The 56668-nt window shown below is 64.3% G+C and carries 51 protein-coding genes, 1 tRNA gene and 7 pseudogenes (1 of these 59 cut by a window edge); 30 read left to right on the top strand and 29 right to left on the bottom strand.

The features are described 5' to 3' along the window. The 3 genes from E1N52_RS34630 to E1N52_RS34640 form a co-directional block, all read right to left on the bottom strand. Positions 1-231, bottom strand: a 231-nt coding sequence (locus E1N52_RS34630) for a transposase (protein WP_133183020.1), incomplete at its 3' end; no start/stop codon positions are given. Between the two features lie 465 nt (positions 232-696). After that, positions 697-1626, bottom strand: coding sequence for a DUF2950 domain-containing protein (locus tag E1N52_RS34635; protein WP_133188331.1), 930 nt, complete (start codon positions 1624-1626; stop codon positions 697-699). A 10-nt stretch (positions 1627-1636) separates the two neighbouring features. After that, positions 1637-2980: a DUF3300 domain-containing protein gene (locus E1N52_RS34640; protein WP_133188434.1), complete on the bottom strand. Its 1344-nt coding sequence runs from the start codon at positions 2978-2980 to the stop codon at positions 1637-1639. A gap of 2137 nt (positions 2981-5117) precedes the next feature. On the opposite strand from E1N52_RS34640, the gene E1N52_RS34645 reads away from it, so the two are divergent. The 3 genes and pseudogenes from E1N52_RS34645 (at position 5118) to E1N52_RS34655 (ending at position 9926) form a co-directional block, all read left to right on the top strand. Beyond that, positions 5118-7718: a plasma-membrane proton-efflux P-type ATPase gene (locus tag E1N52_RS34645; protein WP_133188333.1), complete on the top strand. Its 2601-nt coding sequence runs from the start codon at positions 5118-5120 to the stop codon at positions 7716-7718. A 138-nt stretch (positions 7719-7856) separates the two neighbouring features. Continuing rightward, a pseudogene (locus E1N52_RS34650) lies at positions 7857-8947 on the top strand (alpha/beta fold hydrolase). 106 nt (positions 8948-9053) lie between these two features. After that, on the top strand, positions 9054-9926 hold the full coding sequence (locus E1N52_RS34655) for an ADP-polyphosphate phosphotransferase (RefSeq protein WP_133188335.1): 873 nt from the start codon (positions 9054-9056) through the stop codon (positions 9924-9926). Between the two features lie 295 nt (positions 9927-10221). On the opposite strand, the pseudogene E1N52_RS34660 reads toward E1N52_RS34655, so the two are convergent. Together E1N52_RS34660 and E1N52_RS34665 are read right to left on the bottom strand one after the other, a co-directional pair. Then, positions 10222-10371, bottom strand: a pseudogene (locus E1N52_RS34660) (type II secretion system protein GspG); the annotation flags it as partial. Beyond that, positions 10301-10954, bottom strand: coding sequence for a divalent metal cation transporter (locus tag E1N52_RS34665; RefSeq protein ID WP_342777934.1), 654 nt, complete (start codon positions 10952-10954; stop codon positions 10301-10303). The pseudogene E1N52_RS34660 and the gene E1N52_RS34665, both read right to left, overlap by 71 nt. A gap of 32 nt (positions 10955-10986) precedes the next feature. On the opposite strand from E1N52_RS34665, the gene E1N52_RS34670 reads away from it, so the two are divergent. The 9 genes from E1N52_RS34670 to E1N52_RS34705 all read left to right on the top strand — a co-directional run bounded on the left by E1N52_RS34670 (position 10987) and on the right by E1N52_RS34705 (position 20704). Next, positions 10987-11541, top strand: coding sequence for a type 1 glutamine amidotransferase domain-containing protein (locus E1N52_RS34670; protein WP_133188339.1), 555 nt, complete (start codon positions 10987-10989; stop codon positions 11539-11541). 51 nt (positions 11542-11592) lie between these two features. Beyond that, entirely contained in the window at positions 11593-12525 is a 933-nt protein-coding gene (locus tag E1N52_RS34675; protein ID WP_133188341.1) for a hypothetical protein, read from the top strand. Next, positions 12522-13193, top strand: a complete 672-nt coding sequence (locus E1N52_RS34680) for a gluconate 2-dehydrogenase subunit 3 family protein (RefSeq protein ID WP_133188343.1) — start codon at positions 12522-12524, stop codon at positions 13191-13193. Before E1N52_RS34675 ends, E1N52_RS34680 begins: the two co-directional genes overlap by 4 nt. Then, positions 13084-14847: a GMC family oxidoreductase gene (locus E1N52_RS34685; protein WP_425468185.1), complete on the top strand. Its 1764-nt coding sequence runs from the start codon at positions 13084-13086 to the stop codon at positions 14845-14847. Before E1N52_RS34680 ends, E1N52_RS34685 begins: the two co-directional genes overlap by 110 nt. A 66-nt stretch (positions 14848-14913) precedes the next feature. Next, a complete protein-coding gene (locus tag E1N52_RS44290) occupies positions 14914-15066 on the top strand; it encodes a DUF6496 domain-containing protein (RefSeq protein WP_165842125.1) in 153 nt (50 codons plus the stop codon). 206 nt (positions 15067-15272) lie between these two features. After that, positions 15273-16310 (top strand): cytochrome c oxidase subunit II, encoded by a 1038-nt coding sequence (gene coxB / locus E1N52_RS34690; protein WP_425468186.1) that lies wholly within the window; start codon positions 15273-15275, stop codon positions 16308-16310. Positions 16311-16326: 16 nt separating this feature from the next. Next, positions 16327-18945: a cytochrome c oxidase subunit I gene (ctaD, locus tag E1N52_RS34695; RefSeq protein ID WP_425468187.1), complete on the top strand. Its 2619-nt coding sequence runs from the start codon at positions 16327-16329 to the stop codon at positions 18943-18945. Beyond that, positions 18942-19385: a hypothetical protein gene (locus tag E1N52_RS34700; protein WP_133188351.1), complete on the top strand. Its 444-nt coding sequence runs from the start codon at positions 18942-18944 to the stop codon at positions 19383-19385. The genes ctaD and E1N52_RS34700 overlap by 4 nt, the downstream gene beginning before the upstream one ends. Positions 19386-19408: 23 nt before the next feature. After that, on the top strand, positions 19409-20704 hold the full coding sequence (locus E1N52_RS34705) for a c-type cytochrome (protein WP_246089336.1): 1296 nt from the start codon (positions 19409-19411) through the stop codon (positions 20702-20704). A gap of 79 nt (positions 20705-20783) precedes the next feature. Here E1N52_RS34705 and E1N52_RS34710 read toward each other — a convergent pair whose 3' ends face one another. Beyond that, complete coding sequence (locus E1N52_RS34710) at positions 20784-21074, bottom strand: hypothetical protein (protein WP_133188355.1); 291 nt, start codon at positions 21072-21074, stop codon at positions 20784-20786. Between the two features lie 179 nt (positions 21075-21253). Here E1N52_RS34710 and E1N52_RS34715 point away from each other — a divergent pair, with 179 nt between their 5' ends. After that, positions 21254-21964, top strand: a complete 711-nt coding sequence (locus E1N52_RS34715; RefSeq protein WP_246089337.1) for an MgtC/SapB family protein — start codon at positions 21254-21256, stop codon at positions 21962-21964. Positions 21965-21994: 30 nt separating this feature from the next. Here the strand turns inward: E1N52_RS34715 and E1N52_RS34720 are convergent, their stop codons facing one another. The 4 genes from E1N52_RS34720 to katE all read right to left on the bottom strand — a co-directional run bounded on the left by E1N52_RS34720 (position 21995) and on the right by katE (position 28684). Beyond that, entirely contained in the window at positions 21995-23785 is a 1791-nt protein-coding gene (locus E1N52_RS34720; protein WP_133188359.1) for a glycoside hydrolase family 15 protein, read from the bottom strand. Between the two features lie 42 nt (positions 23786-23827). Further along, the gene (locus E1N52_RS34725; RefSeq protein WP_133188361.1) at positions 23828-25624 is read right to left on the bottom strand and encodes a thiamine pyrophosphate-requiring protein; all 1797 of its coding nucleotides are present in this window, start codon (positions 25622-25624) and stop codon (positions 23828-23830) included. Between the two features lie 79 nt (positions 25625-25703). Beyond that, positions 25704-26543 (bottom strand): CHAD domain-containing protein, encoded by an 840-nt coding sequence (locus E1N52_RS34730; RefSeq protein ID WP_133188363.1) that lies wholly within the window; start codon positions 26541-26543, stop codon positions 25704-25706. Positions 26544-26587: 44 nt separating this feature from the next. Continuing rightward, on the bottom strand, positions 26588-28684 hold the full coding sequence (gene katE, locus E1N52_RS34735; protein ID WP_133188365.1) for a catalase HPII: 2097 nt from the start codon (positions 28682-28684) through the stop codon (positions 26588-26590). A 149-nt stretch (positions 28685-28833) separates the two neighbouring features. Between katE and E1N52_RS34740 the strand changes: the two genes are divergently transcribed. From E1N52_RS34740 to E1N52_RS34755, 4 genes are read left to right on the top strand one after another with little or no spacing between them, the layout of a single operon-like run. Further along, a complete protein-coding gene (locus E1N52_RS34740; protein ID WP_165979509.1) occupies positions 28834-30414 on the top strand; it encodes an FAD-dependent oxidoreductase in 1581 nt (526 codons plus the stop codon). Next, the gene (locus E1N52_RS34745; protein ID WP_133188368.1) at positions 30414-31490 is read left to right on the top strand and encodes an acyl-CoA dehydrogenase family protein; all 1077 of its coding nucleotides are present in this window, start codon (positions 30414-30416) and stop codon (positions 31488-31490) included. The genes E1N52_RS34740 and E1N52_RS34745 overlap by 1 nt, the downstream gene beginning before the upstream one ends. 15 nt (positions 31491-31505) lie before the next feature. Continuing rightward, positions 31506-32123: an SAM-dependent methyltransferase gene (locus E1N52_RS34750; RefSeq protein WP_133188370.1), complete on the top strand. Its 618-nt coding sequence runs from the start codon at positions 31506-31508 to the stop codon at positions 32121-32123. 9 nt (positions 32124-32132) lie between these two features. Then, a complete protein-coding gene (locus tag E1N52_RS34755; protein WP_133188372.1) occupies positions 32133-33071 on the top strand; it encodes a cation diffusion facilitator family transporter in 939 nt (312 codons plus the stop codon). 10 nt (positions 33072-33081) lie between these two features. Here the strand turns inward: E1N52_RS34755 and E1N52_RS34760 are convergent, their stop codons facing one another. Both E1N52_RS34760 and E1N52_RS34765 read right to left on the bottom strand, forming a co-directional pair. After that, on the bottom strand, positions 33082-33804 hold the full coding sequence (locus tag E1N52_RS34760; protein WP_133188374.1) for a PIG-L deacetylase family protein: 723 nt from the start codon (positions 33802-33804) through the stop codon (positions 33082-33084). 31 nt (positions 33805-33835) lie between these two features. Continuing rightward, entirely contained in the window at positions 33836-34543 is a 708-nt protein-coding gene (locus E1N52_RS34765; RefSeq protein WP_133188376.1) for a glycosyltransferase family 2 protein, read from the bottom strand. Between the two features lie 201 nt (positions 34544-34744). Here E1N52_RS34765 and E1N52_RS34770 point away from each other — a divergent pair, with 201 nt between their 5' ends. Beyond that, on the top strand, positions 34745-34981 hold the full coding sequence (locus E1N52_RS34770; RefSeq protein WP_133188378.1) for a hypothetical protein: 237 nt from the start codon (positions 34745-34747) through the stop codon (positions 34979-34981). Further along, positions 34978-36072 carry an enolase C-terminal domain-like protein gene (locus E1N52_RS34775; RefSeq protein WP_133188380.1) on the top strand — a complete coding sequence of 365 codons (1095 nt, stop codon included), beginning with the start codon at positions 34978-34980 and terminating at the stop codon, positions 36070-36072. Before E1N52_RS34770 ends, E1N52_RS34775 begins: the two co-directional genes overlap by 4 nt. Before the next feature lie 59 nt (positions 36073-36131). Here E1N52_RS34775 and E1N52_RS34780 read toward each other — a convergent pair whose 3' ends face one another. Beyond that, positions 36132-37154 carry an SDR family oxidoreductase gene (locus E1N52_RS34780; protein ID WP_133188436.1) on the bottom strand — a complete coding sequence of 341 codons (1023 nt, stop codon included), beginning with the start codon at positions 37152-37154 and terminating at the stop codon, positions 36132-36134. Positions 37155-37981: 827 nt separating this feature from the next. Here E1N52_RS34780 and E1N52_RS45590 point away from each other — a divergent pair. The 4 genes from E1N52_RS45590 to E1N52_RS34800 all read left to right on the top strand — a co-directional run bounded on the left by E1N52_RS45590 (position 37982) and on the right by E1N52_RS34800 (position 39623). Beyond that, positions 37982-38284, top strand: a complete 303-nt coding sequence (locus E1N52_RS45590) for a divalent metal cation transporter (RefSeq protein ID WP_425468188.1) — start codon at positions 37982-37984, stop codon at positions 38282-38284. Positions 38285-38651: 367 nt separating this feature from the next. Next, complete coding sequence (locus tag E1N52_RS34790) at positions 38652-38909, top strand: CsbD family protein (protein WP_133188384.1); 258 nt, start codon at positions 38652-38654, stop codon at positions 38907-38909. Between the two features lie 31 nt (positions 38910-38940). Continuing rightward, positions 38941-39315 (top strand): phage holin family protein, encoded by a 375-nt coding sequence (locus E1N52_RS34795; protein ID WP_133188386.1) that lies wholly within the window; start codon positions 38941-38943, stop codon positions 39313-39315. Beyond that, a complete protein-coding gene (locus E1N52_RS34800; protein WP_133188388.1) occupies positions 39312-39623 on the top strand; it encodes a hypothetical protein in 312 nt (103 codons plus the stop codon). Before E1N52_RS34795 ends, E1N52_RS34800 begins: the two co-directional genes overlap by 4 nt. Positions 39624-39963: 340 nt before the next feature. Here E1N52_RS34800 and E1N52_RS34805 read toward each other — a convergent pair. Both E1N52_RS34805 and E1N52_RS34810 read right to left on the bottom strand, forming a co-directional pair. Then, positions 39964-40874: pseudogene (locus E1N52_RS34805) on the bottom strand (manganese catalase family protein). 85 nt (positions 40875-40959) lie between these two features. Then, complete coding sequence (locus tag E1N52_RS34810) at positions 40960-41460, bottom strand: YciE/YciF ferroxidase family protein (protein ID WP_133188390.1); 501 nt, start codon at positions 41458-41460, stop codon at positions 40960-40962. Between the two features lie 346 nt (positions 41461-41806). Here E1N52_RS34810 and E1N52_RS34815 point away from each other — a divergent pair, with 346 nt between their 5' ends. Continuing rightward, entirely contained in the window at positions 41807-42598 is a 792-nt protein-coding gene (locus E1N52_RS34815; RefSeq protein ID WP_133188392.1) for an SDR family oxidoreductase, read from the top strand. Here the strand turns inward: E1N52_RS34815 and E1N52_RS45595 are convergent. The 8 genes and pseudogenes from E1N52_RS45595 to E1N52_RS34855 form a co-directional block, all read right to left on the bottom strand. After that, positions 42595-42906: pseudogene (locus E1N52_RS45595) on the bottom strand (hypothetical protein); the annotation flags it as partial. The gene E1N52_RS34815 and the pseudogene E1N52_RS45595 overlap by 4 nt on opposite strands. Before the next feature lie 24 nt (positions 42907-42930). Continuing rightward, positions 42931-43068, bottom strand: coding sequence for a hypothetical protein (locus E1N52_RS44295; protein WP_165979510.1), 138 nt, complete (start codon positions 43066-43068; stop codon positions 42931-42933). Positions 43069-43602: 534 nt separating this feature from the next. After that, positions 43603-44076 (bottom strand): PRC-barrel domain-containing protein, encoded by a 474-nt coding sequence (locus tag E1N52_RS34825; protein WP_133188396.1) that lies wholly within the window; start codon positions 44074-44076, stop codon positions 43603-43605. Between the two features lie 138 nt (positions 44077-44214). Then, positions 44215-44661, bottom strand: a complete 447-nt coding sequence (locus E1N52_RS44300) for a response regulator (protein ID WP_165979511.1) — start codon at positions 44659-44661, stop codon at positions 44215-44217. A 328-nt stretch (positions 44662-44989) separates the two neighbouring features. Then, positions 44990-45507, bottom strand: a pseudogene (locus E1N52_RS45600) (Dps family protein). Positions 45508-45943: 436 nt separating this feature from the next. After that, positions 45944-46855, bottom strand: coding sequence for a YihY/virulence factor BrkB family protein (locus E1N52_RS34840; RefSeq protein ID WP_133188400.1), 912 nt, complete (start codon positions 46853-46855; stop codon positions 45944-45946). Positions 46856-47575: 720 nt separating this feature from the next. Next, positions 47576-48142 carry a DUF2934 domain-containing protein gene (locus E1N52_RS45475; RefSeq protein WP_342777933.1) on the bottom strand — a complete coding sequence of 189 codons (567 nt, stop codon included), beginning with the start codon at positions 48140-48142 and terminating at the stop codon, positions 47576-47578. A gap of 12 nt (positions 48143-48154) precedes the next feature. Further along, positions 48155-48812, bottom strand: a pseudogene (locus E1N52_RS34855) (YihY/virulence factor BrkB family protein). Between the two features lie 187 nt (positions 48813-48999). Between E1N52_RS34855 and E1N52_RS34860 the strand changes: the two are divergent. The 3 genes from E1N52_RS34860 to E1N52_RS34870 all read left to right on the top strand — a co-directional run bounded on the left by E1N52_RS34860 (position 49000) and on the right by E1N52_RS34870 (position 50451). Then, complete coding sequence (locus tag E1N52_RS34860) at positions 49000-49200, top strand: CsbD family protein (RefSeq protein WP_133188404.1); 201 nt, start codon at positions 49000-49002, stop codon at positions 49198-49200. A 570-nt stretch (positions 49201-49770) separates the two neighbouring features. Beyond that, positions 49771-50334, top strand: coding sequence for an Hsp20/alpha crystallin family protein (locus tag E1N52_RS34865; RefSeq protein ID WP_133188406.1), 564 nt, complete (start codon positions 49771-49773; stop codon positions 50332-50334). A gap of 44 nt (positions 50335-50378) precedes the next feature. Then, a tRNA-Lys gene (locus E1N52_RS34870) sits at positions 50379-50451 on the top strand. Between the two features lie 896 nt (positions 50452-51347). On the opposite strand, the gene E1N52_RS34875 is transcribed toward E1N52_RS34870, so the two are convergent. The 6 genes and pseudogenes from E1N52_RS34875 to E1N52_RS34900 form a co-directional block, all read right to left on the bottom strand. Continuing rightward, positions 51348-51815, bottom strand: a complete 468-nt coding sequence (locus E1N52_RS34875) for a hypothetical protein (protein ID WP_246089339.1) — start codon at positions 51813-51815, stop codon at positions 51348-51350. 138 nt (positions 51816-51953) lie between these two features. Beyond that, positions 51954-52196: pseudogene (locus tag E1N52_RS34880) on the bottom strand (hypothetical protein). Positions 52197-52392: 196 nt separating this feature from the next. Beyond that, on the bottom strand, positions 52393-52698 hold the full coding sequence (locus E1N52_RS34885; RefSeq protein WP_246089340.1) for a hypothetical protein: 306 nt from the start codon (positions 52696-52698) through the stop codon (positions 52393-52395). A 104-nt stretch (positions 52699-52802) separates the two neighbouring features. Beyond that, positions 52803-53081: a hypothetical protein gene (locus E1N52_RS34890; protein WP_133188410.1), complete on the bottom strand. Its 279-nt coding sequence runs from the start codon at positions 53079-53081 to the stop codon at positions 52803-52805. A gap of 80 nt (positions 53082-53161) precedes the next feature. Further along, complete coding sequence (locus E1N52_RS34895) at positions 53162-53575, bottom strand: Hsp20/alpha crystallin family protein (protein ID WP_133188412.1); 414 nt, start codon at positions 53573-53575, stop codon at positions 53162-53164. Positions 53576-53607: 32 nt separating this feature from the next. Next, on the bottom strand, positions 53608-54048 hold the full coding sequence (locus E1N52_RS34900; protein WP_133188414.1) for an Hsp20/alpha crystallin family protein: 441 nt from the start codon (positions 54046-54048) through the stop codon (positions 53608-53610). 198 nt (positions 54049-54246) lie between these two features. Here E1N52_RS34900 and E1N52_RS34905 point away from each other — a divergent pair, with 198 nt between their 5' ends. The 3 genes from E1N52_RS34905 to groL form a co-directional block, all read left to right on the top strand. Then, entirely contained in the window at positions 54247-54882 is a 636-nt protein-coding gene (locus E1N52_RS34905) for a diguanylate cyclase (protein WP_133188416.1), read from the top strand. Positions 54883-55052: 170 nt separating this feature from the next. Further along, a complete protein-coding gene (locus tag E1N52_RS34910) occupies positions 55053-55370 on the top strand; it encodes a co-chaperone GroES (RefSeq protein WP_133188440.1) in 318 nt (105 codons plus the stop codon). Between the two features lie 75 nt (positions 55371-55445). After that, positions 55446-56668, top strand: the 5' portion of a protein-coding gene (groL, locus tag E1N52_RS34915) for a chaperonin GroEL (RefSeq protein WP_133188418.1). Its footprint extends 400 nt past the window's final position; only the first 1223 of its 1623 coding nucleotides appear in the window; the start codon lies at positions 55446-55448; its stop codon lies off the right edge, out of view.

A 56668-nucleotide genomic window follows, 5' to 3' on the forward strand; every position in this document is an offset into this window, starting at 1 on the left:
CACGCGATTGAGATAGCCGTAGATGTAGATCTTGAGTAGCACTGCCGGGTGGTAAGACGGCCGGCCTGTGGTCGCAGGCGTGGCCCCTTCAAATCCCAAAGAAGCCAGATCGAGTTCTTCAACGAATGCGTCGACGATTCTGACCGGATTGTCTTCTGCGATGAAGTCCTCGAGACATTCCGGCAGCAGCGTCGCCTGATTGCGGTCCGCACCTTCGACAAATCGCCCCATCTTCGCCTCTCGCAACAACGGGTTGATTCAGTCTAGGCGATCGATGCGTTTTTACACAGCCTCGGCCATGAAGAGTCCTTCGTTGTTGTCGTTGACCTGACGCTCAGGTGTCGGCTTCGATCAGTTTCCGGCCGTTCGCAGACGCCTCACCATACTGTCGCGTCCGCCAGTGCTGATACTCAGGGGTTGCGGTTGATAAGGCAGTTTGAGTTACTTTCCTGTCGTCCGGACCTTCGACGTCGCGAATGACAGGTTTCACAACGAGTAGAGCGTACCTAGACCACATCAGTCGGTCCGCACTTGCCCGGCTCTCCGCCTCAAATTCAACGCCAAACGGTTGTCGAACAGCGAGTTCCAGCGGTTCAGCGGTGTGACCGGCCGTAGATGGGAACGCAAGGGGCAGCCCTATCGTCGATTGCCCCCCGTAGTCACCCGATTCCATGACGTACTTTGCAGATGGCCGCCTCATTCGCTATCGCGATCGGGAACCTTGCTCCAGCCCGGCCCCGGGTCGAACCATTTCGTGGCTTGCGCTTTCGCTGCGCTCTCTGGCCCGAGATCGCGCTCATAGACCTCGCCGGAATGGCTCACCATGAACGTCTTGATCCCCGTCTCGCCGTACTTCACCGGCCAGGCGATGACCGCGAAGCCTCCAAACAGCTTGCCCTTCACGACGTAGTTATAGGCGCCACCGGGTGCGTTGGGCCCCTGGGACTCCAGCAGCTTGAAGTGGTACCCGTAGTAGCCGGCGTTCTGCGCATTGCGCGAACTCGCATCGACGAAGGCCGCGCCAAGCGGACTTGGCGTGTCATCCGGCCCGGTTGGCCAGTACAGTCCGTCGTGCTTGCCTGGGGAGCTCACCATCTTTGAGGCGTAGGCGAGCACACCAACACCGCCGTGATTGGTCTGCGCGTATTCGCGTTGTGCGTCAAAGATCGCCATCATCGTCTGGATGACGGCCAGCTCGTTGCGGCCAATGCGCCGCAAGCGCACATCTTCGGCGCCCGCCCGCGTATCGAAATGCCATCCCTGGTCATGCTTGACGAGCGGGACCGGGAACGTCCAGCCGTTGTCGCCCACGACGATGTGCGCCTGCCCGGCCTCCCCTGGCTCGATGGTGTGGGACTTTGCCCACTCGGCGATGAAGGTATCCCTGACCGGGGCGCCGACGGGCGGGATCAGCTCCCGAAAGTCGTTGCCGAAAATCGTGCGTAACTGGTCCTCCCGATCCTTGATGACGGCGTCGCCAAAGGCGTTCATCGCAGCCTCCGGTGAACTGAAGTTCTTCTGTGCGTGCGCCGCGGGCACCGTCGCGACCGACAGCACAACCGCCGCCGCAAGGTTCGCGAACGTCAGCGTCAGCAACTTTTGCACACCTCGTGGATGAACGTTCATGGTCCACTCCCTAGCGCCTGCCACCGCGTCCACCGCCGCCGCGCATGCCGCCGCCCGCTGGCCGGTTGAAGCCGGAACCCTGCATGCTTCGGCTGCCCCTGTCGAAGTTGCGCTGCGAAGCGCTGCCACTCCCCCCGACGCCGGAAAACGCGCCGTCGCGCCCGCCGCCATATCCCCCGCCATAGCTCCCCCGACTACCATTACCTACGCGGTTCATATTGCCGGGGGAGCTGCGATCGGCTACACCGCCCCGGTCCCCCACTGACGCACGATTGCCTGCGCCGCCCCTGTCGGCGCCCGTGGCCATGCGGTTACCTGCCTCGGCACCGCGCCCGCGATACTGGGACCGCCGGTCGGCCCCGGGCGACCCGGCGAACTTGTCGCGGGTGGCGTTATCCCGGTAGGCGACGCCCTCACGATGGCCTGCATCGTGTTGCCAGCGGCCGCCTCGCTCTCCGTTCTTGAGCTTCGAACTGTCGAAGTTACGGTCGACGTTCCTGGCCCTGTCGGAGTCGATGTTGATGTCGTCTCCGCCCCAACACGAGTTGCAGTCCGCGAAGATCGCACCGGCAGCAAGAAGGCCGACGCCAAAGGCGAGGCCCGCGCCGGGATAGTAACCGGGGTAGTAGGCGGGATACGGCGGCCAGTAGTATGGCGGATACGCCGGATAGCCCCAGCCGCCATACACGACAGCCGGGTCATAGGCTGGCACATAGATCACCTGCGGGTTAGCGGGCTCGATCTTCACGATGGTCTGCCCGCTGCCAGCAGGTGCCTGTTCGACGATCACGTTTTGCTGTTCGTTCGACTTGAGGTTGCCCGACTCCTGCGCCCGTGCCCGCAAGCGCTGCACCGCATCGAAGACGTCTTTTTGCTGCGCAAGAAAGGCGTCGCCGAGTTTCTGCGTCCAGTCGATCCTGTCGTTCATCGGCTCAAGTATCTGCGGGAACGCCACCAGCGATTTCACACTCGTATCCCACGGCTCGTTCTGTACCGCCTTCACAGCGGCGTCGCCCTTTACATTCGCATTCGCTTTCACCCAACGCGCGGCGTGCACGATCTCCAGCGGATAGGTCGAAGCCATCAATACCTGAGCCAGCAAGGAGTCCGGGTAGAGAGCAATCGGCGCGACGAGAGCATCGATCTCCTCTGGTTTGAATGGCGCAGGGCCCGATGACTCAGCGGCCGATGGGGCGGTGGCCGATAAGGGGGGAGCTGATGGCGCGGTGCTCAATGTCGGGGGGCCCGATGGCGGAAGCCCCGCCGACCCGTGATCTGCACACGCCGAAATTGTCGCCAGCAAAACCAGCCACAAGAATAAGGCTCTCACCCCTCGGGTTTTCCAGTTATTCATGGCCACTCCTTCCGGCGGTTTATTGACGCGGACCAGGAGATTTTCCTGACGGTCATAGAACCGTCCGTTGCTTTCGTGGTTCGGTGCCCGGATGGGTTCGGCCGGGTCTAGCAAGAGATTCGTGTGGAGTTCCCGCTGGCGCAGACCAGGTTCCGCACGTGCGAACCCTCCCCATTCGATAAGACAGCTGAACTTCGGGCTGGTCAATGAGACCTTGGTCCGACAGGTCAGGGACGTCGGGCTTCCAGGATGGCCTTCGATGAGTTCTGGCATCTTGAAGGCCGACGGCGTCCAGACACTGAGCAGCGAGGTGGCGCTGATCGCAGCGGCCGCACCAGCCTCGTGGCGCCGAAAATTGGGGTTGACGAGACCATCAAGGCTACGGCTATCGAGCCGCGCTCCTGCCTCGCCGGGCGGGTTGGGCGTTCGTTGACCCGGGCGGCAGGCAGCACGATCGGCGAACATGCGTATTCGACCGCGCGCGTCGCCGGACTCTGAATGCCGGCGGGACGAATGCGTTGAGTGGGCTACGGCGCACGCCTATCGGATCACCGCTGCACCCTGAAAGTCACCGATGCGGTTGTTATGCGCTCTAGGTCCCCAAGGGGTCGAGCAGCGACATCAGCATCGCGCGGTCTTCGGCCATTATGAGTCACTTGATGGTCCGAATCCCAAGACGTTCAGGCGACGCCTGACGAACACCAAGCATCCATACACTCAGCGAACACGAATTCTTGCCTCCGCGATTCGCGGCCCGATGGTTACACGGTGCGTGCGTCATAAGGTGACGATTTCATTGACCCGGAACGTGCGACTTCACGACGCCAAAACCCGTAGCCGGTACTGCGGAAAGCTGATCGACATCAAACGGTTGGTATGCAGAGACGCGACCATTTCGCGTGTGACTACAGCTCGTCCGAGTTCTATGTCTGCATTGGCGATGGAGTTCTGTTATGGGCTGCGGTATACAGATAGCCTATGTCGGGTTTTCCAGTACGGTATCCTCAGAGAGGCGAACCTCGTACACGGCAATTGCTGGAGACGTGCCTTGGCGCTCAATCGCAAACACGAGGCCGCACGAGAAACGGGGTGGCTGAATTACTCGGCATAGAGGTAAGGCGGTGATCGGCCGGTTTCTGCCACTCAGAGAAGATTGGCGATCGTCTGCTCGGAGACGGCCATGAGCCATCTCGCTTAAGCATCGAATACGGGCGCGTACCATCGTCCGAGAGATGAATCGTGGTGGACGATAGTGCCCCGGATGAATAGTGAACACTGAACAGACATTCTCGATAGCCGCTGCCGAAGTAATCCGCGCGATGCGAGAAGCAAGCGTTTATGGGCCTGCCGCTGTCAGTTCTATTGCTCGCATACCTGCCGTAAGGGAGGTGCTGGACGCCGTTTTAGACGAGCTAGGGCATCAGGGAACACGGCACGCAACGGACTATGGGCGCGCAATGCTGGTCATTTGCGATCGTGAGACCGCGTTCGGGACCCTTCGACGCATCCGGCAACAATGGCGATTTGACGACCCCGTATCACCCTTACAGTCTTCGCCTGCAGCGCCCAACCCCAATTTCTATAAGTTAGATAATTCTCAAGATGACTAAATTCCTCGCGATCCACGTAACGAACCCAGATGTCGGCTAGGTGCGGCGACGCAGGCATGGTGGCCGTCCGAAACCAACTTTTAGGCAGTCGCACCTACTGGAACCGCGATGGTCGCAGAAGGGTCGGCGACAGCCGACCACGTCGGGCAGTAAGCGGCCATGAAGCGACGGTCGCGGCGTCGCCTTGAATGACTTTAGTGGGCATTGAACCGGACGTTGATGCCGGCAGGAAGCAAGCGGTCTGGTTCTTCCGATGCGCGCGGCGCGAGCGTATCGGACCAAGGTCCGATTGCACCGCCGGGTGACCGACGCCGATACTGCTTGACGCACGCGTACGCCGGAAGGCGGCTCTCGCACCCATCGGAAAGCACAATGAAAGAGAGTGGTCGCGAGGTCACTGCTTTCCAGTGCTGCGGGGCAGTATTGCGCCATTCCTTGCCGCTGCGCATCGCGCGCAGGGGTCTTTTCCTCTTGCGCGCGGCCCGACACGGGAAAGGATAGGCAAGCATCAACCGATGGGGGTACGCATGGCTACGCTTGCCTCGCAATCCACCGATGAGCATGCACCGGCTGCGGCCGCCGCCGCTCAGGACCTCGAAAAAGCGCCGGTAGACACAGTGTTGATGGCACTCGGCGTGCAGCCCGACAAGGGATTGAGCAGCGCAGAGGCAGCCGCACGCCTCGCCAGATACGGGCCTAACGCCATCGTCGAAAAGAGCGTGAGTCTGGCGCGCAAGATTCTGCAGCATTTCACCGGCCCTATCGCCTGCATGATCGAGGCCGCGGCGCTTGTGTCAGCGGTCATCGGCCATTGGGACGATTTTGCCATCATCACCGGGTTGCTTTTCTTCAATGCCGCGCTCGAGTTCTGGCAGGACCATAAGGCCTCCAATGCCTTGACCGCGCTGAAGAATGGACTGGCGCCCGAGGCAACGGCACTGCGCGATAGCCAGTGGCAGACCATTCAGGCGGAGACGCTCGTACCCGGTGACGTCGTCAAGGTACGCCTGGGCGTCATCGTCCCCGCCGATCTACGCTTCGTGAGCGGGGACTACGCTTCGATCGATCAGGCCGCGCTTACCGGGGAGTCCCTACCGGTTGCGAAGAAAGCAGGCGACGAGGCTTACTCGGGCAGTGTGGTCAAGCAAGGCGAAATGGAGGGCGTCGTCATTGCGACTGGGGCCAATACGTTCTTCGGTCGCACGGCCAGGCTGGTTGAAGGTGCCGGCGCAGTGAGCCACGCCCAGAAGGCGATGTTCCAGATCGGCAACTTTCTGATCGTGGTCGCGGTGACGCTCGCGCTGATCCTGGTGTCGGTCAAGGTACATCACGACATCATCGTCGCCGACGACTGGGGGTGGCAGGATGCGCTCGGCATCCTGCAGTTTGTTCTGGTCCTGCTCGTCGCATCGATTCCCGTGGCCATGCCAGCAGTGTTTTCCATCACGATGGCCCTGGGTGCGCTTGCGCTGTCGAAAGAGAAGGCCATCGTTTCGAAACTGTCGGCCATCGAGGAAATGGCCGGGGTCGACATCCTTTGCTCCGACAAGACGGGAACCTTGACGAAGAACCAGCTCACCGTGGGTGACCCGATTCTTTTTTCCGCGAACAGCGCGGATGATTGCATCCTTGCGGCTGCCCTGGCGTCGAAGATCGAAGACCGCGACGCAATCGACACAGCGGTGCTCGTCGCATTGAAGGATCAGGAGAGGCTGAAAGGCTTCAGCCAGCAGAAGTATGTCCCGTTTGACCCGGTGACCAAGCGCACCGAGGCGACTGTCACGGATGCCGGTGGCAAAGCCATGGTGGTGACCAAGGGCGCACCGCAGGTCATCGTCGAGCTCGCAAAGCCGGCACCCGAGATTGCGCTGCGAGCCAGGAACACCGTGGATGAACTCGCGGCGAAAGGCTCGCGGGCTTTGGGCGTGGCGCGCTCCGAGGACGGAGGAAGCAACTGGCTCCTGCTGGGAATACTGCCGATGTCGGATCCGCCCCGCGATGATTCCAGGGCGACCATCGAGAGGGCAAACGCGAAAGGCGTGAGCGTCAAGATGATCACAGGCGACGACACGGCGATCGCGATCGAGACCGCTCGACAGCTCGGCCTCGGCACACATATCATGCCGGCCTCCGACGTCTTTCCGAAAAACATGGACCCCAACCATGTCCCGCCCGAAATCGCTGATGCGATAGAACGCGCGGACGGCTTCGCCCGCGTCTTTCCCGAGCACAAGTATGCGATCGTCAAGGCCTTGCAGGCCCGGGGACATCTGGTCGCCATGACCGGTGACGGCGTCAACGACGCGCCTGCCCTGAAGCAGGCCGATTGCGGCACCGCCGTGTCCGGCGCCACCGACGCAGCGCGCGGTGCGGCTGCGCTGGTGCTGACGGCTCCGGGCCTGTCGGTGATCAACAACGCAATCGATGAAGCAAGGCGGATTTTTGGGCGGGTTACCAGCTACACGATCTACAGGGTGGCCCTGACGATGGACATCATGTTTCTCGTTGTGCTGTCGACGATCTTTCTCGATCTTGCACCGCTTACTGCCGTCATGATCGTGATCATGTCGCTGCTCGACGATGTGCCCATCATGACGATCGCCTACGACAACACGCCCGTAAGCGCGAAGCCGATCCGCTGGCAAATGGGTCGACTCCTGGGCATCTCGGGTGTGCTCGGGTTGTTTTCGATTGTCGAATCGTTCGGGTTGCTGCTGGTGGGCATCCGGATCATTTCGCATTCACATTTGCAGCAGTTTTTCGGACTGTTCGACTCGCACCAGTTGCAGACCGTCATGTTCCTGCAACTCGTTGTTGGCGGACACCTGCTGCTATTCGTCACACGAACGGAACGATTCTTCCTGTTGCCGCCGTACCCGGCAGCACCCCTCGTTGTCGCGATTCTGCTGACACAGATCGTAGCGGCGTTGATGTGCGGCTTGGGCTGGCTCATGCCCTCGATACGCTGGGGCCTGATTGGATGGGTGTGGGTCTATGACCTCGCCTGGATGTTCGCGCTGGGAGGCGTTCGATTGCTGACCGAGCGGATCGTCGACTATCGCACCGTGCGCCAGGCGGCCAGTCTGCGCATGCTCAATCAGTCGCTACGGCACCATGCAACGTCATGAACGGAACATCGCAAACGAACGGTGTTTCGACACACGGGCTGGCACCCGTTTGATGGTCTGCAAATTTGTGAATGAATCAAGGCAAGGAGATGAACCATGTCGACGCAAAAGTCCGGCGCGGGTCAGGCGGCTTCCTCGATGAGCGTGCCGGCATTCTGGCCCGTGACGATGGCTGCAGCGCTGATGGAGCAAGCGTAGAACTGTATGCGAAAAACCTTAAGTTCGTCGCTGAGGAGATCAAGATCCACGATGAGCTGAGACCGACTCTGGCAACCCCGAACAACGTAAGTCTGGACTTGCGCACCATGGTTCTGCGCGACTATGGAAAGCCCCGTCGTTTGCCGACCCTCGTCAACGCGCCATACGCGGGACACACGGCAATGATCGCCGATTACCACAACGGCCAGAGCCTCGTTCAGACATTGCTCGCAAACGGCATCGAGCACGTGGCCCTGACTGACTGGAAGTCGGCCACGATGGACATGAAGGACCTCGAAATCGACAACTATCTCGCCGAACTGGTTGTCGCCATCGATGATCTTGGCGGGAGGGTGAATCTGGTCGGCCTGTGTCAGGGCGGCTGGACATCTGCCATGATTGCCGCGCGTTTTCCGGACAAGGTAAACGCCCTCGTGCTCGCCGGATCGCCGATCGACACCGATGCTGGCGAAGGACCGATCAAGCAGATGGTGCATGAGTCCCCCCTATCCTTTTATGAGGAACTGGTTGAACTTGGCGGGGGACTGATGAAGGGCGAGTTCATGCTGCAGGGATGGAAAAACATGCACCCGGCTGAACACTATGTCCAGGAGCATTTGGAGCTGTATGAACACGCTGACGATCCGGTCTATCTGGCGAAGAAGGAAACGTTTGAAAGCTGGTACGAAAATCCGATTGATCTGCCCGGCCGCTGGTATTTGCAGGCAATCAAGCAACTGTTTCAGGAGAACCGGTTTGCCAAAGGGAAGTTCATCGGACTTGGACGTCAGCTGGATTTGCGAAACATCACCTGCCCCGTGTACCTGCTGGCCGGCGCGAGTGACGACATTACGACGCCCGAGCCGGTCCTCAACGCGACGAAATACATCGGCACACCGGCGGACCATATCGTTTCGCGGACGGTGCCGGGCGGACATGTCGGGCTCTTCATGGGCGCTCGCACGCTTCAGGAGGGCTGGCCGCAGATTGCTCGCTGGCTGTCTGCGCAGTCGGGCGCCCGCGCCGCCTGAGCCTCCTTTTTTCTTGCGATCCTGTGCGGTCGATTCTCGCCAAATGGGCGAAGCGCGCCCGGCAGCCACAGATATCCCAGCTTAGCAAGCTGGCATGGAGGTCACCATGAAGATCGACACGGAAGAATTCAGGGTGGGGGCGGGTGACAAGGTATCCCTCAAGGACTGGACGACTCGCGTCGAGCCGGTCTACAAATCGAAGGAACAGTATCACAAGGTCCTGACCGATCACATTGCACGGCTGAGCGCGTTGCAGAACCTGCTCTATGCAGACAACCGCTTTGCCGTTCTCTTCATCTTTCAGGCGATGGACGCGGCAGGCAAGGACGGCGCTATCAAGCACGTCATGTCGGGCGTCAATCCCCAAGGCTGTCAGGTCACCAGCTACAAGCATCCAAGTGCAGCCGAGTTGCAGCATGATTTTCTCTGGCGAACCACGCGCAACCTGCCCGAACGGGGAAATATTGGAATCTTTAACCGATCCTACTACGAGGAAGTGCTAATCCTGCGCGTGCATCCTGAGCTCTTGCTCGCGGAAGGATTGTCGGGAGCGGCAAATTCTGGCGAAGCGCTTTGGGAAGGGCGATACCGATCCATTGTGGATTTTGAAAATCACCTATATCGCAATGACACGCGCGTCGTGAAATTCTTCCTGCATCTTTCGAAGGAAGAGCAGCGCAACCGGTTTCTTGATCGAATCGACGACCCGGGCAAGAACTGGAAGTTCAGTGCTGCAGACATCGAAGAGCGGAAATTCTGGCCGCAATATATGGAGGCTTACGAGCAATGCCTTAGCGCTACCAGCACAGAGCATGCGCCATGGTATGCCGTTCCTGCAGACGACAAGGAAGACGCGCGATTGATCGTGTCACAGATCATCGTCGATACGCTTGAGGCACTGAAGCTGTGTTATCCCAAAACCAGCGCTGAGAAGCACGCAGAGCTGGCAAAGATACGCGCGGCGCTTGAAAAGGAGTAGCGCCAGGCGGTACGTCTTCCAACCATTCACATCGGCTACCCCGGGGCTGTCCGTTGAAAAATCGGCAATCGGCGAGCCTGACCGTTGTAGCTTGAAAAGCCGTCATACATCTTCGTACCTCCAACGACCGGACAGGGTCGAGTTGAACCGACCACATCGGGCAGCAGCCGGGCCAGGAGCGGTGCGCCGCGCTGTCAGGTTGGCCTCCGCCGCTGACAACACGGGACGGACGTACGGATTCGGACATACGGATAGCGCCGCTGTAAGCATCGGGTCCGCAGTGAAAGGGGGCGGGCTATTCCCACGAGCCTATATCGGCGTCGTCGCCTTCACCGCCTTGCTTTACGTCGGCGCCGTAGCTGAACACGTCGATCTCACCATGCACGCCCGGATTGAGGTACCGATATGCGTTGCCCCATGGATCGTTCGGCAAACGCTGCAGATAGCGACACGCAGGCGAACAGCAACGTGAAGAGCGGCACCGACCCCCGGAAAATCAGTTGCGCGGCCTCGCCCATCGCCAGCATGTCGGCGGCCATGTTCAGCGTGTTGGCGCCGAGAAAGCGGACGACCGCGAGCCAGAACAGCCAGCGCGAATAGTGTTTGCGCATGTTCGCCGTCAGGCCCTGGCCCGTCACGGCGGCGACGCGCGCGGCCACCATTTGCAGCGCCACCATCGAAGGATAGGAAAGCACGCAGACCCACAACAGATCGAAACCGTACTGGGCGCCGGCCAGCGAGTACGTGAGGATGCCGCCGGGATCGTTGTCTGTGGCGATCGTGCCCAGGCCCGGACCGATATCCGCCGCCCAGCCGTGCGCCGCCAGCTTGTAAGTTCGATCGAATCGGCTCGCGAAGAAGTGTCGCGGCCGGGTGGGCTCGCCGGCTTTCATGGCAAAGGGAAACGGAAATGGCGCGTGCGAAAACCGTTGCTCACGCAGACGGCATTCCCGGGTCCAGGGACCATAGCCCCGCGATGACGTGGCATCCCGCTTGCTGTGTCGAAGAAACACCCTTAAACGCTGCATTTCCAGGTCTTTGTCACCAGGAGGGAATCGCAATGGCCAACATTCTCGACAACTGCAAGGTCGCAATCCTTGCTGTGGATGGATTCGAAGAGGTCGAACTTACCGAACCGCTTCGCGCGTTGACGGAAGCCGGCGCGCAGGTGGACGTGATCTCACAGAAAGACGGCGAGATTCAGGGCTTTCGGCACGTCGACAAGGGAAGCAGGGTCAAGGTCGACCGTACCTTCGGTGGCGCAAAGGCCGACGACTACGATGCAGTCGTGCTCCCGGGCGGCGTGGTGAACAGCGACGCCATCCGCCTGATTCCCGAGGCGCAGGCGTTCGTGCGCGCGGCCGACGACGCACGCAAGCCCATTGCGGTGATCTGCCATGGCGGCTGGCTGCCGGTATCGGCGGGCATCGTCAAGGGACACACGATGACGAGCTGGCCGTCGCTGCAGGACGATATCCGCAACGCGGGCGGCAAATGGGTCGACGAAACCATGGTCCACGACGGCAATTTCATCACGAGCCGCAAGCCCGATGACCTCCCAGCCTTCAACGCGGAACTGATCTCCACGCTTTCGGCCGCGGCAGGCACGGCATGAGGCCGGAGGTAGGTTGAACCGGGCAATGCAACAGGACACGGAGCGCCTCAGATGACACAAACGACCCGCGTCGTCGCCGGCATCGCGAGCGTGGCTGCGGGCACTGCGCTCGCGATCTGGTCGACTCGCGACCTACGAGAGGCGAAACGGACGCGCGCGCCCGGCAAACACGTCGCGGCGGCGCGTGCGTTCAATCACGGCTCCGCCCTGCTTGCGCTCTCCGTGCTGGCCGACAGCGCGATGGAGCACTACCGCGGATCATTCGAGAATCGTGCAATGTACCTGCCCCCCGTGGTCGCGCTCTGCTCGCTGGGCGCAGCGCTCCATGGCGGCGCCGATCAGCGTGCGGCTTCGCATCGGCTGCGGCATGCGATCCAGATTTGCGGCGCGGCAACGGGCGCAACGGGCACCGCCTTCCATCTTTACAACGTGACGAAGCGTCCCGGCGGCCTCTCCTGGCACAACCTCTTCTATGGCGCTCCGGCGGGGGCGCCGTTCGCGCTCGTGCTCTCCGGTGTGCTTGGCGCGATCGCGGAGCAGTTACGCGATGAACCCGAGCACGATCCACAGCTTTTCGGCATGCCCGCCGGCAAGGCGCTTGCACTCGTCGCGGGCGCGGGACTGCTCGGCACGGCGGCCGAAGCCGCGTTGCTGCACTTCCGCGGCTCGTTCCAGCATCCGGCCATGTATGCACCCGTGACGATCGTGCCCGTGGGCGGCGCGCTGCTCGCCCACGCTGCGCTCGCCCCGGCCCGGCATGCGGCCCGCGCGAGCGCCTTTGCGCGCCTGTGGCTGCGTCTCACGGCGGCGCTCGGCTTCGCGGGCCTCGGCTTCCACGCGAACGGCGTCGCGCGCGCGCAGGGCGGCTGGCGCAACTGGTCGCAGAACCTGTTCGCGGGGCCGCCGCTGCCCGCCCCGCCCTCGTTCAGCGCGCTCGCGCTCGCGGGGCTGGCCGCGTTGCGCATGCGGGAGACGGAACGATGAAGCCCATGCCGAAGTACCCTGGCTACGATGTGCTGGCCAAACGCGGCACGCCGTCATGGGACGCGCCCACGCGCGCAGTGATCGACGCGCGGCTCAGCACACCGGACAAAGCGCGCTATCTCGCCCCTTCGCATTGGCAAACGCTGATAGCACTGTGTGCCACGATCGTCCCGCAACCCGGCCGGGGGGAATACGCCGATAACCCGCCCGTGCCCCTCGCCGCGCTCGTGGAAGGCAAGCTGCTGGAAGACCGCCGTGACGGCTTTCGCGATGCTCGCCTGCCGCCGTTGCGCGTGGCGTGGGAAACGGGACTCGCGGCGCTCGACGAGGAAAGCGAGAGGGCGTACGGCGCGAGCTTTTCTCAACTGGACGGGGAGCAGCGGCGCACGCTGGTCTCCCGTATGCAGCGTGGCGAGTTGCGCAGCAGGGCGTGGCACGACATGCCCTGCGACCTGTTCTTTACGAAACGCGTGCTGCACGACGTGACGGCGGCGTACTGGTCGCATCCCGCCGCATGGAGCGCGATGGGCTTCGGCGGTCCGGCGAATCCGCGCGGCTATGTGCGCCTTTACACGAACCGGCGCGATGCGTGGGAGGCCGTCGAAGCGCAGGACGATAGCGATGCCGCACAGCGAGCCGCGCGCCGGGAGAACGAGCGTGTGCGCTGAGCGCAGCGACGGCGCGCCTGACGCACGTGCGGCGCCGCGCGGCAAGCACGGCCGCGCGCCGGACGTATTCCGGCGCGGCGGTTGGATACCAATGCGCGAATACGCGCTCGACGAGGCGGTCGATTTCGCCATCGTCGGCACCGGCGCCGGCGGCGCAACGCTTGCCTGCCGGCTGGCCGAGGCGGGCTTTCGCGTCGTCGCGTTCGATGCGGGGGCGTGGTGGCGTCCGCTGGAGGAATTCGCCTCCGACGAAACGCACCAGGCCAAGCTCTACTGGACCGACGAACGCATCTGCGACGGCGAGAACCCCCTGCAACTGGGCAGCAACAACAGCGGCAAGGCCGTGGGTGGCAGCACCGTGCACTTCGCCATGGTCTCGCTGCGCTTTCGGCCCGAGTGGTTCCAGTCGCGCACGAAGCTCGGCTACGGCGCCGACTGGCCGCTCGACTGGCGCGAGATGTGGCGCTACTACACCGAAGTCGAACAGGCGCTCGGCATCTCCGGGCCGGTGAACTACCCGTGGGGACCGAAGCGCCCGCGCTATCCGTATCGCGCACACGAGGTCAACGCGGCGGGGCTCGTGCTCGCGCGCGGCTGCGAGACGTTGGGCATACCGTGGTCGCCCACGCCGCTCGCCACGCTCTCCGCACCGCGCGGCGACGCGCATCAGTGTGTCTATCGCGGCTTCTGCGTGACGGGCTGTGCGACCAACGCCAAGCAAAGCGCGCTCGTCACATGGATTCCGCGCGCGGTCCGCGCCGGCGCCGAAATCCGCGATCTCGCGATGGTCGGCTGCATCGAGACCGATACACTGGGCCGCGCGAGCGGCGTGCGTTTTCATCGTGAGGGGCGCTGGCACTTTCAGCGCGCCCGCAACGTGGTCGTCGCCGGGTACGCCATCGAAACGCCGCGCCTCCTGCTCCTCTCCGCAAACGGACGCTTTCCTGAAGGGTTGGCGAACGGCTCGGGACTGGTCGGCAAGAACCTGATGGTGCAGGCAAACCAGGCCGCATGGGGCACGCTCGAAGACGAAATCCGCTGGTACAAGGGGCCGCCGTCGCTCGCCCTCACCGAGCACTGGAACTACGAGGACAAGGGCAAGGACTTTCACGGCGGCTACTGCTACATGAGCCAGGGGCCATTGCCGCTCGTGTGGGCGGCGACGCAATCGAGCCGCGGCCTGTGGGGCGACGCGCTCGTGAGCGAGATGGCGAAGTACAACCACGAGGCAGGCCTGAAAATGGTGGGAGAAACGCTGCCGCAGGAGCGCAACCGCGTGACGCTCGCCGAGGAGAAGGACGCGCTCGGCCTGCCGGTGGCGCGCGTCACCTGGTCGATGTGCGACAACGACCGGCGGCTCGTGCGCCACGCCCTCGACTACATGAGCCGCGCGCTTGCCGCGGCGGGCGCGAGCGAGATCTGGACGCAGGACGACGACACCTGCCACCTCAACGGCACGGCGCGCATGGGCAGCAATGCGCAGACGAGCGTCGTGAATGCCGACTGCCGCTCCTGGGACATCCCGAATCTGTGGATCTGCGACGGCTCCGTGTTTCCAACGGTAGGCGGCGTGAACCCGTCCCTCACGATCCAGGCGATTGCCTGCCGCACCGCCGACCGCATTCAGGTGCTCGCCGCGCGCGGTGAACTTTGAAGCGTATGCGAGCGCAACACAGGCACCTCGTGCGTGAAGCCGAATACTTTTTCCGAGGAGATCATCATGCCGCTCAGCAAGGGAAAATCGCGCGAAGCCATTTCGAAGAACATCAAGACGGAAGTGAAACAAGGCAAGTCGCAGAAGCAGGCAGTCGCTATCGCGCTCAATCAGGCGCGCAAGTCCGGCGCGAAGATTCCGAAGAAGAATCACAAGTAAAAGCCAGGCCGGGAAAACTGGCGCAGTCCGATCGGGCTGCCGGGCACGGCGGGTGCGCACCGGGCCGCAAGCGCACAAAAAGCGCCATCGAGGAGCCCAATCATGTCCGGTGACCGGCATGCTAACGCTGCGCACATGCGATCGCCGCGGGCGGCGCTGCTGCCATGACGCGCTGCACGCCACGCCAATCGGCACGCATGTATAGCATGGTGAGGTTTGTGGCGTGCGCCAGCTTGGGAACCGCCTCCCCCGGCTGCCTGGCCGGCACTCCGCTCGCTTATTTTCTCCACAGTGCCGGCCCGGCGTCCGGGCCAGTGCGGGTGCTTGACTGGGCGCTCGCCGCGCTCTGCGTGGGCGTTTGCATCGTCATCGCGGTGCTGCTTTACGCAGCGATACGCCGTAAGCGCCGCGAGAGCGCCTCGCCTGACGCGGCTCCGTCGCAAACGAGCGTGGCCGATGAACGGGACGAGCGGGACGAGCGCACCGCGAACCGCATCATTGCGATCGGCACCGCCATTTCCGCGGTGCTGCTGCTGGGCGCGCTCGTGGGCATGTTGCGCGTGCTGGCCGCCGTCGCCGATCCGCCGAGCGCGCCTGCCCTCGCCGTGACGGTCACGGCTTATGACTGGTGGTGGAAAGTGACCTACAGGACGCCCGATGGCGCGAGCTTCGCAACGGCCAACGAAATTCATATGCCCACCGGCCAGCCCGTGCGCGTCGACCTGCAAAGCGCCGACGTCGTGCACGCGTTCTGGGTACCCGCACTTGCGGGCAAAACCCAGGCGATTCCCGGCCAGACCAACCATCAGTGGCTTCAGGCGGATCAACCCGGCGTATGGCGCGGACAATGCACGCAATTCTGTGGTCCGCAGCACGCGCACATGGCGATGGAAGTCGTGGCGCAACCACCCGACGACTTCGCCCACTGGCTCGACGCCCAGGCAAAGGCCGCCGCGCCAGCGCCGGACGGCGCGCCGACACGCGGCGAAAAACTCTTCATGGCGCGTTGCGCAGGCTGCCATACCGTTCGCGGCACGCAGGCGGACGGTGCACAGGGACCCGACCTCACGCACCTCGCCTCGCGCCGCCTGATCGCGGCGGGCACGATCGCCAACACACCCGCCAACCGGCTCGAGTGGGTCGCACATGCACAGCAGCTCAAGCCCGAATCGCTGATGCCCGACATTGCCCTCACCCCCGCCGAGGCGAGCGACCTCAGCGCGTGGCTCGACACGCTCCAGTGACATGAACGATATCCCGGTGTCCCCCTCGTCAGATAACGCTCCCGGGCGTCCGGAACGACTGCCGGCGCGCCCACGCGCGAGCCGCCTCTCGCGCGTGCCCGAAACGGGCACGGCCCCGCTCGACGAAAAGACGCTGCGCGACCTCGAAAAGATCTGGGAAACGCGCCCTGGCTGGCGCGGCTGGCTCTCGACGGTGGACCACAAGACCATCGGCTTGCGCTACCTCGTCACCGCGTTCGTGTTCCTCGTCCTGGGCGGCGTGGAGGCGCTCATCATGCGCCTGCAGCTCGCGCGTCCCAATGAAACGCTCCTCACGCCCCAGCAATACGATCAGCTCTTCACGATGCACGGCGTGACGATGATCTTTCTCTATGCGCTGCCCGTGCTGAGCGGCTTTTCGAACTACCTGTGGCCGCTCGTGCTCGGCTCGCGCGACATGGCGTTTCCACGCCTGAACGCGCTGTCGTACTGGGTTTTTCTCGGCGCGGGCATCCTGCTTTATGCGAGCTTCCCCACCGGCCAGGCCGCCAATGCGGGCTGGTTCAACTATGTGCCGCTTTCCACCGCCGCCTACGACCCGGGGCCCAACATCGACGCCTACGCGCTCGGCATGGTGCTGCTCGGCATCTCCACCACCGTGGGCGCGGCCAACTTCGTCATCACCTTCCTGCGCATGCGCGCAAGCGGCATGTCTGTCGCGCGGCTGCCCATACTCGTATGGGGCACGCTCACGGCCTCGGGCGCCAACCTGCTCGCCGTGCCCTCGGTGAGCCTCGCGTTCTTCATGCTCTGGCTCGACCGCAACGCCGGCACGCACTTCTTCGACACCACCGCGGACGGGCGCCCGCTGCTCTGGCAGCATCTCTTCTGGATCTTCGCGCACCCGTGGGTCTATGTGGTCGTGCTGCCGGCCATGGGCATCGTCTCCGACGCACTGCCCACGTTCTGCCGCCGCCCCATCGTCGCCTACGCGGCCGTGGCGCTCTCGACGGTCGCGACCATGCTGGTGGGCTTCGAAGTCTGGCTTCATCACATGTTCGCCACGGGGTTGCCGCCGCTCGCGCTGGCGTTCTTCGGCGCGGCCAGCATGGTGATTTCCGTACCCAGCGCCATCGCCGTGTTCGCGTGGATCGCCACCATCTGGACCGGCAAGCCCGTGTTCAAGACGCCGTTCTACTACTTCGCGGGCTTCGTGCTGATGTTCACGGTGGGCGGCGTCTCGGGCGTGATGACCGCCGCCGTGCCGCTCGACTGGCAACTCACCGATACCTACTTCGTCGTGGCGCATCTTCACTACGTACTGCTCGGCATCAACGTGTTTCCGGTGCTGGGCGGCCTCACGTACTGGTTCCCCAAGTTCACCGGGCGTCTCATGCACGAGCGCTTCGGAAAATGGACGTTCTGGGTCACGTTTATCGGCTTCAATCTCGGCTTTTTCCCGATGCATATTTCGGGACTGCTTGGCATGCCGCGCCGCGTGTATACGTATCCCGAAGGCATGGGCTGGGACACCACCAATCTGCTTACGAGTGTCGGGGCGTTCGTGTTCGCGGCCGGCATCGCCATGTTCATCGGTAATGCGCTCGTGAGCGTGCGGCGCGGCGCGCGCTCAGGCGCGAACCCCTGGAATGCTTCGGGGCTCGAATGGTCCACCTCGTCGCCGCCACCGCCGTACAACTTCGCGATACTGCCGAGCGTACGGTCACGCGATCCGCTCTGGCAGCCCGACGCGAATGCACCACGGCCGGGCTACCTGCTTCACCGCGGCCGCGAAGCGCTGGGCGTCACGCCCCTCACGGGAGACCCGGACGTTATCCTCAAGATGCCCGAGGACAGCTACGCGCCCCTCGTGCTCGGCGTGGCCTCCACGTTCGTGTTCGTGGGACTGCTGCTGCATTCGCATTCGCTCACGGTGCTCGCCGGCGTGATCTGCGCGCTCGCCCTGATCGCCTGGTCGTGGCCGCAACGCTCGCTCGGGCAGCGCGAACCGTTCGCACCGCAAAACGCGGTGCCAACCGTTGCCTGCGCAGGACAAAGCGAAGACGAGACGCTGGCCCTGCCCGTGGGCAGCGCAGGCGAACATGCGGGCGGCTGGTGGGGCGTGCTGACGCTCGTCGTCACGGAAACCGCGCTGTTCGGTTATCTGATCTTCTCGTATCTCTACCTCGCCTCGCAAAGCGCGCAGCCGTGGCCGCCCGAAGGACTGCCGAAGCTCGGCATGAGCGGCCTGAACACCGTGTTGCTGATCCTGAGCAGCGTGTTCGTGTGGCTCGCCGGCGCGTTCGTGCGACGAGCGCGATCCTGGCCCGCGTTCTGGTCGATGATGGTCGGCATTGCCTTGGGCGTTGCGTTCGTGACGATCCAGTTCTTCGAGTGGCACAACCGGCCCTATGGGCTCGCCACGAATCTCTATGGTTCGCTCTACTTCACGATTACGGGCTTTCACATGGCTCACGTGATGGCCGGCATTGTGATGCTCGCGTGTCTCGCCTTCTGGATCGCACGCGGCTATTTCGATGGCAGGCGCGATGCTGCGCTCACGATCGGCGGGCTGTACTGGCACTTCGTCGATGTGGTGTGGCTGTTCATATTTTCGGTGCTCTACCTCTCGCCGTACTGGATGCGAGGACGATGATGCAGCCCGCAGCTCATACTCGCACGCCCAGCCCACCGGGCAAGCGCACCACTCCCACGCTCCTTCAGCACGTGGCTATCTGGTATGGCCTGCTTGGCGTGCCGCTCGTGTGGGCAGGCCACGTGCTGTTTTGCCAGACACTCGTGGCGACCGCGTGCGCGGGCGGTGTTCCCCAACGCAATGCCCAGCCGTGGCAAGTCGTGCATTGGGTGCTTCCGCTGGTTTCCGCCGTGGCGTTCGCGCTTGCGCTTGCCGGGTCGCTGTCGGCGCGCCATGTCTGGCGCGCGAGCGCCACGCTCAAGTCGCCGCAGCGCGATACCTTCCGCTTTCTCTCGTGGAGCAGCACCGCGGTTGCGGTAGCGTTCACGATTGCCCTCGTCTTCACGATCTCGGTGCTCTTTGCGTTACCGCTGGAGCGCCTGTGCGGGGCGCTGCGATGAAGGAGCGAGCAAACAGGATAGCGATGCTGGCCGCGCATAGGGCGAGTTACGTCGCGGCGCTCGCGTTACTCGCGGCGTGCCACCACGACCCGCAATTCGCGACGGCAAAGCCGCCGCCCGATGCCGCCCAGATCGCGCTTGGCGAAAAACTCGCGAAAGCCGGCGATTGCGCTTCGTGCCACGACTCCGCGAGGCGTGAACCCTTTGCCGGCGGCCAGCCCGTGAACTCCCCGTTCGGACCCATCTACGCGAGCAACATCACACCGGACGCGACGTATGGCATCGGCAACTACACGCCCGCGCAATTTGCGGCGGCGTTGCAGCGCGGCGCGGCGCCTGGCGGCAAGCGGCTTTATCCGGCCATGCCTTATCCTTCGTTCGCGGCCCTTGATCCGCATGACGTCAACGCCCTCTACCAGTATTTCATGTACGGCGTGAAGCCCGTGGCGAACGCCACGCCGCAAACGCATCTGCCGTTTCCGTTCAACCAGCGCTGGGTCATGATGTTCTGGCGCATCGCGTTCGCGCAGCATGGACTGTTCAAGCCCGATCCCCAGCACTCCGCGCAGTGGAACCGTGGAGCGTGGCTCGTGCAGGGCCTTGGCCACTGCGGCGCGTGCCATACGCCGCGCGGGCCTGCCTACAACGAAATGGGCTACACCGAGCACAGCCCGCTCTACCTCACGGGCGGTGTGACTGACCACTGGTACGCGCCAAATCTCACGGGCGACCCCGGCAGCGGCCTCGGCCGCTGGAGCGCGGACGAAATCGCCGCCTTCCTGCGCGACGGCCACAATGATCGCGCTTATGCGTTCGGCGCGATGGCGCCGGTGATAGGCGCAAGCACGCAATACATGAGCGACGACGATCTGCACGCCATCGCCACATATCTGAAGTCGTTGCCCGCGCGCGAGGCGAGCGGGCAGTATGTCGATTCCGCCACCGTACGCGCCTCGACCATGACGACCCTGCATAGCGGCATGCCTGAGAGGCCGGGCGCAGGGCTTTATCTTTCGTTCTGCGCGAAATGCCATGGCGCAGATGGTGTCGGCACGCCCGACAAAGCGCCGCCGCTGGCGGGCAGCTCGCTCGCGCTTTCATCGGACCCGACGAGCATGCTGCGCCTCATCGTCGAAGGCAGCCAGAGTCCCCAGACCAGCGGGGGAGGCGAGCCACGCAAGATGCCCGCGTTTCGCACACAGTTCACGGACAGCGAGATCGCACAAGTCGCGAGTTTCGTGCGCGGCGCATGGGGAAATAACGCCGCGCCAGTGGCGCCGCCCGAGGTCACGCGACTGCGCGAGGCGATTCATCGTTGACGACGAATGTGGCAGATATGGCAGATGCGGCAGGCGGCTTGCAAGGCTGTCTGCCGCCGCTCCACTCACCCTGTAGGACCTAGTGCCCCTTGGTGTCGCTGCTCGCGTCCGCCCCTGGATTGTTGGTCGTATCGTTCATGGGCTTCTTCGCGTGGGTCTTTTTCTGTGTGTGATGCATAGGCTTGGGCGTGGTGCCCATGGTAGTGGAATTCTGCCCGGCGTCCGGAGGTTGCGTGCCGGTCGCGCCGGCGTTTCCGGTGCCGCTGCTACCGCCTCCGGCTCCGCCGCCCGAACCTTCGGCCAGCGCGAAGCCGGATGCGGCAAGGGTGACGCTCACGAGCGCCGACATGATGTAGTGACGTGCTTTCATGATTGGCTTTCCTCATCATCGTGTTGAAAGAGATGCGGGCGGCCAGTCTGAAAACCACCGCACGCATTGCCTGTAAGCGCATGAGGCGTGCCATACACCGGCCACGCATTCCTTCGCGGGGCATGCGGTTTGCGCCCTTGCGAGGATCGATCCTCACTCATTCAACATCCATGAACCCGATGCCACTTGCCGTCAGCTGGCCCGATTTCGTCGCACGGTTAGTCGTAGCGGCGATGGCCGGCGCGGTGATCGGACTGAACCGCGGGGAGTCGGGCAACGCGGCCGGGTTGCGCACGACGATGCTTGTCTGCCTCGCCGCATGCCTTGCGATGCTTCAGGTGAATGTGCTGCTGCCACAGGATGGAAGAACTCAGGATTCGTTCATCACGCTCGACCTCATGCGGCTGCCGCTCGGCATCCTCTCCGGCGTGGGCTTTATCGGCGCAGGTTCGATTCTGAGAAAGGACGGCCTCGTGCAAGGCGTCACGACCGCGGCGACGATGTGGTACGTGACCGTGATCGGGCTTTGCGCGGGCGGTGGACAGTACGTGCTCGCCATTGCCGGAACCGCGCTGGGGCTCGTCGTACTGCAAACGCTCGATCGCCTCGAAGACTACCTGCCGCGCGGCCGACGCGCCCAGGTCACACTCGGCCACGACGCCGATGACAACGCACGTGAACTGCTCGACGCAGCACTGCGCAACTGCCATTGCCGGATCTTGCTGCATGGTGTGACGCACCAGACGTCCGACGTTGCAGCACACCGGCGTCTCGACACCTCCTTCGAAGTTCGCTGGCGAGCCCGCCCCGGCGACGACGCCGTGGAAGTGGCGCTTTCCAGCCTTGTCGCCCGGGTGCATGAAGAGGCGTCGTGGTCGATCGAGCGATGACCCGTGCGCTTCACAGCGCCGCGCCGAAACTCAGCCACCGCTGCGGTGGCCCTGGGTCGAGCCGCTAAGCAGCAATGCCGTCTTGACGATGGCGAGATGACTGAGCGCCTGCGGAAAATTGCCCACCAGGGAGCGCACGCGCACGTCGTATTCTTCCGCGAGCAAACCCAGGTCGTTGGCAACCGCGAGCACCCGCTCGAACTGGGCGTGCGCCGCGCTCTCGTCTCCGCGCAGGTACAGGCAGTCCGCCATCCAGCAGGAGCAGGCGAGAAGCGCGCCTTCTTGCGCGGCTTCGCTCTCCCCGCGTCGCCAGCGACGGATTAGTCCGTCTTCGCTCAGCTCAGCGCGGACCACATCGATCGTCGCCGACATGCGCGGGTCATCGGCACGCATGAAACCCACGAGCGGTATGAGCAGCACGCTCGCGTCGAGCTGGCTTTCGCCGTAGCTGCGCACGAATGCCCCGCGCCGCGTGTCCCATCCGCGCGTGCAGACTTCCTCGTGGAGCTTGCGGTGAAGACCCGCCGCGCGTTGCACCAGTGCGTCGCCCGGGCCCGGACCGTCTTCACACCGGTGCTTGATGAAGCGGTCAAGCGCGACCCACGCCATGACGCGCGAAAGGGTGTGATGGCGTGGAGCGCCGCGGGTCTCCCAGATTCCGGAGCCCGGCATCGCGCTGTGATCGAGCAGCCAGCCGACGATGCGCGCCTCGAGCGCGGGTTCTTCGGGGGCCGCCGCGATGCCGGCCCGGCGCGTGAGATAGAGGCAATCGAGCGCTTCGCCGAATACGTCCGGCTGATACTGCGTGGCGGCCGCGTTGCCGAACCGTACGGGGCGCGCGCCCTGCCAGCCCGCCAGCGATTCGACAATGCGTTCGGCGGGAACCCGCCGCCCATCCACACGGTACATCACGTGAATGCGCCTGCGCGAGGCGCCCAGCGTACGCAGCAGCCAGTCGCGCCACGCGCGCGCTTCCTCGTGAAAGCCCGCTTCGAGCAGCGCTTCGACCGCGAAGCTCCCGTCGCGCAGCCAGCAGTAGCGATAGTCCCAGTTCAGGCTGTCTCCGGGCGTCTCGGGCAGCGAAGTCGTGGGCGCCGCGACCATCGCGCCGCTCGGGCGATAGATGAGCGCCTTGAGCGTGAGCAGCGAACGCCGCACCGCTTGCGGCCACAACGTGCGGTTGTTGTCGAAGCGCTCGATCCAGTGGCGCCAGTAACGCTCCGTGTCGTGCAGCGCCTGCAGGGGCGACGCGGGACCGTGCGCGGGGGTGTCCCCGTGGGTCAACGTGAATGTGACGCGCTCGCCCGCGTGGAGCGTGAACACCGCCTCGATGAGCGACTGCCCGCGCGTCTGGAGCGGCACGTCGCTGCACAGGATCATGGCGCCGACGCCCGCTCGCAAGAGCGCCGAGTTTGCTTCGTTGAGCGGATCGTGCGCGATCTCAACAGCGTCGCAACCGCCATGCGCGCGCAAACGCATACGCATGTCGACATGCCCTTCGCACCCTTCGACGATGCGCACGAGGCACGGCGCCGCTGTATCGACAGCCATGAGGTCGATAGCCCGCACCCTGCCGCTTTCGCATTCGAAGCCGGTTTCCATGACGAGCGTATCGTCCCGATAGCATCGGCTTGCGCGTCGCGGCGCCGTAGCGGGCGCAATGGACCAGAACCCGTCGTCTTCACTGCCAAGCAAGGCGGCAAAGCTGGGGTCACTGTCAAAGCGTGGCCAGCACAGCCAGTCGACCGATCCGCCACGGCCGAGGAGCGCGGCGCAGCGACCGTCCGCAAGCAGCGCGTAGTCTTCGATGGTGCTTGTCATGGTCGTGTGTGAACGCCGCGCCGCGTGTGCGAAGCGCGGCGCTCAGGACTTCTTGCCGGGAATGACGCTCGCCATGACTTGCCGCGCCGTGTTGGCAATCACGCTAGCCTCCGCCGGGTCGCCCTCCATCAACGTACGCGCGAAATGGCGCGCCTGATCCAGCGTCACGTGCGGCGGCAACGGCGGCACTTCCGGGTCGGTTTTCACTTCGATGACGACGGGACGTGGCGCAGCGAGTGCCTGCTCCCACGCCTCTCCCATCTGCTCCGCGTCGTCCACGTAAATGCCCGTGAGTCCAACCAGTTCGGCGAAACGGTGATACGGCACGTTGGGAATGTCCTGAGACGCTTCGAACTTCGGATCGCCCTGCATGACGCGCTGCTCCCATGTCACCTGGTTCAGGTCCTCGTTGTTGAACACGGCGCAGATCCAGCGCGGGCTCTCCCACTGCCGCCAGTACTTCGCGACCGTGATGAGCTCGGCCATGTTGTTCATCTGCATCGCGCCGTCGCCCACCAGCGCAATCACGGGCCGCCCTGGATGCGCGAACTTGGCGGCGATGGCATACGGAACCGCCGCGCCCATCGAGGCGAGGCCGCCCGAAAGCGAGCACATCATGCCGCGCCGGATCATGAGGTCACGCGCGTACCAGTTGGCGCAGGAACCCGAATCGCTCGTCACGATCGCGCCGTCGGGCAAGCGCGGCGAAAGCTCCGTCACCACGCGCTGCGGATTCACCTTGCCACCCGTCGCGGCGAGCGCGCGCTCCTCCAGCACGCGTTGCCAGCGCTCGCCCGCATGGACAATGCGGTTGCGCCAGCTCGCGGCGTTCTTCTGTTCGAGCATGGGCAGGAGCGCGCGCAGCGTGGCCGCGCTATCGCCCACGAGGCTCACTTCCATCGGATAGCGCAGGCTGAGCATGCCGGCGTCGAGATCGATCTGCACGGCCCGCGCGTCGCCCTCCTTCGGGAGAAACTCGGAGTACGGAAAGCCAGAGCCGACCATCAGCAACGTGTCGCAAGAGGACATCATTTCGTCGGTAGGCTTTGTCCCCAGCAGCCCGATCGAGCCGGTCACCCACGGTAGATCGTCAGGCACGGCCGCCTTGCCGAGCAGCGCTTTCGCGACACCCGCCTGCAACCGCTCGGCGACGGCGATCACTTCGTCGGTGGCGTGCAGCGCGCCCGCGCCCACGAGCATGGCCACGCGATGCCCCGCGTTTAGCACATCCGCCGCGCGCCGCAGGTCCGCTTCGCGGGGCACGACCTCGGGTTCGGCGTAGCCAACACCTGAATGCGCCGTGCCGTGCTTGCGCGCGGGCGGCTCATATTCCAGCTCCTGCAGATCGTTGGGCAGCACCATCGCGGTGACCGTGCGCCGCGAAAGCGCGATGCGCACCGCGCGATCCACCACGTGGCGCACCTGGGCCGGCACGCTCGGCTGCTGTATATAGGCACCCGCCACGTCCTTGAACAGGGAAACGAGATCGAGTTCCTGCTGATAGTGCGCGCCGAGCGCGGCGCGCGCCTGCTGGCCCGTGATGGCGAGCACAGGCATGTGGTCGAGGCGCGCATCGTAGAGGCCGGTCAACAGGTGGCTCGCGCCAGGACCGGAAGTGGCGATGCACACGCCCAGCTCGCCAGTGAACTTGGCGTGCGCGCTCGCCATGAACGCGGCCATTTCTTCGTGGCGAGCCTGCACGAATTCGATCTTGCCGTGCGCGCGCTGGAGCGCGCCAAACATGCCGTTGATACCGTCGCCGGGATAGCCGAAGATGCGCCGCACCCCCCACTCATACAGCCGCTCGACGATGAAATCGCTCACCGTGGTCGTCGCCATTTACGTTCTCCTTGCGAATTGGTCCGAACATGCTCTGTTAGCGCAAGCGTCGAACCTGGCGCGCGACGCGTTCGGCGCCCTAGTCGAGCAGCTTGGCCGCCACGCGTCGGCGGCGCTTGCGCTCGCGCTTCAGCTCCGCAAGCGCGACGTCTGCGCTCGCCGTGTCGGCGAACACCTCGCGGTGCTGGGCAAACAGACGTTCGCTGGTCACGGCATCATTGAGCGATCCAAACCGATCCTGAAGTTTCTTGAGCGCTTTGACGTGCCGCGACTCGCGCCCTGGCAACGTGGATTCGAAGAATTCCAGCAGATAGCGCAACCGTTTCGCTCCTTTGCGAACCTCATGCCATGCGGGGTAGTCGCTGCGTTTCGCCTGTCGCGCCCGGCGCATGCGCTTGCGCAACGCGCCCCGCGCCAGCCGCACGCGTTCGCGCGCGAGGCGCTTCATCGGCGTGCGGTGCGCGGAAGTGTTCAGCTCGCGGTTCAGTTCGTGCAACATGTCGCGCAACGCGTGCTTGAGGTCGGTAGCTTCGAGTGTCTCCCTCGCGCGCTCGCGAGCCTCGCGCCGCGCAGCCTCGACGCGCTCCGCAGAGAGTGCCGGGTCGCCTTTCGCGCCGGCCTTCCCGTCGAGCAATGCAATGGCGATGTCCCAGTCACGTACCTCGCCTGCCGCCAATGCCGCACGCTTGAGCAACGCACGCTGCGGCTCGACGCGTTCGCGCCCGAGCAGTGGCCGCCACGCCCACAGCAGCGTGCGCAGCCGTCGCAACGCGACGCGGAGTTTGTGCAGCTTTTCCGGATCGGAGCCCGGTGACCCAGCTCGGGCGAGCGCTTCGTCGATTAAGGGCTTCGCGTGGCGCGAGAACTGCGATTGCGCGTCTTTACGTTCGTTGCCCTGTCTTGCCTCCACCTTGCCCATCTCCCCTCCCACTGCGAAGCGACCTGTTCCCCTGCGTCTCGCGCTCAGGCAGGCACCGCCAGCGCTTGCGCCATGCGCGACCACACGCGGTGCTGTCCCGCCGCCTCGATGAACTCCTTGAGCGCGCGTTTGAGATCCGCCTCGTCGCCGCTCGCCACGCCGTCAGCCGGATCAGGCAACTGCGCGGCAGCGAGGACGAGCCGGCCTGTGTCGACTGCGCCTATCGCCTTGAGATGCTTGAAGGCTTCGAGCACGAAGTGCCGCGCGTCGCCCGATTGCGTGAGCATTTCCGTGGCCTTCTCGCCGCCGGGAATAAACACGGCGTCGAACATCACGGAGGGCATGCCCGTAACGGTCGCGTCCGGCGTCACGTCACCGATTGGCTCAAGCGTGGGCGCGATGACGAGCGCCGTTGCGCCTTCCTTCGCGAACGCGTCGCGCAGTTTCTTGAGCGTGGTCGAATCGGCACCTGGCGCCGTGAGCAACGCGATCTTGCGTGTTTTGATACCGGGCTGCACGCGGTTTAGCAAGCTTAGCGCGGGCGAGCTGGCTGTCTTCGGCTTGCCCGGCTTGCTGCCCGCTTTGGGCTTCGGCAGGCCGAGCGCTTGCGCCACGCTCGCGGCAAGGTCCGCGTCGATATTCGCGAGAATCTCGTTGACCTCGCGCTCACGTATTTCCGGCTTCGTGACCTTGCCCAGTTCGAACGTATAGGCGGCCTTGATGTGCTCTCTCTCGGGCTCCGACATGCTGTTGTAGAACATCGTCGCCTGCGAGAAGTGGTCAGCGAATGACTCGCTGCGCACCCGAATCTTCACACCGTCCATGCGCTCCTGGTAGCTTTCGAAGCCCCCGTCCTGCGGCGTGGTTTCCTTCGGCCAGCCGCCGCTCACCGAGTTCGGCTCGTACGAGGCCTGCCCGACGTTGATGGTCTGTCGGTGCATGGCGTCGCGCTGGTTGTTGTGAAACGGGCATACAGGCCGGTTGATCGGTATCTCGTGGAAATTGGGGCCGCCGAGCCGGCTGATCTGCGTGTCCGTGTAGGAGAACAGTCGCCCTTGCAGCAAGGGGTCGTTCGTGAAATCGATGCCTGGCACGATATGGCCTGGGTGGAACGCCACCTGTTCGGTTTCCGCAAAGAAGTTGTCGGGGTTGCGGTTGAGCGTCATCTTGCCGATGATCTTCACCGGCACCAGCTCTTCAGGAATGAGCTTGGTGGGGTCGAGCAGATCGAAGTCGAACTTATGCTCGTCCTTTTCTTCCACGACCTGCACGCCCAGCTCGAACTCGGGGTAATCGCCGCGCTCGATCGCTTCCCACAAGTCGCGGCGGTGAAAATCGGGGTCCTTGCCTGCAATCTTCTGCGCTTCATCCCACAGCAACGAATACGAGCCCAGTACGGGCCGCCAGTGCCATTTGATGAAGCGTGCCTTGCCCTTCGCGTTGACGAGGCGGAACGTATGGACTCCGAAGCCTTCCATGGTGCGCAGGCTGCGCGGGATGGCGCGGTCGGACATGGCCCAGATGACCGTGTGCGCGCTCTCCGGCACGAGCGAGACGAAGTCCCAGAACGTGTCATGCGCGCTGCCGCCGGTCGGCATTTCATTGGGCGCCTCGGGCTTTACGGCGTGCACGAAGTCGGGAAACTTGATCGCATCCTGAATGAAGAAGACCGGCATGTTATTGCCGACCAGGTCGAAATTGCCTTCTTCCGTGTAGAACTTCGTGGCGAAGCCGCGCACGTCGCGCACGGTGTCCGCTGAGCCGCGCGGACCCTGCACCGTCGAAAAGCGCACGTACACCGGGGTCTCCTTCGCTGGGTCCTGCAGAAAAGCGGCGCGCGTCAGTTCGGCCTGCGATTCGTAGACGCGAAATACACCGTGCGCTGCCGAGCCTCGCGCATGGACAATACGCTCGGGTATGCGCTCGTGGTCGAAGTGCGTGATCTTTTCACGCATGATGAAATCTTCGAGCAGCGACGGGCCGCGCGGTCCCGCGCGCAACGTGTTCTGGTTGTCGGCGATCTTCACGCCCTGGTTGCTGCGCAACGCCTCGCCATCCGCGTGCGCGCGAAACGGTTCGAGGCTCTGCGATTTTGCGTCGGTGGGCGCGTGCTTGCTTTGGGGGCGATTGCGGTGTGGCATGGGGGCTCCTGATGATTGCTGCGGCTGCATGGGCATTCACCCAGCGCAAGCGATGTGCCACTGCGGGGTTTGTGGTCCAACGACCGTCCACGCATTCCGGCACGCTGTTTGCGCACGCCCAGGTCAGAACAACCGGGCAGGAGCGCGTGATGACCAGATGGATCGAGGCAATGCAGGTCGCGGCGTTGCCTGCGCAAAGCATGCGGCGCGTGGAACTCGAAGGCGTCCCGGTGTTGCTTGTGAACGCTGGAACGAGTTCACACCCGCAAGACCCGCAAGTGCGCGCATTCACGGCTGATTGTCCGCATGCGGGCGCGCCGCTCGAGCAGGGGGCGCTGTGCGAGGGGCGTATCGTTTGCCCCTGGCACAAGGCGGCTTTTGCCGTCGAGAACGGCCAATGGCTGGAACCACCCGCGCTCGAGGGGCTGAAAACGTACCCGGTCCGCGTCGAGTCCGATGCCGTATTCGTCGACCTCGAGCCGGAGCGCGCCGCGCCGCAAGGCCCCAAACAAGCCAGGCCCGGGCCGCAGCGCCGCATCGCGATCATCGGCGGGGGCGCCGCTGCGGCAGCGGCGGCCGCCACGCTCCTCGAAGTCGGCTTCACGGGCGAGGTGACGATGTTCGCCGCGGAACCGCAAGCGCCCTACGACCGCACCTGTCTGAGCAAGTTCGTGCCGGCCGGCGAGATGAAGCCCGGCGAGGTACCGGCTATCCTTCCCGAGGCCTTGACCCGCGACCCGCGTCTGCGAATTGAGCACCGCGAAGTGACGCGCTTCGATGTGCCAACGCGCCAGGTGACGCTCGCCGACGGCCGCCAGCCCGCGTTCGACGCCGTGCTGATCGCAAGCGGCTCGGTGCCGGTTCGGCCCGGCATTGCTGGCGCAGAATTGGGCCGCGTTTTCACCTTGCGCACGCTCGCCGACGCGGGCGGCATCCTCGAAGTACTGTCTTTAGGTGACCCCGCCGTCATTCTCGGTGACAGCTTCATCGGCCTCGAAACGGCCTCGGCCTTGCGCAAGCGCGGTGTGGAGGTGACCATCGTCGCACCCAGCGGGCTGCCGCTGCAGCGGGCGCTCGGCGCACGCGTCGGCGGCTTGATGCGCGACTGGCACGAAGCAAAGGGCGTGGTGTTCCGCCGCGCCAAGGCCGTGCGCTTCGTGGGGGACGGTAACGTCGAAAGCGTCGAACTCGACGACGGCCGCACGGTTCACGCGAAGGCGGTGATCGTCGGCATCGGCGTGCGCCCCGCCACGCAGTTTCTGAGCGGTATCGAACTCGACGAAGATGGCGGCGTATCGGTGGACTCCACCATGCGAGCCGCGCCGGATGTCTACGCCGTCGGCGACATCGCGCGCTTCCCGCTGGACAGCATGGCAGGCTCTCCAGGCTCTGCGCAGAAGGCCCGTATCGAGCATTGGCGTGTGGCCCAGCAACAAGCGCGTATCGCCGCGCTGAACCTGCTTGGCGAAAATGTGCGCTATGAGGGGGTGCCTTTCTTCTGGACCCAGCACTATGACAAGCGCCTCGACTATCTGGGCCATGCCGGGAACTGGGACGATATGGTGATATCGGGCCGTCCCGGCGATGAACGCTTCGGAATCCTGTATTCCCAGCAGGGCCAGGTGCAGGCCGTGCTGGCCTGCGGCTACGAGCGGGAGATGGCGTTTCTCAGCGAACGCATGCGCGAACGCTTGTCCACCGACGAAGCACGCACGATTCTTGGGTTGTGATGGACTACGACGCATCTCTCGCCGTTCGCGCACCAGCCGGAGACAGCGAGCATGGCCGCTTCGACTTTGCAGCGCTGCTGCAAGGCTATATGCTGCCGCTCGACGCGCAGTCACTTGCCGGAGCCGCACGCCGGCTCGTCGCCGCGTGCCCGTCGCTGCCCCAGCCGGGAGGCGGCCATACGCTCGCGCGCTGGCAATTTCTCGCGGGTCTCGCCGCCCACGATCTCTCGCTCGTCAAGATTTACGAAGCGCACGCCGACGCGCTCGCCATTCACGCGGAACTCGCGGCGCCTCGCATGCCGCGCGACAGTGCGGCATGCGGCACCGCCCCCGAGATATGGGGCGTATGGGCCGCGCGCTCGCCACGCAACGAGTTGCGTTTCACCTCGAGTCGCAGCGGTCACGTATTGCTTTCCGGCGTCAAGCCGTGGTGCTCGGGCGCGGCATTCGTCACGCACGCGCTCGTGACCTGTGTCGACAGCGACGATCGCGACTGGCTCGCTGCACTGCCCATCGGCCAGCCAGGCGTGACGGTCACGGCGCGCGGCTGGGAGGCGGTCGGCATGGCGGCGACGCAAAGCGTCGAGATCGATGTGCAAAACGCGCACGCCACCCTCGTGGGTCCAGGTGGCGCGTACTTGCGACGTCCTGGCTTCTGGCACGGCGGCGCGGGCATGGCCGCGTGCTGGTACGGCGCAGCGGCAGCGCTGGCGGTGCGCCTGCGCGAAGCGGCCCGGCGACGCGACGACCCTCACCTGAATGCTCATCTGGGCGCGGCCGACGTCGCGTTGAGTGCTGCACGCGCGTTGCTGCGCGAAGCGGCGCACGCAATCGACGCCGCGCCAGAAGCCGACGCCATGGCGCTCGCGTTGCGCGTGCGCGCCGCGGTCGAAAGCGCGGTGGAAGTCACGCTGCACGCCTGTACGCGAGGTTTGGGCGCGGGGCCGCTGTGCCGCAACCGCTGGTTTGCCCGGATGGCGGCAGACCTGCCCGTGTTCGTGCGCCAGAGCCATGCCGAGCACGATCTCGCAGCGCTCGCGAAGCATGCCTCAACGAACGAGGACTGGTCGCTCTGAGCCCGCGCTTACGCCATGGAACCACACACTTCGCGCGCCGCCCACTTCGATGCCCAGTTCGCGCATGACGCCGATCCGTGGCGCTACCGCACCAGCTGGTATGAGGCACGCAAACGCGCTCTCACACTCGCCGCATTGCCGCGCGCGCTTTACCGCCGCGCTTTTGAGCCAGGCTGCGCGGGCGGCGAGCTTTCCGCAGCACTCGCGCCGCGCTGTGACCGGCTGCTATGCGCAGACTTTGCCCCGCGCGCTGTGGAGTTCGCCCGCTCGCGCCTCGCGTCATTCGCTCATGTGCAGATCGAGCGGCGCGCGATGCCTGCCGACTGGCCCGACGGACGTTTCGACCTGATCGTGGTGAGCGAGATCGCCTATTACCTGGGGGAAGCCGGCTGCACGGCAATGGCAACGCTCGCCGCGACGGCGCTGGAGGCGGACGGCACGCTCCTCTGCTGCCACTGGCGGCACGGCGGAGAACATTGGATGGTCGATAGCGCGCGGGTGCACGGCATCTTCGCGAACCAGGCAATGCGCGCCTCGCTGCATCGCGTCGTGCACGCGGAAGACGCCGACTTTCTGCTCGATGTGTGGAGCGCGGACCCGCTCAGCGTGGCCCGCCGTGAACGCGCGGGCTGAGCGCCTAAGATGCCGGCCACCGTCCCCCGCGCCGTCTACTACGCCCTCGCCTCGAACGCCGTGGTGGCGCTCTGCAAATTCGCCGCGGCCGCGTACACGAACTCCGGCGCGACGCTGTCCGAAGCGGTGCACTCCAGCGCCGACTGTCTGAACCAGGTGCTGCTCATTACGGGACGGCGCGCGGCGCACAGCGGCCCCGACGAGGAGCACCCGCTCGGCTTTGGCCGTGAAACGCACTTCTACGCCATGCTGGTGGCGCTACAATTCTTTCTGGTCGGTGGTCTCGCTTCGATAGGGATCGGCGCGTGGCGTCTCTGGCATCGCAGTGGCCTCGATCGCCCGGAGATCGCCGTCGCCGTGCTGTTCGTCTCCGCGCTGGTCGAGGGCGCGGCCTTGCGCGCGTCGATTCTTTCGATCGAGAGGAAGCACCGTGCGGGAGGCCTCTGGCGCTGGTTCCGCGAGACCGGCGAACTGGAAACCATGCTCTCGATAGGCGAGGACACCGCCGCGCTCGCGGGCGTGCTCGTCTCGCTCACCGGCACAGGGCTCGCCGCGCTCACAGGCCGGCCGGGATTCGACGCGCTCGGCAGCATCGGCGTTGGCCTCGTGATGATCGCGACGGCGGTGTTGTCGCTACGGGAAATCAAGTCATTGATCGTTGGCGAGGCGGCGCGCCCAAGCGTGCGCAAGGCGATGCGCGCCTGGCTCGACGCGCGGCCCGAAATCGGCCATATCGTGAGCCTCGTGGTGCTGCGCTGGTCGGACAGCCTGCTTGTCGCCATCCAGGCTGAGCTTGCCGAACACTGCGACGCCGAAGAACTCGTGCGCGTCATTGACCGTATCGAGAACGCGTTCCAGGACGCTTTTCCAGCCGCGCGGTGGGTATTCTTTGAGCCCGAGCTGCGGGAGCACGGCGAGCATCCGCTTTGGTCCGCGTGCCGTCGCTAGGTCCGCCTCGCTATGCCCGCATGACGCGCCAGTAACGTTCGGGCCTCGCGAGATCGGCGGGAAAGCGCGCGTCAAAGGCGCGTAGCTGACTTTCGTATTCGATGATGGCGCGGCGCCTGATCGAAAGCGCCCGTGCGGTGAGGCGTTCGGGGCGCCAGGATGCGTCGAGTGGCGCAGCGTGCAGCCCGCCCGCTTCGAGTTCGGCCAGACGCTTTTCCACGGCGCCGCGCGCCGAGCGATGAATCGCATCTTCGTAGACGATGCAGGACGCCACCCGGCCCGTACGCAGCAGGCGGGCCCACGCGTCGCCCACGCGCACATGGTCCGGATGGCGCACGCCCAGCGGCACGACGAGCGATGCGTCGACCGTGCACGCGCACTCGTACTCTCTCGCAATTTCATCGGCAAGCCTGGCAATATCGGGTAGCGTGCCATATTGGCCGTCCAGAAAGGGCAAACGGATTGCCCGCGCGCCGAAGTATGTAAGGGCGCGATCGTCTTCGCGCATGCGCTCGCGCATCGCTTGCGTCGAATCGTAGAAGCCCGCGGCGCGATCCCACTCCGTACGCTGGGGAGGTGCAGGGAATCCCGCGAACACCGTGCAGACGCACGCCCCTGAACACGTGGCGAGGAGCGCGGCACAACCGAACGCCGCGTCGTCGAGATGCGGCGAGACCACGAAAAGCCGGCACGCGCCGTTCGCCGCTTCGGGATGCAGGCAATCTTTGTCCATCGCGGTCGTCCGTGTATTGATCAGTCTGAGTTCAATCGGTCTCGGTGGTGGCGCTTACTTCGCCATCCCGCGCTTCGTTTTGCGCCTCACTCTGCGCCCATGCCGCGAGCGTGTCCCCGAAGCCGCCGCACACGCGCGCGTCGAGCCTCGCGCTCGTGACCACTCGCGGCGCGGCGCTCCATGCGATCACCGCGCCGGTCGCGCCCAGCATTTCCACGAGCGCCACGTCTTCGCCACAGGCAAGCGGCGCGAAGCCGCCCGCGCGCCGGTACGCGTGAGCACAAACGCCGAGGTTCGCGCCATGCACGTGGCGATGGCCGTCGGCGTCGTGGTAGCGTGCTCGCCACGCATCGAGCGTGCGCGCGGGGTGGCGGCTCCAGTCGTCGACGGTCACTGGCCCGCATACGGCGTCGACTCCTTGCGCCAGTTGCATGACTAGCCAGTCCGGTGCAACGCGGCTATCGGCGTCCGAGAAAGCGAGCCAGCGGGCGCCCCGCTCCAGCATCCAGAACGCGCCGGCCGCGCGGGCAACGCCCACGTTACGGGCATCGACCGCCAAGCTTTCCACGCCGGCTCGCTGCGCGATGCCGGCCGAGGCGTCAGTGCAGGCGTCGAGCACCACGAGCACGCGCACGGGTTCGCCAGAAAGCGCCGGGTGTCGTGCGGCAGCAATGGCCGCATGCAGGCACGGTGTAAGCAGACACTCTTCGTCGTGCGCGGGTATCACGATGCCGATCATGGAGATCCTCGGGCCGTTAGGGGTTGCGCGTCGGTTGCGCATGAACCTGCTTCGGCCCGCGGGGAGCCGCATGTGAGCGCAAGCGCAACTGCAGTGCCCGTCGGGCCGTGCGCTGCGGGCATGGGTCATGCGCTTTCGCCTGAACCACGCATCGCCCCACAGCCTTCATCACAACCGCCCAGGTAGAGGAGAGCCGATATCATGAGCGCCAACGTTGCCCATCACGCGCGCTGCACGATTCGGGGGGCGCCCGCGATCGTGTCGTTCTATCCCGACAGCCGCATCGTGCGCATCAGCGCGGAAGACGGCCATTGCTTCAAGCAGATGCGCTGGCTGTTTGGCTGGCAGGCGCTACTCGACGTGGTGGGCGACGCAGAAGAGTTCGCGCACACGGTTCCTCCAGATGCTTCGCAATACGAACCACGGGTGGCGTCATGAGTGCGTCACGTGTCACGCGCGTCGAAGCGCGCGCTTTTACGATTCCCACCGACAGTCCGGAGGCGGACGGCACCATTACCTGGCGCTCAACGACGCTCGTGCTGTGCGAGATCGACGCCGTCGGCTTTACCGGCGTTGGCTATACCTATGCGCATGCGGGCGCGGTGCCACTGATAAGCGGTGTGCTGGCGGATGCGGTGCATCGCTATGACATCTTCGACATCTCCCGCATCAACCTCGAAATGCAGCGTGAGGTGCGCAACATCGGCCGCCCCGGACTCGCGGCCTGCGCCATTTCCGCTGTAGACGCGGCGCTATGGGACCTCAAGGCGAAAGCGCTTGGCTTGCCGTTGTGCGTGCTGCTAGGCATGCAGCGCGAAAGCGTGCCGGTGTATGGCAGCGGCGGCTTCACGAGCTACGAAATCGACACCCTGACGCAGCAACTGCGTGGCTGGGTGGAGGACGATGGCTGCGCATGGGTCAAGATGAAAGTGGGATCGTGCCCGCACGAGGACTCTGCTCGCGTGGAGGCGGCGCGACGGGCCATTGGCGGCGCGGGGCTGTTCGTCGACGCCAACGGCGCTTACGAGGTCAAAGAGGCGCAGCGTCTTGCCGAATGCTTTGCGACGCAAGGCGTGCAATGGTTCGAGGAGCCTGTCTCCTCGCACGACCGCCGCGGCCTCACGGCGCTGCGGGCGGTGCTGCCCGCAGGCATGGTGCTCGCAGCGGGCGAATACGGTTATACCGCTGACGACTTCCGCGCACTGCTTGAAACACATGCCGTGGACGTGTTGCAGGCCGACGCCACGCGCTGCTGCGGCATAAGCGGGTTTCTCCAGGCCGACGCACTGTGCGACGCCTGGCATACGCCGCTCTCCGCCCACTGCGCGCCCGCGCTTCATCTGCACGTGGCATGCGCGGCGCGGCGCCTGCGACACATCGAGTGGTTTCACGACCACGCGAGAATCGAGGCGATGTTATTTGATGGCGCGCCGCAACTGCGTGGCGGCAGGATTACACCCGACCTCACGCGGCCAGGCAACGGGCTGGCGTTCCGGCAGGTTGATGGCCAGCGCTTTGCGATCGGATGAACCGCGCCGCCCGCGCTGCGATGAATCACGGCACGGGCGCCCCGACCAACGGCGTGTGATCACCGTCTATGCGCTCGTGCCTGCCTGCGCAAATGCACGAACGCCATCGCGAGTCCAACGAGCCCAAGCACCGCCCCACCCATCGCGGCATGCACGTGGCGCTCCGTGAACAGCGGCACGTACCCGTCTCGCGCTTCGTCGTCGAAACGCCCGTGCGCACCGAAGTCTCCCGCGACTGGCGCGTACAGATCGTCAGGCGCGTCGGGCAAGCGCGGCTCGTCCGTGAGCTGACCGCGATAACCGGCATGCGCGAGGTAGCGGTCGATGAGACCCGGCGCCAGCATGTCGCCGACGATCGCGCGCATCGTGGACCACCCGAGCCATAGCGTGCGCCGGCGATGTTCTGCCGCGAAGCGAATCGCGCGAGCGGCCACTTCGGGCTGGTAGACGGGCGCGACGGGCCGCGCTCGCCGCCCCATGCGGTTGGCTGCCCAATCGAACTGCGGTGTATTCATAGCCGGCAGATCGACAAGCGAAAGCCGTATTTTCAGGCCGTCGTGAATCAGTTCCGAGCGCAACGCGTCAGTGAATCCCCGCACCGCGAACTTCGCGCCGCAGTATGCAGATTGCAGCGGCACCGCGCGCGAAGCTAGCGCCGATCCAACGTTGACGATTGCGCCGCGATTGCGCTCACGCATGCGCGCAAGCGCCGCCATCGTCCCGTGCACTTGCCCCAGATACGTCACCTGCGTCGCCCGCTCGAAGTCACGTGCTGAAAGCGCCGATACCGGTGCGAATACCGTTGCCATCGCGACATTTACCCAAACGTCGATTTCACCCAGTTCGCGTTCGATGCGCTCGGCTGCTGCTTCAACGGCTACCGCGTCGGCGACGTCGACAGGCACGGTAAGGGCGCGAACGTTCCACGCCGCTCGCAGTTGAGCAGCGGCACGCTCTAGGCGCTCCGGCTCGCGCGAGAGAAGCGCCACGTCATAGCCCGCGCTCGCAAATTCCTCGACCGCGGCGCGACCGACACCCGCACCTGCGCCGGTGACAACGACTATCTTGCGTGGCATGGGCATGGACATAAGTCGCGACTTCTCCGGGGACCGTGAATGAAGCAAGCTGAGTGAACGCAACGACGCAACCGCTATGCCTGAGTATGACGTTTCGCGACGCCGATCACGGCGAGTAGAGTGGAGCGGTTCGGGCCGCCCAAGTGAGCCCGACTTAGCCCTTCTCGCCGGCAGGCCGCGCAACGGCTTCAATGAGTGCGCGTAACTGCTCGAGCGAGTACGGCTTGCGCAGGAACACGCATTCGAACCCCAGATCGCACTGCTTCCTTGCCAACCTGGGCGGCGACGCCCGAAGGGCACGCCGATTGCACATGCCTTCGTCGTCAGAATCCCACTCCTGACCCGGAGCACGCACGTGGCCACCAACGGCAAGCTCGAGCCCGAAACGGCGGTGACTGACCGCACGGAGCGGTCCTCGCTTTCGCGTCTCGGCCCTGGACGTGCGAGGCGCAGGATATCCTCCGCTGCGGCCAGTTTGACGAGACGGCGAGCTCCGGCTTCCGTCCGCGTCCGAACCGGGCGGCGACATGGAATCCCGACATGTCGGGCAGACCGAGGCCGAGTGGCGGCCGGCCGCAATTTACGCCGTTGCTCCCTGCCGGGCGACAGCACATTGACGCTCGCAGTGGTCACTATGTGCGCTACCGTCATGCGCCACGCGATCTATCTTCATTTGGGCCTCGCACGTAGGCGAGCGAGAGTGCCGCGCACCACGGACCGCGCCGCGCTGGTTCGCTTCTGAAATAGCGAAGCCATCGTGGTACTCAGCATTCCTGACCTTTTGAACATGTCGATGATCGCGATGGCCGCCGCGATCCGTCCAGCTCGTCCACCTGGAGGTCCCCGAAACGGGAAGTGCGTGGCGCATGCTTTCGCCGCTGCTGGGCACCGGTGCGGCCAGCGTTTTTCTCATCTACCTGCGTTGTACCGGGATGTCCAGGTCGGTCGTCGGCACGCTGGCCGGCAAGATGAACATGCAGGACCTCGTCAGGTTCCGGATGCCGCTATGTCCGCGGCGACCTGAGACCATCGTCCAGCCCTCACTTCGCCGGGCTCGGTGTGAGTCCCATCAGGGCACTGCCCGTGAGGCTCTCCTCGCATTCACACGAAACCCGGAATTGATGGGCCAGCGGTGAACGGACCGCGGCCGCGGGCGTTTGCGATCCTGCGAGCGCAATCGTTCTACCGCTGAGCGGTTGTGCTCATTCTTCACGTGATCGGTATCGATGTGCCCGGTTCCAAGAGAGGCAAAGCCGGCTCAGAAGATAACCTGGCGTCTCACCCCGGTGGAACCAGGGCCATGCGCGGCCCTCCGGAAAACGTTATTCCGGGCAAGCCGGCGCCACGCGCCGCGGCGCGAATTCCACGAGGCGGTCGGCACGGTCGCTGGCTTGGGGCACGACGATTGCTGCTTGAGCGTACCCTTGGGTTCGCTCGCCGCGGAAATGGCGCCACTTACCCCCGACGGGTGCACCGAGGCATAGCAAAAGCAGGAGCGCAATCATGACTTCGACCGATGGGCAAGGCATTGCAAACGAGGTGGCTGCCCAAGCCCCGGAAAAGGCCGGTGCCGTCCCAGGTGACCCGGCGTCCCAACTCGCCAGTAAGGCGACGCAGCTGTGCGGCGAGTCTCAGCAGCTCTTCGCCGACGCCGTCGCAGTCACACGCGATGCGATCACGGAGAGCCCTTTGCGGGTCCTCGGCGTAACAGCCGCGATCAGCTTTGCGCTCGGGGCCTTATGGGGCTGGCGTCGCGACTGAGTTCTGAAAGACGGGTCGTGGAGAACGTGCGATGTCCGTACAGACAAAACTCGCCCGCTGGCGCATGTTGGCGAATTTCGCCTTGTGCAGACTCGGTGACTATGCCGAACTATTGTCCATCGAGGCAGCGGACGCGCGAGCGCGCCTGCTGCGTGAATTCATCGCCCTGGCCGCACTGACTGTTAGCGGGCTGTTCACGCTTTCATTTTTCTGTCTCGCGCTCATCGCGTCGGCATGGAGCAAGCCCTACTTCCTTTACGTCGTCTGGGGGATTGCAGTCGCGTGGCTGGTTCTCTCCCTTGTCGCTCTTTGCGCGTTCCGCGCGCTCAGCCCCGCCCCGGCATTCCGCCTGGTCAAGGATGAGATGCGGGCTGATCTTGAGACTTTGCGCGAAGCGTTGAAATGAGACCTTCCGAGCATACTCGCCGTATCCGCGAAGTCGCCATTCTCGAGCGCATGGAGGCGACACGCGCGCGACTGCAGGCATTCAGCCGGCGATCGCGGGAAGATCTAACGCGTGACGTCCGTAGCGCACAGGCGCTAACGACCGCGAACATTGCCCGCGCATTCCTCACCGCCCCGCACGTTACGCTGGTGGGCTCGATCGTGCTGGCGGCATTGATTCTCGGCCCTCGGCGCGTGGTACCGGTTGTCGTGCGCACGAGCCTGACGAGCTGGGTCGCGCGCAACGTCCGTGCGCTCGTTGGTCGATAAGAGCGCCTTCTCTGCGTGACCATCGGCCGCACGCCGTTGAGGGCGCCGCGTTGGCCTGGGCTACGGGGTATGCTGTTTGACCATCATGTTCAATCGCGTGGGCACCATGAAAACACTGGAAATCGACCGGCTACGGCCTGGGCCGCACGCTCAAAGTGAAGCCCGTCGAAGCGGGGCCAAGGCGGGCGCTGGAAACGCGCCCCCCTGTGCCCTGCTCAACGCCCAACGCCCGGCAGGCTCCGGCGATCGCGCTGTATGGGCAGCACACGATTCCTTGTCTTCCGCCTGTTCTTCGATCGCCTATGCATGCAGCCATTGAGTCTCGGTTCCCGGGAAGCTGTCATTTCGCATCTTCGCTACGCCGCGCCTGACTGGCGACGTCAGGCTCGATGGGTGCCTCCCCCAGCTCGGCGCCCGTCTGCGGATCCACTGAAGTCTCCGATGCCAGTCGCGTGCTCAAGGCCGTGAGCGCGGCCTGCTGGTTCGCGTCCAGGTTGATCCACGCGTTGCCGTCGCCACCGTCCACCGCCGGTTCGCCTTGCTGCATTTCCAGACGTTGCCGCTATTCCACGGTGCGGCGTCGCCTTCACCGCCGTGCGACATCTTGTAGTAGACGTTCGCGAATCTGGCCACTGGCGGGCGCTTGCCCGGCGGAAAGTTGCCCTGGTTGGCGTACAGGGCCTTTTCGAACGACTTCTGGTGGGAGACCTCGCGCGTCATCAGGAACCCCAGGGCGTCGCGGATGCCCGGATCCTCCGTGACATTGATCAGCCGCTCATAGACGATCTTCGCGCGTGCCTCGGCAGCAATGTTCGAGCGCAGGTCAGCAGTGGGTTCACCGATGGTGTCAATGTAGCCCGCGCTCCACGGCACGCCGGCCGAATTGACCAGAGGAGGTCCACCGCCAAAAAGCACCTGCGTGACATGGCTGTCGTTGCCGGCACCGTTGAGTTTGCGGTAGAGATCCGCCTGTTCGTCAGTGGCTTCGGCAAGCTCGCCCTTCGCGCCCTTCTTGAGCATGGCCACGATGGTGCCGATGATCTCCAGATGGCTGAGTTCCTCGGTCGCGATATCGAACAGCATGTCCTTGCGACCGGGGTCGTCCTCGGATACCGCCTGAGTAAAATAGCGCATTGCGGCAGCGAGTTCTCCCTGAGGTCCTCCGAACTGCTCCAGGAGGAGGTTGGCAAGACCAGGATTGGTTACGTCTACGCGCACGGTGTACTGCAGCTTCCGGTTATGCATGAACATGAGGCTCTCCAGTATTTTTTGCCGAACCTGACAATTTGGATTGCTAACAGATTTAAACCAGGGGATGGAATTCCCGGCCCGCTCGCTACGCTTTTGCTGCCGCCCTGGCGTTACCTGCCGTCTCGGCAAACTTTGAGAGCTTCAGATCGGTAGCCTTTTCTTCCTCAAGCGTTTCCTTGAGCAGATTCACCGCCTCGCTGTGACCGAGCAGTTTGCCGAGCGCGCACAGACTGCCATATGCCGCGATCTCGTAGTGCTCGACCTTTTGTGCTGCGGCGATGAGCCCTGCGTCCAGAACGGGACCCTTTTCGATTTCCTCGATCAGTTCATCCCCTTCCTCGATGAGGCCTTCCATCGCGACACATTTCATGCGTTTCAGGCGCAGTCCCGTCACTTCGACTACCTTGTCGATCCGCTCGATCTGCCCCCGCGTTTCTTCCAGGTGAGTCTTGAATGCCTCCGCGAGTTCAGGATCGCTAACGGTGCGCGAAAGCTTCCCGAGCGCACGGGTCAGTTGTTTTTCTGCGCTGTAGATGTCCGACAGCATGTGGACGAAAAGGTCGTCGACCGTCTTTCTCTGGCTCATGATTGCCTCCATGGTTGGGCGAGGTGGGAAGCGCAACCACCATTCCCGCGACCACGCCAGCCGTCGCCGGGCCACGCGAAGGCTCCGGGAAAGGTAGTGCGTCTCGCATCCGGAGATTTACGGGCGCGCGGCGCGGGTTAACTCGCGCTCCGGCGCGATGCCCTTCCGACCTCGTCACAGTGCCGCCATGCGCATATGCGCCGCATTCCGCGGCGTCAAGAACAGGTCCCGATGGACGTCGGAAGGAAGCCCCGCGGACAGGAGCAGCTTTCGAGCCGGGCGGTGGCGTACTGCAACCTGTTAGTGGCTCCTGAGGAGTACTCGCTCTCCTGGCCGGACCGCACCCATGGACCCACCACCTGACCATGGCGAGAAGAGCTATCGCGGCTCGGGGCGACTCGCCGGCAAGGTAGCCCTTGTGACGGGCGGTGACAGTGGAATTGGCCGGGCGGTCTGCATCGCGTTCGCGCGGGAAGGTGCCGACCTCGCCATTGCATACTATGACGAACACGAGGATGCGCAGGAAACCGCGCGCTGGGTGGAGGACGCCGGCCGCCGCGTCCTGCTGCTACCCGGCGACATCCGCGATCGCCGCTGGTGCCGTGAACTCGTAAGCAAGGCCGTCGAGGAACTGGGCAAGCTCGACGTGCTCGTGAACAACGCGGCATACCAGATGACCTACGAATCGATCGGTGCGATCAGCGACGAGGAGTGGGACCGCACCTTCGATACGAACATCGGCGCCATGTTCCGCATTTCACGCGAAGCCATTGCCGTGATGCGGCCCGGCGGCGCAATCATCAACACGGCGTCCATCAACGCAGACAAGCCCAATCCCACCCTCCTCGCCTACGCAGCCACCAAGGGCGCGATCCAGAACTTTACGGGCGGGCTCGCCCAGCTGGTGGCGCAGCGTGGCATACGCGTGAACTGTGTCGCGCCCGGGCCGATCTGGACGCCGTTGATCCCTTCGACCATGCGTGCAGAGACCGTGCGCGAGTTCGGCAAGGCGACGCCCATGGGCCGTCCGGGACAGCCAGCCGAGCTGGCCGGCGCGTACGTGCTGCTCGCGTCGCAGGAGGCAAGCTACATATCCGGTGCAACTGTCGCCGTGACGGGTGGCACGCCACTTATCTAGGTCCTTTGTCCGTACCGACGTGGACGCGCGCTACCGTGGCTTGTGCCTGCGGGCACGGGCACGAGGGAGCTCAGACTCCAGACACGGATAGAAAGCTTGCGCGCGGCAGCAGGATCCGGATTGCCGAGCACGGGCGCCGACAGGGATCCCTGGCCAGGCGAACTGTGCAGGTCTGCCAGTTCGCGTGCGTTATTCGGACGGATCGCGCTCATCGAATCGTGCATCGCGTGGTTGCCCGCACGTGCGAAAGTCCTTCGCCCCGCTTCGCGCGCGATGTCGTCGTGCGGCACCATGCTGATGACGACATCACACTCAGAGGGCGCGTCCCAGGCTCAGGTGACCACCGCCGCGCTGGCGCCGTGCCAGACTGCCTGAGCCGCGGCGATGCGGCGGTCGAACACCCCCGCGCGGCGTCCGTTCGTGATGAGATTGGTGGCGAATGCGGCGACCATGCGACCTGTGGTGACCATGCCAACCGACGGCGTTGCGCGTGACGACGACTGCCCCGCGCGATTGTCTTCGTGCAGGCTGCAACGTGAAAATAACGATAACGGCTGCAAGCCCAAAGGTCTTCGCATGCACGCCGCTTCCAGGCCACGGCGAGAGAGACGAAAATCCGGGCCGCGTGCCGGGTGAGAGCAGGATGAGAGAAAAGGCGGCCATGGCGACCGCGCCTGCGAGGATCGCAGCCCGTGAAACTGCGCCGCGCGCGCCCGTACGGCTGTTGGGTGCCGCGCGCCGTCGCGAAATCCGCGCGTAGATCCATCTCTCCCATGAAGCCTCTTCTCTCAGGTCGAAGGCCCGGGCCGGACATGCACCAGGCGCCACCGGCAGAGCAGAAAGCGTGCCGCGCGACCGACCCGCGGAGTCAGTAACGACCGCCAGGACAAACGGGCATCGGCCGAAGCAAGCCGATGCCCAACTTGCCGCTCAGACAGTGTTTCACTGAAGGTGCGCGGCGATCCTCCTGGAAACACTGTGACGTCCATAAGACCTGAATGGCATCACACGTCCACCGGGTTATTCACACCGGGATCACGTCCCGGAAGTTCGCCGGCTGCCCACCAGTACGGACGGCAGTTGTAGTAATCATGCAGCTGCGTGCCCCATGTCGGATCGGCCATCGATGGCCAGTGATCCTTATCAAATCCAGGGTCGTCCTTGATACGCTGTGCCTGAATGTCGACGCGAAAACACTTCTCGTTGGTGTCAAGTGTCAGTGCATTCCATGGAATCGCATGAAGCGTATTGCCCATGCCGAGAAATCCACCCTCGGACAGAACAGCGTATGCGACGCGACCGCTACGCACGTCAAGCATGATGTCGGAAATCTTGCCGACATGTTCGCCATCGGCGGAAATCACCTTGTTGCCGTCAAGCGTGGCCGCGGCCATGACTTCGGGGCCGGGGCCTTCGCCGACTCCCCCGCCGGCAATCTGTGCGCCAGTACCGCCCGTTTGGGGATGGAGGATAGTCATGTTGCGCTCCTTTCGGTTAAGAGTTGCGCGGACTACAGCGCATGCCGTGTGCCACGCCACAAAACGAGCAGTATGCGCGAGCCGTGTCTGGGGCGCACCTGGCGATCCACGCTTGTGGTCAAGGCCAGCAGGCGGATCTCACCGGAGCCCATCGTGAGGCGGCGGGTGCCCCACATCGCATTGCAGCGCGAAGTGAAACCCTGCATGTCCCTGCGCGCAGTCCAGCCGTGAGCCGCGCTGCGACATGAGCGTCAACAGCCTCGATGACTTCTTCAATGCATACCGGCTTCGAAAAAACTGGGAACAACACCATTCGGATTCCACAGGTTCTGGCGCACCCGAGAGCATCAACACCGGCGTTCCGGCGAGGCGAGGACAGGCCCGGATCATCAGACACAATTGCACGCCGTCAATGTCTGGCATCTGGTAGTCAGTAATAAGACATTCGATGCTTTCTCGCCGCATGAAATCAATGGCAGCCCGCGCGTCGCCAGTGATGTGCACACGGTGGCCGCTGTGCTCGAGCGCCAACGCGAGGGAGCACGCATTTTCCGGTTCATCATCAACCAGCAGGACGTTCGCCACAAAGCTCTCCCTACCTCTTTCAGGAGCGTCAACCCCGACGCGTCCCGTCGTGGCAGCGCCCGTTCGCCGGTTTTCCCTCGACCACCCTCTCGCGATGCGCCCACCGTGCCAGAAGTACTGTGCCCCGCTTACGATTCCGCATCTCACGTGCCACGCGAGGAAGAAAGGAACGCCCGGGCCCGCAGGCGACTGCAGCGGTGGTGGGACACGGCTGCGAACGATGGCGCATGGGAGGGAGCGTTGAGTGATGGCGCTCCAGGCCAGGATCAGTGCTGCGCGACACGGGCCTGCTGGCAGGCGTCGCGCAGCGGCGGCAGGCTATTGGGCGTCAGCGAGCATGAGTCGTCTCGAAAAGGAACCAGACACGCTCCTCGGTCTGATCGATCCAGTTGACGATCAGGCTCGCCGTCGCCACATCTTCCTTGTCGTCGCAGACATGATGGAGTTCGCGCATGAATCTGACCAGCGACTCATTGTCGTGATGCAGTTCGTCGAGCATCGCCTCCGGCGCCACAAACGCAGCGTCGTTGTCGGAAAGGCGCTTGAGTGACGCAATCTGACCGACCGCAGCGTTGGTCCGCCAAGCTTGCGCGCCCGCCATGCCACGGGATCGACCACCGCAAAGACCAGTGCGGCCTTGTCGTCGGGAAGCAGATGACAGTCGCGGAAGTGCGGTCCGCTCACGTGCCAGTGAAAGTTCCTGGTCTTGACGAATAGCGCAAAGACATCGGCCAGCAGATGCGTGAGCCCGTCGGAAACAGCGTTGCGAGCCTCCGCTCCACGATCGGTGGGAGTAGTCAGGTTCGCTGTACTCGCACCGTGAGCTTTGGGGTCCCTGGGTGCGATGCTGTGACTCCTTGTGTCGTGCGGGAAAATGCGCAGCAGCGCATTGTTTGTTCCCGGTGTATGGTTCGTGACCGGCGAGCAACCCGGCACGGCTGGAAGACGGGACACCTTTGCAATGTGAAGTGTGGGCTGCGTGATGAGCGCTCCGCGGGTCATGCGGGTCGAAGCGCGTGCCGTTTGCGCGGGACAAAAGCTGCGAATGGGTCAAGTCGAAAGTGGGATCGAACCCGCGCGACTCCGCTCCCGTGGCGGCGGCGTGCAAGCCGACCAGGAGCGCGGGGCAGTTCGTCCATGCCCTAGGGGTTGATGAGGTTATGGAGGGCAGCGTCCTGTCGAATGTTTCGCGCCGTAAGGTTGAACGGTGGTTCGAGAAGCCAGCCACCGCGGACGACCGCCGAAGCCTCACAGCGCTTCGTGCGGTGCTGTGCGCCCGGTTTCAACCAGTGTCAACAGGCTGCGGTGCCGGATCGCCACCGTGCATCTCGAGGCGCTCGTATTCCGCGATGAGCTGCGCCCCGAACAGCATGAGCGTAGCCAGCGCTTCAAGGCTGAAAAGCACGACGATCGCCGTTGTCAGTGACCCGTAGACGACGCTTACCTGAGAGAGCGTCGCAAAATACCACACCAGTACACGCCGCGTTATCTCCCATAGCACACCGGCAGCGACTGCGCCAAGGAGGGCGTGACGCAGCGTCGTGCGTCCCGCCGGTATGACTAGATAAATCGCCGTCAAGACGAGAATTTCGCCGGCGAATCCGCATAAATACAGTACCACGCGAGTCGCACCAGTCAGCGACAGAGCATGGCCGAACAGCACGATGCTGTCGCTGGCTACTGCCTGCAGTCCGCTTGACACGAGCGTCACCAGCAGCACGCCGATACCAAGGGAGAGGCTGAACAGGTACGGCACGATCGCCGACAGGAGGAAGTGTCTGCGCCGGATCGCGACCCGATGGACGAAGATGATTGACAGTGCATTCTCGAGCACGGTGAACGCGAGCGAACTGAAAAACACCATCGTGACAACGAGAAACCAGCCAACTACGGCGCGATGCGCAAGGAAATTTGCAAGCTCGGCCACGATCGCTGCAGACAGCCCGGGGATCAGCCATTCGAGCAGGTGCGCGAGCGTATCCAGCAGCAGTTGTTCCCCGACGAAATGGCTCAATGCGATAGCTGCCAGTATCAGGAGTGGGACGATCGACAGCAACGCATAGTACGCGATCGCGCCTGCAAGCAGCAGGCCCTCATTGCTCCGGAACGCCCTGCACACCAGGAACACGAATCGGACCGGATGCGACGCAACGAAGCGAAAGGCGCGCCCACGCGGATTGCTGGTCTTGCTCAAATGCCACCCCGTTCCTCTGCGCCTATACGGCCGGTTCACGTGCCCTCAACCTCGCATCCGTCGTGAACAGCCCGAGTCCACCCGGCCGGACCGATCCGGTTGTGGGCGCCGGGCAAGATCCCCGCCGTCCGCGCGCTTCCAGTCCCCCTGCGAGACAGGCCGTACCTCTTTCGAAAAATGGGCCCGCCCCAGGCCCCGAGGCGAGCGCGCACTGACGAAGCCGCTGCCGGGTGCGTCGCCTTGCGATGCCGCTGCGTTGTTGAAGACGCTCCTGACTCGCCCATGGTGTTTGCGCCCCTGGCATTCGAGGTCGTTGCGGTGCATCCGTGCGAGTTCGGTGTGCTCATACCCGTGCCGCCGGCACCGCCGCCTCCAGCCCCACCGCCCGCCGCCCGCGCGAACGCGCCGCCGGACAGAGCCGGACACGCCAGCGTTGCGAAGACTTGCACCTTGATTGTCTTCACGTTTGCCTCCGTTGCAATAGACCTTGAAATTGACCTGAAAATACAGCGAGATCCCGCAAGGGCTACGCGGCCGATGCAAACCGGGCCGATGTGTAAACAAGTATCCTTAGCGACTGTCCCACCCCCGGTGCCCCCCACCTGCGCAGCCTCTCGTCGACAGGACGCGAGCCAGATGGCAGGCGTTGGCAGCGAAGCTGAGACGCAGGATGAGGTGCGGCAAACAAGACGCACGACGACCGCGTGCGGCACGGCGTGCCTACGTCGGACCAGGCTCCGTCGGGCCGGACGGGCCGGCTTCTGAAATCTCCGCCTCCGCCCTATACCAGTACTCGTCGGTGTGGTCGTCCGGACATCCCGCTTCCTCCCACAACTCGTATGCGCGACGCCGGATGCGCGCCTCCCGGTCACTGTCCGCAGGCGGTTCATCGATCCTCGTCGCTCCGCCAAGCGCCGGCGGATCACTCGCTGGAAATGACGCCTCTACAGCATCATCAATCGTGCGATCAGATACGCCGGCCGCGCTCTTTTGCTCACTCACTGTCTTCCCCATCTCGACCTCCGTTGCACTAGTAAGGACAGCTCCGCAAATGGCGTTCCTCCGGCCACGGCGCAGATGAGCACTGGCACGTCTGTTGCGCCCGTCTCCCGACCGCATCCCGCGAGATGCGAACAGGTGAAAAGCGCTGGTAGTGTGCCCGAACGAACGCTCGTCGCAAGGCGGGTCACCGCGATAGATCGTGCGCTGAAGCGCCTGAATCCGCTCAGAAATGGCAAAGGGCGCCGAGAAATAACCCCGCATGCCGGGAACTGATCGACCGCACATGACGCGCGAAATCTACGCATGCGGCCCCGTCGGGGGCCTTCGACCCTCTCGCCTCACCGCAGCCTTCCCGCCGGCACGCCCGATCGACGCTGCCACCTCAGCTCCCAGCAGGAAGGTGGCGGCCGAAAAATACAGCCACATCATCAGCACCGCGAGTGAGCCGGCAGCCCCGAATTCGTTGGCGGTCCCCGCGTGTGCGAGATACAGCCCAAAGATATGGCGGCCGGCTGAGAACAACAGTGCCGCCACCAGGCCGCCCCATATCGCATGCTTCAGCGGCACCCTCGCATCGGGCATGAATTTCATAAGCGCAGCAAAGGCAGCAGCCAGAACGGCGAACGCCAACGCGGTCTGGACCACTTGTGCGATGACCGCGAGAGGCGTGCGCGACGATCGCCTGCATGGCCGCCGCCGCGTCATTTCCCATGATGTCGTGGATCTGGGCAAACAGTCTGCCGCGGGCAGCGTCCGCACCGAAAACCCGGCCCGCAATGGCGAGCGCAATAATCAAGGTGGGGGCGAGCGAAAAAGCCGAAAAGAATCCGATGCTTGCCGCGAGAGTCGAACAGCGGTCCCGGCCGAAACGGTTGACTGCTTCCGATGCGACGGCCCAGCAAACGCGAAGGCTCGAGCGGCTGCGCGCGCGAACAGGCTGGGAGCGTCCTTTCATCGCATGGCTCCGGAGGCTCGAGGGAGGACCGATGGACACCGGAACAGCCGCAAGCCGTATGCCTCCCGACACGAACGCACCCGGGTGGGCCGCGGCTGCCTGACTGGCCCCTCCTGCCGGTGATATCAGGCACGACCGTTGCGGAAGGGATGCGCGCGTCCGGCGCGAACATATCGGGAGAGGTGTCATGAACAAGGACCACGTGAAAGGCGAAGCTGAAAAGCTCAAAGGCAAGGCAAATGAAGTCGCTGGAAAAGTCACCGGAAACAAGTCCCAGGAACTTAAGGGCGACGTCCAGCAGGGGGCGGGTGAAGCACAGAAGAAGGCAGGCGACCTGAAGGACGCCGCGAAGGATGCCGCCGATGATCGCGAGGAGGACCGCGAGTAAGGCGAGCGTGGCATCGCGCGCGTGCGGGTGGTCCGAAACTGCCCGCACGCCTGCGTCCAACTCACGACCCGCAGACGGAATGCAGCAGCATTCGGGAGATCCTCCGGCAAAGGACCAACGCGCGTCCGCTCAGCAAGACCGCGAAACGCCAAAATATGGAGAAGTCGAACTGCGTCGTCTATGAGACTGGGCACGTCGGGCATCTCGCCGGGTTCCGGAACTTCCTCACGATTGCGGCGCAACGGCTACACGTGCGCTGCCATTGCCTGGCAACTGATAAATTGAATTTAACGACGCGGTCCCGCGCTCTAAAGGGACCCGTCGACCCGGACATAAGCACAGGCCGTTGAAACCGCCCGAAACGCGCAGACCCCTTGAAATTTGCTCTCGGCGACCTATCTTGAATTTCGCCCAGGGATCGCCGCTGCAATCTCCGCGCGCTACATGTTTCGGGCACTTCATCTGACCGCAGAAAGCGGCATATTCAGGCACGGCGGATTTGCAAGGAAAGGATCTCGGCATCGGCGCCTGAGAGCTGATCGTTCGTGGCTTATCCTGGAGGAGGATGCGATGAACACCGACCGCAAAAAGTGGAATCCCTTCAAGTTCCTTCGCGGGGCAGCACGCAAGTCCGACGCGGACGGCCCGGAAAGTCAGCCGGCGGGCGATCAATGGCGGGCTTCATGGCCCGATATTCCGCGGCTGTTCTCTCGGGACCAGTGGCGCGCCGTCGAGGAGTTTTTTCATGACCCGTTTGCGGGTCGGGGCGTGCTTGAACGATGGTTTGGCGACTTCAGTTCATCGCGCTTCCAGCCCCGCATCGACGTTGTCGACGAAGGGAAGGTACTGCGCATCACCGCCGAGCTGCCCGGCATGGAGCGCGAAGACGTGAACGTGAGCGTTGAGGACGGGGCGCTCGTGCTGCGCGGCGAAAAAAGGCAGGATGTGCGCAGCGAGGAAAACGGCTGCTACCGGCTGGAGCGCGCCCATGGGAGCTTCATGCGCACGATCCCGATGCCGGAGAACGCCGATCCCGATCACGCCCTCGCAAAATTTGATAACGGCGTGCTCACATTGACCGTACCGAAAACGGAGCCCGCACGCTCAGCGAGTCGCCCGATTGATATCGGCTAGGACAAGCCGCCAAACAAAGCCGGTCGCACCGCTTCGGGTGAGCGGGGCCGTTAGCTCAGCTGGTAGAGCAGCGGACTTTTAATCCGTTGGTCACTGGTTCGAATCCAGTCGGGCCCACATTCGGCCTGCCGTTCCTGAAGGCCCATCCTGGCCTCGTGGGGCGAAGCCCCGCGCCGGCATGGCGAAGCGCCGGTTTCCCGGCACACTACCGCATGACCGACCTTTGGACCGGATCACGGCGCCACGAATCCGGGTGGTCCACGCCGGGCCGGTTTTGACCTGCATGCGCATCAGTATCTCCGTACGTGCTGCGCAGTGTCGTCCATTGCTGGCCTGCGACGGTCCCGGTCAAGGCGACGCGGTCTTCTCGCAGGCGTGAAGCCTTCAATCCGGAGTCGTGCAGATCGACGCGCATCGTCGTTCCGGCCTCGCGCAGATCGCCCGCTCGAATCAAGAATACGTTTTGCGTGCGTACCGCTCATGACACGAGCGTCATCAGGACACCTTGACGCCAGCCTGCGACCCATGAAGAAAACGGACCGCGTCGGACCGCCCGATGGAGATCATGCCGGCAGCCTTTCACCCGGACACAGGCCGTAAAGACACCCCGCAACGCGCCTGCCAAGGTTCGAAGCGGGTCCGCGGTAGTCGCGCTCACCCCGCCCTCGGGAGTTTTCGCAACGGCTCCCGGATCTTGTGCCCGCCGCATTCCCGAGAATGTGACGGGCTTTTTTCATTCCCTGTTTGACGGTGCAGCCGATGGGCGAGCCGGTCAGCGACAGGATCCATGCGGTGGCCGCCGGCGATCCACGGGAAAGTGGACGGCCAGCGCCTGCCCGGCTTTTCATGGTGGTTGCAACCTTCGGGGCCGCTGCACCCTGCCGACATGGCGGCCGTTTTTCGTGTCGCGCGCGCGATAGTCTGAACGGCACGGCCTGTGCGGCATAAACTTGACCGGGCGGCGTAGTGTCCGGCGCGGCTCGTTCGTCCAGATTTGCCCCGTTCTGGACGCGCTAGCGACTGGTCTGGGGAGGCTCGTCGCAGCCAACTGGCAGGCCAATCGCCGAGAGCAGGCGTCGGGCTTCGGCGAATCCGCTCCCGGGATGACGCTCGAATATGCGGTTGAACTCCGCGACGAGCGGACGGGCGCGCTCCGGCACCGGAGCGTCAGGCCCAAGCAGCAAGGCCGTCTGTGCGAATTTTACGGGTCCGGCCTTTAACAGCGCACGAAGGCCCGAACTGGCGCTGCCCGGACCAAAAAGCTCGTGGCCGTACACACGGATCATGGCACGCACAATCGCCTCGGCAGCCGGCGTAAGCACTGGCATCGCCTCAACGAGGCGCAGGTGCGGGGAGCGCACGTCCGGAGCAGTGAAACGTCCGATGTCTTCAACGTCGGCTTGCAGACGCTGTACCGGCAGGTCAGCGCTAAAAAGCATCAGCCGGACGCGTTGATAGAGCGCGTCTTCAGACGGATCCATAACTCGCGTCCCTCTCATCCCTTCTCCCCTGCAACACGTTTGAGCCAGCCAGACTGCACCGGAACACGACCGGTCGCGCCGTGGGCAGCACCGCCCAGTTCCCGCTTCACAAACAGACGAACTCTCGGGGCCGGTGGGCTAGCTCCATCGAACATACCGCCATGAACCAACGGAACGTTGCTGGATCCAGGCGACGGCGGCCTCCAGGGCTTCATCGCACGCCTCGTCGCTGTTGGCGAAGTCTGCGTCAACCCCGAGCGTTCAGGCTTCGCCGTCCCGGCCGGTGACGATGGCCGCTGCCGCGTAGCGGCCCTGGCCAGTCCTGGTCACGACCGGCCGAACCTCACAGCCGTGATACTCCATGACGTTTGCCATATGCATATGTCGCTCCTTCAGGGCCGCGCCATCCGCGGGCGCGGCGACGCCGGCTCGCAGCCAGTCCGTGCAGCGCGCGGGCGCGCCGGGCCGCCGTCAACGCGCGGCAAAACTACCATGGCGAGAGTTCGCTGGATCGCCCTGCAACCTCGTGCCCGTGTGCTGCTGCGGCTGCAATTGCAAGCCGCAGCCGGCGACACGTTTAGCCGCGCGAATCCACCTCCATATCCGTCGTGCGCTCGCCTGATCGCGGAGGCGGCGCCTCCGATTCGTCAGCGCCGCCTGTCGCGGCCTTTGGCCTCCGGCGCGGCGAGGCGTCAGGGTGAAGCGCCTGGAGGAACGTCTCTCCTTTGCCGGTCAGATACGCGCGTCGTGCGCCGGCAGCACAATGTTCGAGCATGACCAGCTGGCGCTCCAGCAGCGCGTCGAGCTCGGCGCGGTTCATGTCGAGCTGGTCCGGCGCCTGGCGAACGAGCATCAGGGTCGCAAATTCGTGTGGACTGAGCATTTCCGTCTCCCGAAAGACCTCAAACTAAAGGAGGGGCGCGGTGAAGAAAAACGCCACATGGTGCACAGCGCATTTGGGCCGCGCCGCGATGCAGCGACGCACCTTCAGGCGACCAGCCCCGGCGGTACCGTGCCTGCGAAACAGCCCGAATTGATGGCGCGTATCGCATACTCCGTCGTTTGCCGGTGCGCCTCGTCCGCGCTTGCCCAGTGCTGGGCGTAGCGCGGCAGGTGCCACTTCGCGATCACATGCTCGCCGCGCCGGATGCGGACCAGGGCCATGTAACTGTCCGGGACGCTCCCGGGCAGCGCGCAGTGCCATACGGGAAATGCGCGGGTCTCGATCGTGAAACCCTTCCAGCTTTTGCTTGCTGTGTTCTCCATGGGTGCCTCCACGTGGCCGGTGAGGCGGCGCAGGCCCGGCGGCCCGCGCCGCATGGTTTGAGCCGTTCGTGCGCATCCGTCTAGCCAGCGCTCACCTCAATGCGCCGCGGCTTCGCCTCCTCCCGGCGGGGAATGGTGAGCTTCAGGACGCCATCGCGCAGCTGTGCGTCGATGCGCGACACGTCAAAGTCCGGGCTGAGCGTGAAGGCGCGCCAGAAGTGCGGATGGCGCACTTCTGCGTGCTGCAGGCGCAGCCCGGATGGCGTAGGAATCACCGCCTCCGCTTCGATGTTCAGACTGCCGTCCTGCACACGCACGTCGAGCTTCTCGCGCGGCACGCCTGGCAGGTCGGCATACAGCGTGATGCCGCGACTGTCCTCGAATACATCGACTGCAGGCGCGATCCGGGTGAGCTGCTTCGCTGCTTCGGCACCCTCCCGCGAGGCAACGTCCGTTCCCGCGCGACGGGCGGCCAGTTCAGTGCTGTCGTTCATGATGTCCTCCGTGATCCTGTGTATCGGGTGGCTTACTGGACAGTGATGGCACGTGGCTTCGAGGCCTCGGAACGTCCAACGCTGACCGTCAGGCAACCGTTCACGTAGCGCGCGCTAACCTTGTCAGGATCCGCGTGCTGGGGCAGCTCGATCACCCGCCGGAATGCGCCCATGAAACGCTCCCTGGCATAGACGCGCGCCTCGTCCCCGACTTCGGTCTCCGGGGGCGTGCGTTCGCCACTGATCGTCAGCAGTCCCTTGTCGATCGAGACATCGATCGATGCCGGATCCAGACCCGGCGCGAACGCGACGATCTCGACGCTGTCGTCAGTACTGCCTATGTTGATGGGCGGAAAGGTTTCGCTGCGCATGGCGCGCAGGCTCGCGGGAAATCCCGCGAAGACGCTGGCCATCTGCCGTTGCAGGCGGTCGAATTCGCCCAGCAGATCGGTGCTGAAAAAGAGATCGCTCATGACTGGCTCCCTGAAACCGGGGCCTCTCACGAAGCTTCGAACCGGACCACGCGCTCCAGTCCGCCTGCCTGTGGGATAGCCCCGCCGACAAACAAATCGAAACACGCAGCGCTAATCGCGACTGCCTGAGCGATGAATAAAATAGCGCAAGGAACGGAAATTTCAAGGGGCCCTGCAACATGTCTTTCGGGGAGTCTTATGGTTCTTTTCGATACGCTTCAGGAACAGATCGACAGCGTGCGCCTGCCGCTCTTTGCTGTCACGCTCACGGCGGCGCAGGTGAATACGCCGCTTCTCGCGATACTCCACTGGCACGCATTCCGGCGCGCGACACAGCTTGTCCTGCCCGGCATCGAGATCCCGCCACGACCGGTCCCGGGCTCGGCCGTCCGGCTCGATGCGGCTTGGCAGAGCTTCGAGACCGTGGACGCCATCCTTCTGGATGCCGCCTGGCAATCCGGTGCATGGGATGTCGAGCGCGTCGAGCAGCGCGGCTGCAATGTGACCGGCGCAAGCGCTGCCGAGGCGCTCGCGTGCCGGCAGGCGTTCGGCGACTACGGAGAGGACATGGCCCGCGACCCGCAACTTCTCGATGACGAGACCGATCGCGGCGAGCTGATGCAGCTTGCCGCGCGTCGGGGCTACATGCGCTGGCTGTTCCGCCCCGTCAAGGGCGGCCTGTGGGGCACGCTCAACGAGCCGGACGACACCCTTGACGTCGATGGCGGACGCCGGCCGCCCTGTCCCGTGTCGCCCCGGCCCCGCCGACCCGAGGGGCGCGGCCGAACGGTCTATCGCCTTGGCGCGGTCCATCGCATCCTGCTGCGGCGCTGAAACAATTTGTTACAAAGAGACATCATCACGCGCCCTTGAAGAGCGAGATGGCCGCCTCTATTTCGCTTTCCGCCAGACATGGCACGGCTGCACGGAGGCGAATCACGTTCCCCGATACCCGCAGCCGGATTCCCTTTATTGGTGATCCTTTAATCGCTCAGGAGATGGAAATGCAGATTCGTCCCCTCTACGACCGGATTATCGTCAAGCGAATCGAGACGCAGCGGACGACGGCCTCGGGCATCGTGATTCCCGATTCAGCGGCAGAAAAACCAGAACAGGGCGAAGTCGTTGCGGTCGGCAGCGGCCGGCCGCTGCAGGACGGAACGCTGCGCGCGCTCCAGCTGCAAGTCGGTGACCAGGTGCTCTTCGGCAAATACGCAGGCCAGACCGTCAAGGTCAATGGCGAGGAACTGCTCGTCATGCGCGAAGAGGACGTCATGGGCGTCCTCGAGGCCGACGCGGGTGCAGCCCGCAAGGCCGCCTGATCTTTCGACCGGTCGCGGACACCCGCCCGGTCGTTCGCGACGTGTTGAGTCAACGACTTTACCCGGAGCAACAACATGAGTGCAAAAGACGTCAGGTTCCACGACAGCGCCCGCGCCCGTATCGTCAACGGCGTGAACGTGCTGGCCGATGCCGTCAAGGTCACGCTTGGGCCCAAGGGCCGTAATGTGCTGATCGAGCGCAGTTTCGGCGCGCCGACCATCACCAAGGATGGCGTGTCGGTCGCGAAGGAAATCGAACTGAAGGACCGCTTCGAGAACATGGGCGCGCAGGTAGTCAAGCAGGTCGCGTCAAAGACCGCCGATGTGGCCGGCGATGGCACCACCACGGCCACCGTGCTCGCGCAGGCGATCGTGCAGGAGGGTATGAAGCACGTCGCCGCGGGCATGAATCCGATGGATCTGAAGCGCGGGATCGACAGGGCCGTGGCCGCCGTGCTCGACGAGCTGCGCAAGCTCTCCAGGCCGATTTCGACCAACCGCGAAATCGCCCAGGTCGGATCGATCTCGGCCAATTCCGACGAAGCGATCGGCAAGATCATCGCCGATGCGATGGAGCGTGTCGGCAAGGAAGGCGTCATCACCGTCGAGGACGGCAAGTCGCTCGAGAACGGGCTCGATGTGGTCGAAGGGATGCAGTTCGACCGCGGTTACGTGAGCCCCTACTTCATCAACGATCCAGAAAAGCAGGCAGCGTATCTCGACGACACGCTGATCCTGCTGCACGACAAAAAGATCTCGAATATCCGGGATCTGCTGCCGGTTCTCGAAGCGACCTCAAAGGCCGGCAAGCCCCTGCTGATCGTCTCGGAAGACATCGATGGCGAAGCACTGGCCACGCTCGTGGTCAACGCGATGCGAGGCATCCTGAAGGTCGCGGCCGTCAAGGCACCAGGGTTCGGCGACCGCCGCAAGGCCATGCTCGAGGACATCGCCATCCTCACTGGCGCAACGGTCATCTCTGAAGAGACCGGCAAGCAGCTGCCGAAGGCAACGCTCGAGGATCTCGGACGTGCGAAACGTGTGGAAGTCCGCAAGGACGACACGATCATCATCGACGGCGCAGGCGACGAGAAGCGCATCCAGGAGCGCGTATGGTCGCTCCGCAGGCAGATCGAGGATACGACAGTCGACTACGATCGCGAGAAGCTTCAGGAGCGTCTGGCGAAGCTTGCAGGCGGTGTGGCCGTCATCAGGGTCGGTGCAGCGACCGAGGTCGAGATGAAGGAGAAAAAGGACCGCGTCGACGATGCGCTGCATGCCACGCGTGCGGCTGTCGA

The organism is Paraburkholderia guartelaensis, from assembly GCF_004353905.1.
Taxonomy (GTDB): domain Bacteria; phylum Pseudomonadota; class Gammaproteobacteria; order Burkholderiales; family Burkholderiaceae; genus Paraburkholderia; species Paraburkholderia guartelaensis.

Coding starts and splice junctions, on each gene's coding strand:
- E1N52_RS34825 (WP_133188396.1), bottom strand. CDS start 44,076: ATGACTATCCTCCATCCCCAAACGGGCGGTACTGGCGCACAGATTGCC.
- E1N52_RS34680 (WP_133188343.1), top strand. CDS start 12,522: ATGAAGCCCATGCCGAAGTACCCTGGCTACGATGTGCTGGCCAAACGC.
- E1N52_RS34780 (WP_133188436.1), bottom strand. CDS start 37,154: ATGCCCATGCCACGCAAGATAGTCGTTGTCACCGGCGCAGGTGCGGGT.
- E1N52_RS34810 (WP_133188390.1), bottom strand. CDS start 41,460: ATGAGCCAGAGAAAGACGGTCGACGACCTTTTCGTCCACATGCTGTCG.
- E1N52_RS34665 (WP_342777934.1), bottom strand. CDS start 10,954: ATGCAGCGTTTAAGGGTGTTTCTTCGACACAGCAAGCGGGATGCCACG.
- E1N52_RS34890 (WP_133188410.1), bottom strand. CDS start 53,081: ATGGAGAACACAGCAAGCAAAAGCTGGAAGGGTTTCACGATCGAGACC.
- E1N52_RS34775 (WP_133188380.1), top strand. CDS start 34,978: ATGAGTGCGTCACGTGTCACGCGCGTCGAAGCGCGCGCTTTTACGATT.
- E1N52_RS34655 (WP_133188335.1), top strand. CDS start 9,054: ATGAAGATCGACACGGAAGAATTCAGGGTGGGGGCGGGTGACAAGGTA.
- E1N52_RS44290 (WP_165842125.1), top strand. CDS start 14,914: ATGCCGCTCAGCAAGGGAAAATCGCGCGAAGCCATTTCGAAGAACATC.
- E1N52_RS34700 (WP_133188351.1), top strand. CDS start 18,942: ATGATGCAGCCCGCAGCTCATACTCGCACGCCCAGCCCACCGGGCAAG.
- E1N52_RS34720 (WP_133188359.1), bottom strand. CDS start 23,785: ATGACAAGCACCATCGAAGACTACGCGCTGCTTGCGGACGGTCGCTGC.
- E1N52_RS34750 (WP_133188370.1), top strand. CDS start 31,506: ATGGAACCACACACTTCGCGCGCCGCCCACTTCGATGCCCAGTTCGCG.
- E1N52_RS34895 (WP_133188412.1), bottom strand. CDS start 53,575: ATGAACGACAGCACTGAACTGGCCGCCCGTCGCGCGGGAACGGACGTT.
- E1N52_RS34635 (WP_133188331.1), bottom strand. CDS start 1,626: ATGAACGTTCATCCACGAGGTGTGCAAAAGTTGCTGACGCTGACGTTC.
- E1N52_RS34900 (WP_133188414.1), bottom strand. CDS start 54,048: ATGAGCGATCTCTTTTTCAGCACCGATCTGCTGGGCGAATTCGACCGC.
- katE (WP_133188365.1), bottom strand. CDS start 28,684: ATGCCACACCGCAATCGCCCCCAAAGCAAGCACGCGCCCACCGACGCA.
- E1N52_RS45475 (WP_342777933.1), bottom strand. CDS start 48,142: ATGTGCGGTCGATCAGTTCCCGGCATGCGGGGTTATTTCTCGGCGCCC.
- E1N52_RS34770 (WP_133188378.1), top strand. CDS start 34,745: ATGAGCGCCAACGTTGCCCATCACGCGCGCTGCACGATTCGGGGGGCG.
- E1N52_RS34815 (WP_133188392.1), top strand. CDS start 41,807: ATGGACCCACCACCTGACCATGGCGAGAAGAGCTATCGCGGCTCGGGG.
- E1N52_RS44295 (WP_165979510.1), bottom strand. CDS start 43,068: ATGGTCACCACAGGTCGCATGGTCGCCGCATTCGCCACCAATCTCATC.
- E1N52_RS34910 (WP_133188440.1), top strand. CDS start 55,053: ATGCAGATTCGTCCCCTCTACGACCGGATTATCGTCAAGCGAATCGAG.
- E1N52_RS34885 (WP_246089340.1), bottom strand. CDS start 52,698: ATGCTCAGTCCACACGAATTTGCGACCCTGATGCTCGTTCGCCAGGCG.
- E1N52_RS34865 (WP_133188406.1), top strand. CDS start 49,771: ATGAACACCGACCGCAAAAAGTGGAATCCCTTCAAGTTCCTTCGCGGG.
- E1N52_RS34725 (WP_133188361.1), bottom strand. CDS start 25,624: ATGGCGACGACCACGGTGAGCGATTTCATCGTCGAGCGGCTGTATGAG.
- E1N52_RS34715 (WP_246089337.1), top strand. CDS start 21,254: ATGCCACTTGCCGTCAGCTGGCCCGATTTCGTCGCACGGTTAGTCGTA.
- E1N52_RS34760 (WP_133188374.1), bottom strand. CDS start 33,804: ATGGACAAAGATTGCCTGCATCCCGAAGCGGCGAACGGCGCGTGCCGG.
- E1N52_RS34795 (WP_133188386.1), top strand. CDS start 38,941: ATGTCCGTACAGACAAAACTCGCCCGCTGGCGCATGTTGGCGAATTTC.
- E1N52_RS34875 (WP_246089339.1), bottom strand. CDS start 51,815: ATGGATCCGTCTGAAGACGCGCTCTATCAACGCGTCCGGCTGATGCTT.
- E1N52_RS34685 (WP_425468185.1), top strand. CDS start 13,084: ATGTGCGCCTTTACACGAACCGGCGCGATGCGTGGGAGGCCGTCGAAG.
- E1N52_RS34675 (WP_133188341.1), top strand. CDS start 11,593: ATGACACAAACGACCCGCGTCGTCGCCGGCATCGCGAGCGTGGCTGCG.
- E1N52_RS34710 (WP_133188355.1), bottom strand. CDS start 21,074: ATGAAAGCACGTCACTACATCATGTCGGCGCTCGTGAGCGTCACCCTT.
- E1N52_RS34645 (WP_133188333.1), top strand. CDS start 5,118: ATGGCTACGCTTGCCTCGCAATCCACCGATGAGCATGCACCGGCTGCG.
- E1N52_RS34670 (WP_133188339.1), top strand. CDS start 10,987: ATGGCCAACATTCTCGACAACTGCAAGGTCGCAATCCTTGCTGTGGAT.
- E1N52_RS34755 (WP_133188372.1), top strand. CDS start 32,133: ATGCCGGCCACCGTCCCCCGCGCCGTCTACTACGCCCTCGCCTCGAAC.
- E1N52_RS34790 (WP_133188384.1), top strand. CDS start 38,652: ATGACTTCGACCGATGGGCAAGGCATTGCAAACGAGGTGGCTGCCCAA.
- E1N52_RS34905 (WP_133188416.1), top strand. CDS start 54,247: ATGGTTCTTTTCGATACGCTTCAGGAACAGATCGACAGCGTGCGCCTG.
- E1N52_RS34705 (WP_246089336.1), top strand. CDS start 19,409: ATGCTGGCCGCGCATAGGGCGAGTTACGTCGCGGCGCTCGCGTTACTC.
- E1N52_RS34640 (WP_133188434.1), bottom strand. CDS start 2,980: ATGAATAACTGGAAAACCCGAGGGGTGAGAGCCTTATTCTTGTGGCTG.
- E1N52_RS34745 (WP_133188368.1), top strand. CDS start 30,414: ATGGACTACGACGCATCTCTCGCCGTTCGCGCACCAGCCGGAGACAGC.
- E1N52_RS34765 (WP_133188376.1), bottom strand. CDS start 34,543: ATGATCGGCATCGTGATACCCGCGCACGACGAAGAGTGTCTGCTTACA.
- E1N52_RS34860 (WP_133188404.1), top strand. CDS start 49,000: ATGAACAAGGACCACGTGAAAGGCGAAGCTGAAAAGCTCAAAGGCAAG.
- E1N52_RS34740 (WP_165979509.1), top strand. CDS start 28,834: ATGACCAGATGGATCGAGGCAATGCAGGTCGCGGCGTTGCCTGCGCAA.
- E1N52_RS34800 (WP_133188388.1), top strand. CDS start 39,312: ATGAGACCTTCCGAGCATACTCGCCGTATCCGCGAAGTCGCCATTCTC.
- E1N52_RS34730 (WP_133188363.1), bottom strand. CDS start 26,543: ATGGGCAAGGTGGAGGCAAGACAGGGCAACGAACGTAAAGACGCGCAA.
- coxB (WP_425468186.1), top strand. CDS start 15,273: ATGGTGAGGTTTGTGGCGTGCGCCAGCTTGGGAACCGCCTCCCCCGGC.